This is a genomic window from Bartonella sp. CL25QHWL (assembly GCF_042195335.1).
Classification (GTDB): domain Bacteria; phylum Pseudomonadota; class Alphaproteobacteria; order Rhizobiales; family Rhizobiaceae; genus Bartonella.
This window is the reverse complement of sequence record NZ_JBHIOE010000002.1, coordinates 173,014-230,684: the sequence shown is the minus strand read 5'-3', so window position 1 is coordinate 230,684 and position 57,671 is coordinate 173,014. Positions and strand designations below refer to the sequence as shown.

43 protein-coding genes and 4 pseudogenes (1 of these 47 running past the window's edge) are annotated in these 57,671 nt (G+C 37.5%); 23 read left to right on the top strand and 24 right to left on the bottom strand.

Annotated features, from left to right (window positions below; all coding sequences use genetic code 11):
* Positions 1 to 1,405: 1,405 nt before the first annotated feature.
* The 3 genes from ACFILY_RS02175 to pgsA all read left to right on the top strand — a co-directional run bounded on the left by ACFILY_RS02175 (position 1,406) and on the right by pgsA (position 5,299).
* Positions 1,406 to 2,269: a 23S rRNA (adenine(2030)-N(6))-methyltransferase RlmJ gene (locus ACFILY_RS02175; protein ID WP_375637382.1), complete on the top strand. Its 864-nt coding sequence runs from the start codon at positions 1,406 to 1,408 to the stop codon at positions 2,267 to 2,269.
* 396 nt (positions 2,270 to 2,665) lie between these two features.
* Complete coding sequence (uvrC, locus tag ACFILY_RS02170) at positions 2,666 to 4,645, top strand: excinuclease ABC subunit UvrC (RefSeq protein WP_375637383.1); 1,980 nt, start codon at positions 2,666 to 2,668, stop codon at positions 4,643 to 4,645.
* 72 nt (positions 4,646 to 4,717) lie between these two features.
* Complete coding sequence (gene pgsA, locus ACFILY_RS02165) at positions 4,718 to 5,299, top strand: CDP-diacylglycerol--glycerol-3-phosphate 3-phosphatidyltransferase (protein WP_273723320.1); 582 nt, start codon at positions 4,718 to 4,720, stop codon at positions 5,297 to 5,299.
* A gap of 329 nt (positions 5,300 to 5,628) precedes the next feature.
* On the opposite strand, the gene ndk is transcribed toward pgsA, so the two are convergent.
* The 5 genes and pseudogenes from ndk to bafA (ACFILY_RS02140) form a co-directional block, all read right to left on the bottom strand.
* Positions 5,629 to 6,051, bottom strand: coding sequence for a nucleoside-diphosphate kinase (ndk, locus tag ACFILY_RS02160; RefSeq protein ID WP_375631370.1), 423 nt, complete (start codon positions 6,049 to 6,051; stop codon positions 5,629 to 5,631).
* Between the two features lie 384 nt (positions 6,052 to 6,435).
* Positions 6,436 to 8,997, bottom strand: a complete 2,562-nt coding sequence (gene bafA, locus ACFILY_RS02155; RefSeq protein ID WP_375645298.1) for a BafA family autotransporter — start codon at positions 8,995 to 8,997, stop codon at positions 6,436 to 6,438.
* A gap of 256 nt (positions 8,998 to 9,253) precedes the next feature.
* Positions 9,254 to 9,488, bottom strand: a pseudogene (locus ACFILY_RS02150) (integrase); the annotation flags it as partial.
* 339 nt (positions 9,489 to 9,827) lie between these two features.
* Entirely contained in the window at positions 9,828 to 12,392 is a 2,565-nt protein-coding gene (gene bafA / locus ACFILY_RS02145) for a BafA family autotransporter (RefSeq protein WP_375637385.1), read from the bottom strand.
* Positions 12,393 to 12,753: 361 nt separating this feature from the next.
* Positions 12,754 to 18,263 (bottom strand): annotated as a pseudogene (bafA, locus tag ACFILY_RS02140) (BafA family autotransporter).
* 566 nt (positions 18,264 to 18,829) lie between these two features.
* Between bafA (ACFILY_RS02140) and ACFILY_RS02135 the strand changes: the two are divergent.
* On the top strand, positions 18,830 to 20,119 hold the full coding sequence (locus tag ACFILY_RS02135; RefSeq protein ID WP_273791063.1) for an MFS transporter: 1,290 nt from the start codon (positions 18,830 to 18,832) through the stop codon (positions 20,117 to 20,119).
* On the opposite strand, the gene ACFILY_RS02130 is transcribed toward ACFILY_RS02135, so the two are convergent.
* Genes ACFILY_RS02130 through ACFILY_RS02120 form a run of 3 tightly spaced genes read right to left on the bottom strand, consistent with a single transcriptional unit; the run spans position 20,116 to position 20,994 of the window.
* The gene (locus ACFILY_RS02130) at positions 20,116 to 20,379 is read right to left on the bottom strand and encodes a hypothetical protein (RefSeq protein WP_273791119.1); all 264 of its coding nucleotides are present in this window, start codon (positions 20,377 to 20,379) and stop codon (positions 20,116 to 20,118) included. The two genes, ACFILY_RS02135 and ACFILY_RS02130, sit on opposite strands and share 4 nt — an antisense overlap.
* The gene (locus ACFILY_RS02125) at positions 20,369 to 20,548 is read right to left on the bottom strand and encodes a hypothetical protein (RefSeq protein ID WP_375630745.1); all 180 of its coding nucleotides are present in this window, start codon (positions 20,546 to 20,548) and stop codon (positions 20,369 to 20,371) included. Before ACFILY_RS02125 ends, ACFILY_RS02130 begins: the two co-directional genes overlap by 11 nt.
* On the bottom strand, positions 20,548 to 20,994 hold the full coding sequence (locus ACFILY_RS02120; protein ID WP_375637386.1) for a DNA polymerase III subunit chi: 447 nt from the start codon (positions 20,992 to 20,994) through the stop codon (positions 20,548 to 20,550). Before ACFILY_RS02120 ends, ACFILY_RS02125 begins: the two co-directional genes overlap by 1 nt.
* A 397-nt stretch (positions 20,995 to 21,391) precedes the next feature.
* Between ACFILY_RS02120 and lptF the strand changes: the two genes are divergently transcribed.
* From lptF to rsmA, 6 genes are all read left to right on the top strand, one after another.
* The gene (gene lptF, locus ACFILY_RS02115; RefSeq protein ID WP_375630747.1) at positions 21,392 to 22,582 is read left to right on the top strand and encodes an LPS export ABC transporter permease LptF; all 1,191 of its coding nucleotides are present in this window, start codon (positions 21,392 to 21,394) and stop codon (positions 22,580 to 22,582) included.
* Positions 22,579 to 23,670, top strand: coding sequence for an LPS export ABC transporter permease LptG (lptG, locus tag ACFILY_RS02110; protein WP_375612925.1), 1,092 nt, complete (start codon positions 22,579 to 22,581; stop codon positions 23,668 to 23,670). The genes lptF and lptG overlap by 4 nt, the downstream gene beginning before the upstream one ends.
* Positions 23,671 to 26,031 carry an LPS-assembly protein LptD gene (locus ACFILY_RS02105; RefSeq protein WP_375637387.1) on the top strand — a complete coding sequence of 787 codons (2,361 nt, stop codon included), beginning with the start codon at positions 23,671 to 23,673 and terminating at the stop codon, positions 26,029 to 26,031.
* Positions 26,032 to 26,140: 109 nt separating this feature from the next.
* Complete coding sequence (locus tag ACFILY_RS02100) at positions 26,141 to 27,097, top strand: SurA N-terminal domain-containing protein (protein ID WP_375612927.1); 957 nt, start codon at positions 26,141 to 26,143, stop codon at positions 27,095 to 27,097.
* Positions 27,097 to 28,110 (top strand): 4-hydroxythreonine-4-phosphate dehydrogenase PdxA, encoded by a 1,014-nt coding sequence (gene pdxA / locus ACFILY_RS02095; RefSeq protein WP_375630753.1) that lies wholly within the window; start codon positions 27,097 to 27,099, stop codon positions 28,108 to 28,110. Before ACFILY_RS02100 ends, pdxA begins: the two co-directional genes overlap by 1 nt.
* Positions 28,101 to 28,931, top strand: coding sequence for a 16S rRNA (adenine(1518)-N(6)/adenine(1519)-N(6))-dimethyltransferase RsmA (rsmA, locus tag ACFILY_RS02090; protein WP_375630755.1), 831 nt, complete (start codon positions 28,101 to 28,103; stop codon positions 28,929 to 28,931). The genes pdxA and rsmA overlap by 10 nt, the downstream gene beginning before the upstream one ends.
* 29 nt (positions 28,932 to 28,960) lie before the next feature.
* On the opposite strand, the gene gmk is transcribed toward rsmA, so the two are convergent.
* The 7 genes and pseudogenes from gmk to ACFILY_RS02055 all read right to left on the bottom strand — a co-directional run bounded on the left by gmk (position 28,961) and on the right by ACFILY_RS02055 (position 35,370).
* Positions 28,961 to 29,638: a guanylate kinase gene (gene gmk, locus ACFILY_RS02085; RefSeq protein ID WP_273791072.1), complete on the bottom strand. Its 678-nt coding sequence runs from the start codon at positions 29,636 to 29,638 to the stop codon at positions 28,961 to 28,963.
* 299 nt (positions 29,639 to 29,937) lie between these two features.
* Positions 29,938 to 31,046: pseudogene (mltG, locus tag ACFILY_RS02080) on the bottom strand (endolytic transglycosylase MltG).
* 96 nt (positions 31,047 to 31,142) lie between these two features.
* Positions 31,143 to 32,405: a beta-ketoacyl-ACP synthase II gene (gene fabF / locus ACFILY_RS02075; protein ID WP_375637388.1), complete on the bottom strand. Its 1,263-nt coding sequence runs from the start codon at positions 32,403 to 32,405 to the stop codon at positions 31,143 to 31,145.
* A gap of 101 nt (positions 32,406 to 32,506) precedes the next feature.
* Entirely contained in the window at positions 32,507 to 32,743 is a 237-nt protein-coding gene (locus ACFILY_RS02070; protein ID WP_004860281.1) for an acyl carrier protein, read from the bottom strand.
* Between the two features lie 261 nt (positions 32,744 to 33,004).
* Entirely contained in the window at positions 33,005 to 33,742 is a 738-nt protein-coding gene (fabG, locus tag ACFILY_RS02065) for a 3-oxoacyl-[acyl-carrier-protein] reductase (RefSeq protein ID WP_375637389.1), read from the bottom strand.
* 18 nt (positions 33,743 to 33,760) lie between these two features.
* The gene (fabD, locus tag ACFILY_RS02060; protein ID WP_273791076.1) at positions 33,761 to 34,705 is read right to left on the bottom strand and encodes an ACP S-malonyltransferase; all 945 of its coding nucleotides are present in this window, start codon (positions 34,703 to 34,705) and stop codon (positions 33,761 to 33,763) included.
* Positions 34,706 to 34,782: 77 nt separating this feature from the next.
* On the bottom strand, positions 34,783 to 35,370 hold the full coding sequence (locus ACFILY_RS02055) for an undecaprenyl-diphosphatase (protein ID WP_273791077.1): 588 nt from the start codon (positions 35,368 to 35,370) through the stop codon (positions 34,783 to 34,785).
* A 335-nt stretch (positions 35,371 to 35,705) separates the two neighbouring features.
* Between ACFILY_RS02055 and rpsF the strand changes: the two genes are divergently transcribed.
* The 9 genes from rpsF (at position 35,706) to ACFILY_RS02010 (ending at position 44,625) form a co-directional block, all read left to right on the top strand.
* Positions 35,706 to 36,113 (top strand): 30S ribosomal protein S6, encoded by a 408-nt coding sequence (gene rpsF / locus ACFILY_RS02050; protein WP_273791078.1) that lies wholly within the window; start codon positions 35,706 to 35,708, stop codon positions 36,111 to 36,113.
* Positions 36,113 to 36,361 carry a 30S ribosomal protein S18 gene (rpsR, locus tag ACFILY_RS02045; RefSeq protein ID WP_012754957.1) on the top strand — a complete coding sequence of 83 codons (249 nt, stop codon included), beginning with the start codon at positions 36,113 to 36,115 and terminating at the stop codon, positions 36,359 to 36,361. Before rpsF ends, rpsR begins: the two co-directional genes overlap by 1 nt.
* Before the next feature lie 148 nt (positions 36,362 to 36,509).
* Complete coding sequence (locus tag ACFILY_RS02040) at positions 36,510 to 37,490, top strand: hypothetical protein (RefSeq protein ID WP_273791079.1); 981 nt, start codon at positions 36,510 to 36,512, stop codon at positions 37,488 to 37,490.
* A 25-nt stretch (positions 37,491 to 37,515) separates the two neighbouring features.
* Positions 37,516 to 38,112 (top strand): 50S ribosomal protein L9, encoded by a 597-nt coding sequence (rplI, locus tag ACFILY_RS02035; protein ID WP_273791080.1) that lies wholly within the window; start codon positions 37,516 to 37,518, stop codon positions 38,110 to 38,112.
* A 594-nt stretch (positions 38,113 to 38,706) separates the two neighbouring features.
* On the top strand, positions 38,707 to 40,197 hold the full coding sequence (locus tag ACFILY_RS02030; RefSeq protein WP_273791081.1) for a replicative DNA helicase: 1,491 nt from the start codon (positions 38,707 to 38,709) through the stop codon (positions 40,195 to 40,197).
* Positions 40,198 to 40,203: 6 nt separating this feature from the next.
* Positions 40,204 to 41,580 carry a DNA repair protein RadA gene (radA, locus tag ACFILY_RS02025; protein WP_375630763.1) on the top strand — a complete coding sequence of 459 codons (1,377 nt, stop codon included), beginning with the start codon at positions 40,204 to 40,206 and terminating at the stop codon, positions 41,578 to 41,580.
* A 142-nt stretch (positions 41,581 to 41,722) separates the two neighbouring features.
* Positions 41,723 to 42,304, top strand: coding sequence for a CvpA family protein (locus tag ACFILY_RS02020; RefSeq protein WP_273791083.1), 582 nt, complete (start codon positions 41,723 to 41,725; stop codon positions 42,302 to 42,304).
* Positions 42,305 to 42,379: 75 nt separating this feature from the next.
* Positions 42,380 to 43,873 carry an amidophosphoribosyltransferase gene (purF, locus tag ACFILY_RS02015; protein ID WP_375630765.1) on the top strand — a complete coding sequence of 498 codons (1,494 nt, stop codon included), beginning with the start codon at positions 42,380 to 42,382 and terminating at the stop codon, positions 43,871 to 43,873.
* Between the two features lie 2 nt (positions 43,874 to 43,875).
* The gene (locus tag ACFILY_RS02010) at positions 43,876 to 44,625 is read left to right on the top strand and encodes an SDR family NAD(P)-dependent oxidoreductase (protein ID WP_273791085.1); all 750 of its coding nucleotides are present in this window, start codon (positions 43,876 to 43,878) and stop codon (positions 44,623 to 44,625) included.
* Between the two features lie 70 nt (positions 44,626 to 44,695).
* Here the strand turns inward: ACFILY_RS02010 and pssA are convergent, their stop codons facing one another.
* The 5 genes from pssA to cysS all read right to left on the bottom strand — a co-directional run bounded on the left by pssA (position 44,696) and on the right by cysS (position 50,577).
* Positions 44,696 to 45,535 carry a CDP-diacylglycerol--serine O-phosphatidyltransferase gene (pssA, locus tag ACFILY_RS02005; RefSeq protein WP_273791086.1) on the bottom strand — a complete coding sequence of 280 codons (840 nt, stop codon included), beginning with the start codon at positions 45,533 to 45,535 and terminating at the stop codon, positions 44,696 to 44,698.
* Positions 45,536 to 45,543: 8 nt separating this feature from the next.
* Positions 45,544 to 46,242 carry a phosphatidylserine decarboxylase gene (locus ACFILY_RS02000; protein WP_273791087.1) on the bottom strand — a complete coding sequence of 233 codons (699 nt, stop codon included), beginning with the start codon at positions 46,240 to 46,242 and terminating at the stop codon, positions 45,544 to 45,546.
* Between the two features lie 117 nt (positions 46,243 to 46,359).
* Positions 46,360 to 48,243, bottom strand: coding sequence for an ABCB family ABC transporter ATP-binding protein/permease (locus tag ACFILY_RS01995; RefSeq protein ID WP_375637390.1), 1,884 nt, complete (start codon positions 48,241 to 48,243; stop codon positions 46,360 to 46,362).
* 114 nt (positions 48,244 to 48,357) lie between these two features.
* Positions 48,358 to 49,029 carry a DUF421 domain-containing protein gene (locus tag ACFILY_RS01990; protein WP_375630770.1) on the bottom strand — a complete coding sequence of 224 codons (672 nt, stop codon included), beginning with the start codon at positions 49,027 to 49,029 and terminating at the stop codon, positions 48,358 to 48,360.
* A 39-nt stretch (positions 49,030 to 49,068) separates the two neighbouring features.
* Positions 49,069 to 50,577: a cysteine--tRNA ligase gene (gene cysS / locus ACFILY_RS01985; protein ID WP_375630772.1), complete on the bottom strand. Its 1,509-nt coding sequence runs from the start codon at positions 50,575 to 50,577 to the stop codon at positions 49,069 to 49,071.
* Between the two features lie 497 nt (positions 50,578 to 51,074).
* On the opposite strand from cysS, the gene ACFILY_RS01980 reads away from it, so the two are divergent.
* Positions 51,075 to 51,443 carry a TIGR02301 family protein gene (locus tag ACFILY_RS01980; RefSeq protein WP_375630774.1) on the top strand — a complete coding sequence of 123 codons (369 nt, stop codon included), beginning with the start codon at positions 51,075 to 51,077 and terminating at the stop codon, positions 51,441 to 51,443.
* Positions 51,444 to 51,862: 419 nt separating this feature from the next.
* Here ACFILY_RS01980 and ACFILY_RS01975 read toward each other — a convergent pair whose 3' ends face one another.
* Positions 51,863 to 53,191 (bottom strand): dihydroorotase, encoded by a 1,329-nt coding sequence (locus tag ACFILY_RS01975; RefSeq protein ID WP_375630776.1) that lies wholly within the window; start codon positions 53,189 to 53,191, stop codon positions 51,863 to 51,865.
* A 64-nt stretch (positions 53,192 to 53,255) separates the two neighbouring features.
* Here ACFILY_RS01975 and ACFILY_RS01970 point away from each other — a divergent pair, with 64 nt between their 5' ends.
* From ACFILY_RS01970 to ACFILY_RS09755, 3 genes and pseudogenes are all read left to right on the top strand, one after another.
* Entirely contained in the window at positions 53,256 to 54,128 is an 873-nt protein-coding gene (locus ACFILY_RS01970) for a YgfZ/GcvT domain-containing protein (protein WP_375630778.1), read from the top strand.
* Positions 54,121 to 54,738 carry a YfbR-like 5'-deoxynucleotidase gene (locus tag ACFILY_RS01965; RefSeq protein WP_375630780.1) on the top strand — a complete coding sequence of 206 codons (618 nt, stop codon included), beginning with the start codon at positions 54,121 to 54,123 and terminating at the stop codon, positions 54,736 to 54,738. Before ACFILY_RS01970 ends, ACFILY_RS01965 begins: the two co-directional genes overlap by 8 nt.
* A gap of 210 nt (positions 54,739 to 54,948) precedes the next feature.
* Positions 54,949 to 55,232: pseudogene (locus tag ACFILY_RS09755) on the top strand (integrase arm-type DNA-binding domain-containing protein); the annotation flags it as partial.
* A gap of 98 nt (positions 55,233 to 55,330) precedes the next feature.
* Here ACFILY_RS09755 and panB read toward each other — a convergent pair.
* The 3 genes in view from panB to recO are tightly spaced (at most 23 nt apart) and all read right to left on the bottom strand, a layout consistent with a single transcriptional unit that may run on beyond the window.
* Positions 55,331 to 56,146 (bottom strand): 3-methyl-2-oxobutanoate hydroxymethyltransferase, encoded by an 816-nt coding sequence (panB, locus tag ACFILY_RS01955; RefSeq protein ID WP_375630782.1) that lies wholly within the window; start codon positions 56,144 to 56,146, stop codon positions 55,331 to 55,333.
* Complete coding sequence (panC, locus tag ACFILY_RS01950; RefSeq protein ID WP_273791096.1) at positions 56,143 to 57,003, bottom strand: pantoate--beta-alanine ligase; 861 nt, start codon at positions 57,001 to 57,003, stop codon at positions 56,143 to 56,145. The genes panB and panC overlap by 4 nt, the downstream gene beginning before the upstream one ends.
* A gap of 23 nt (positions 57,004 to 57,026) precedes the next feature.
* Positions 57,027 to 57,671, bottom strand: the 3' portion of a protein-coding gene (recO, locus tag ACFILY_RS01945) for a DNA repair protein RecO (protein WP_273791097.1). 102 nt of this gene lie beyond the right edge of the window; the window shows 645 of its 747 coding nt (coding positions 103–747); its start codon lies off the right edge, out of view; it ends in the stop codon at positions 57,027 to 57,029.

The following is a 57,671-nucleotide window of genomic DNA, read 5'->3' as shown; positions in this document are numbered from 1 at the left end:
ATAACTTCATCTGATCTCCTAGGTTACTCATCTTCCTGTAAATACTATAACTAATGTCTCTCCTTTTACACAATGTTTTACGTATCATTACAAACATTTCCGTCAAATTATCCTTTACTGATAAAGATCATAACATGTTGTAAAATACTTTACGTATTCAATTAAAAAATTCAGAAAGAAAAATCTCTAAAAAACTTTCTTAACACATCATCAGTCTCTTCAAAAACTATCATCTTACGCACAACATTTATTCTTTGCGTTGGGGTAGGAATTTTATCATTCATTATTCTATGTACAATACGAAATATGAGCCATCATCGCGTTCAGTTAAATATCTGGCGTGTAAATAAAAACTATTAGCGGAAAGAGTAAAAATGCACTTTATGAACTAACTCAAGTGCCAAGAGGTATGGCAATACTGCTAAAAAATAAAAAAGGTACCAGCTTGCGCCTTATTCAGAAAATACCTCCATATAACCAGCTCTCTAAGCCACTGTATGCTCTAACTATTACACGTCTCCGGATTCTGGGCATGCGTTCTCATAATATCATGTGTTTAACCTATCTCAGTATTGAAAACAGAATGGGCAGGAATAGAAAATTACATTCAATCAAAGGCATGGTATCGAAGCATAATCCATATAAAAAGAATTTCTTATCCTAGCCTTTTTTATAAGATTACCTCATAAAGCCGCTCGATAATACAGTGTTAGAGATAGATAAACCTATTTACTTTAGTTTAAAATTCCTCATTTTGATTGAGATAGCTTGCAGAGCACATATCAATTTTTAAAAGTTTTATTTTAGCATCATACACAATAACCTAGCTATTTAGCGTGTATAATGTAAAGCTTTGGCTCCGCTTAAAGCAATGAGATTCATTCACACTTTTACAAAAATCTATCACTATAACACCAGCACTTTATTGCTCTATCCATAATTTTACGCTCGCTAAAAAAACTTATAAATGTAACAATGTTTTTATCAAGCATTTGAAATTCTTTAATCTTTAAACAAGAAAATTTATGAATGAATTTGAAAGATACCCTTCAATTTTTCAACAAACTTCACTAATATTCTCGTTAATTGAGTGTTTTTTATAGTCTTCCTGGAAGAGTCCGCGATCATAAAGAAAAATCTCTTACAACATAAATATCTCTATTGAAATGTTTGATCTCTTCTTGTCTATCTTTCATATAAAAAATTTAAAATTTTAACGATTAATCTCATAATATAAAAATAGCCTTGTGAATAAATGCTCCGATGACATTAATATTTTTTCTGTAGTGTATAATGTGGGAGTGAGGGTATTGTTTGATTTCTATAAGAATATTTTTATGGATATCAATTCTATTATTCTATGCTAATAATCCGGTACAGTTATACATATGATAGAGTTTACTCCATGAATTATCGGCATATTTATCATGCTGGCAATTTTGCTGATGTTTTTAAACACATTATTGTCACTCGCATTGTAGAATATCTCAAACGCAAAGAAAAAGCTTTTCGCGTTATAGATACGCATGCTGGAATCGGTATTTATGACCTTTCTTCTTTAGAAGCATATAAAACAGGAGAGTGGAGCGAAGGTGTCCAACGACTTTTTTCAACTCCTATCCCAGAAGATTTAAGAACACTCCTTTGTCCATGGTGTGATATCATTGATGCCCTCAATAAAGGGGAAAAAGAAATTGTATTTTATCCTGGATCTCCTGTTCTTATTCGTCAATTATTACGGAAACAAGATCGCCTCACTGCAATAGAATTGCACAATGAAGATTATCATATTTTAGCAAAAAACTTTGCAGGAGATTATCAGACAAAAGTTCTGCATTTAGATGGTTGGCTTTCCTTAAATGCTCATGTACCACCAAAAGAAAAACGTGGGTTTATCCTTGTTGACCCTCCCTTTGAAAAAACTGGAGAGTTTTCCCGCCTTATTGATGGATTAACGAAAGCCTATCGTCGCTTTTCTGGAGGAATCTACGCTTTATGGTATCCTGTTAAATATGACAAAGAAATTGAAAGTTTTCTTCACGCGCTTTATCAAACCGGAATTCCTAAGATTCTACAGCTTGAAATGCGTATCCGAAAAAGTTCAAGTCCACCGACAATGAATGGAAGTGGTATGATTATTATTAACCCTCCCTACCTTTTGGAAGAAGAAATGAAAAAACTCAGCCCCTTTCTTATCAACCGTCTGGGACAAGATGAAAATGCCCAAATAACGCATAAGTGGCTTCAAAAAGAACATCTATTATGTTAGACTTTTCTCTATATTTTTTCTAAATCAAATATCATGTTGTAAAATACAAAGGCATTAAATGATAAAGTTCTTTGATTCTTTGGATAATACCAACATATTATAATGGTAAGCTAATAACGATCAGCGTGAATTAATTTTTTTCTTTTAGAAAGTCTATCCTCTTAATCATCATGGATTTCCTATTCAATCATTTTAATGGATAAATTAGGCAAATTCATAAAGCTGTCTTAGAATAACAACTCTCATATTTTTTATGAAAGATCGGCTCTCTAAAATCATACTCTTATGCTATAAGATATTATTTATAGAAAAAAATTATAAAGACATAAATAATCATTATTTAATAAAAAAGAATATTTCATATATTAAACAAACAACATATTTGTAATAAACGGAATGGTCCTGAAAAATAATACAAATTGTCCGCAAAATGAACGGGAAAAACTTTCTTTTCTCTCTAATATTACATGGCATAATGCTAATCAAAGCAATGAGAAAAATCAATTCCAAGGTATCAAGTTCATACAAGAGTTTGTTAGACACCTTCCGCATAAGCCAGGGGTTTACCGGATGATTGGTGAAAATGGTGATATTCTCTATGTTGGAAAAGCCCGTAATCTCAAAAAACGTGTTTCAAACTATACACGTGAACAAGGACACAATAATCGTATTACCCGCATGATTCGTGCAACATATCATATGGAATTTATCGTCACCCATACAGAAACAGAAGCACTCCTTTTAGAAGCCAATCTCATCAAAAGATTGCATCCACATTTTAATGTACTCCTACGTGATGATAAAAGTTTTCCTTATATTATGATTACAGATGATCATCGAGTGCCTGCACTTTACAAACATCGTGGTGCTCGAATACGAAAAGCTCACTATTTTGGTCCTTTTGCTTCTGCTGGTGCAGTGACACAAACAGTTCATGTTTTACAACGCGTCTTTTTATTACGAACCTGTACTGATTCAGTTTTTGAAAACCGTACACGCCCCTGCTTGCTTTATCAAATTAAGCGATGTTCTGCACCTTGTACTCATGAAATTAGTGACAGTGATTATAAAGAACTGGTGAAAGGAGCAAAAGCGTTCCTTTCGGGAAAAGATCAATCTATTAAAAGCGATATGGTTCAAGCTATGCATAAAGCCGCTGAAAATCTCGATTTTGAACAAGCAGCTTCCTATCGTGACCGCTTATCAGCCCTTTCTCACATACAAAGCCATCAAGGTATTAATCCTCAAACGATAAAAGAAGCGGATGTATTTGCAATTGCGCAAAAAGAAGGAATGACCTGTATTCAAGTGTTCTTTTTTCGCATGGGGCAAAATTGGGGAAACCGTGCCTATTTTCCTAAAGCAGATCCCTCTTTTTCCCGCACTGAAATTTTAGCGAGTTTTCTTGCCCAATTTTACGATGATAAACCACTTCCTAAAAGCATCCTTTTATCTGAAGAAATTGAAGAAAAGACACTTCTTACAGAGGCATTTAGTCTCAAAGCAAATCACAAAGTGTCCCTCTCTTTACCTAAACAAGGTGAACGAAAAACTCTTGTTAATCGTGCCTATCTCAATGCTCATGAAGCACTTGAACATAAGCTTTCTGAAACAGCCACCCATACAAAATTGCTTCAAGGTCTTGCTAAAACATTCCAACTACCTGTTCCTCCACGCCGGATAGAAGTCTATGACAATTCTCATATCATGGGAACAAATGCTGTAGGGGCTATGATTGTTGCTGGTCAAATGGGATTTATTAAAAATCAATATCGAAAATTCAACATTCGCTCAACAGATATCACGCCTGGCGATGATTTTGGCATGATGAAAGAAGTGATTAAACGAAGATTTTCACGCCTTATCAAAGAGTATGATCTGCCAAATAGAAGTCATGACATAAAAGATGATGATCTTTTTCCCATTTGGCCTGACCTTATCTTAATCGATGGTGGTGAAGGACAAATCAACAGCGTACATGCAATACTTGCTGAATTACAATTAAATGATCTCTTCACAGTTGTTGGAATCGCCAAAGGTGTTGACCGTCATGCGGGACGTGAACGATTTTTTATAAAAGGTATCCCCCCCTTTACACTTCCTCCACGTGATCCTATCCTCTATTTTTTGCAACGTCTGCGTGATGAAGCACACCGTTTTGCGATTGGAACTCATAGGATAAAACGAAAAAAAGCAACATTCAAAAACCCACTTGATGAAATCGAAAATATTGGTCCGACAAGAAAGCGTGCATTGCTTCATCATTTTGGAAGTGCCAAAGCTGTTGCTAGTGCCTCATTTGAAGATTTAAAAAAAGTTACGGGAATCTCTATGACAATTGCACAAAAAATTCATAACCATTTTCATGAAAAATAGGCTTGTTTCATAACCTTCGACTTGTTACGTTAAGGAAATATATTCTCTTTCACAAGAATTAAAAATGGCTCCATGAAAAATCATACTTTTTCTTTTCCAAATATTTTAACTTATGCACGAATTGTTGCAGTCCCAATGGTTGTTGCATGCTTTTTTTTAGAAGGGCGGCTACAATCAAGTGATATCACTCGCTGGATTGCTGTTTCCATTTTTATCGTTGCATCCATTACTGACTTTCTTGACGGTTACCTTGCTCGTATTTGGGAACAAACATCCAATATTGGTCGCATGTTAGATCCAATTGCCGATAAACTTCTCGTCTCTGCTTGTTTGCTCTTGCTTGCCGCAGACAGTACCATCGCTGGGTGGACACTATGGGCAGCTATTATCATTCTTTGCAGAGAAATTCTTGTATCAGGATTACGTGAATATTTGGCTGAGTTAAAAGTTAGTGTTCCTGTCTCTCGTCTTGCAAAATGGAAAACTTTTGTACAAATGATCGCTATTGTATTTCTTTTAGCTGGACCAGCCGGTAATAAAATTTTCCCTTACACAGTAGAGTTTGGCATTACTATGCTGTGGATTTCTGCCCTCCTTACATTGTGGACAGGGTGGGATTATTTTCGTGCAGGTTTAAAACACGTTATCCTATGAAGAGTATGGAGATTTATAATGATAATTTATCTTTTTGTACTTAAATAAGAGATAAGAATAGCATAAGATTGATTTATTTTTATTAATGATAAATCAATCAAGCACTTTTTTGCACATTACAAGTAAGGGTGGTATATAGATAAAAGCTCTTCAAAAAAGAGTAAATAGGCTTTATATTTTCGTAAAAGCAGCTGTAATATTAAAAGCTAAAAAAACAATTAATGCTCCATATGCTTTCAAAAAAGTCTATAATCTTATAAGCAAAAAACCGAAATATAGTGTTTCGGATTTTTGCTTCTTATATACGCTTTATTATTATAAACGCTTTATTAACCAACAATTTCTATCTCAGAAAACCAAAAGGCGATTTCTGTTTTTGCCGTTTCAGCACTATCGGATCCATGGACAGAATTTTCGCCAATCGATAAAGCATGAACCTTACGAATTGTCCCTTCTTCTGCATCACTAGGATTCGTAGCCCCCATTACTTCACGGTTTTTAGCTATTGCATTTTCGCCTTCCAAAACTTGTACAACGGTTGGACCAGAAGACATGAATTCAACCAATTCACTAAAAAAAGGGCGTTCTTTATGAATAGCATAAAATTTTTCAGCCTCACGTTTGCTCATCCAAACACGTTTAGACGCAATAACACGTAGCTCCGCATCCTCAAGCATTTTAGTAATTGCGCCAGTCAAATTACGACGGGTTGCATCTGGTTTAATCATCGAAAAAGTACGCTCTAAAGCCATTTACTCACCTTTATTTCATTTATAACATTCTCTGACTGTTTCTATAGCGAGCAAGGAGCCCTTTGCCAAGTGACTCTGCAAAAATCTACACAAATTCTCAAAATATAGAATGAATTATAAAGAAAACTTTAATAAAAATACCTGCAATCGCTCATCCCATCATAAAGATGCGCTACCGACTCTCAATAAATATTGAACCTTCTTTCATAATCTTAAATGCTTCCCATCAAAATTATCATTTAAGCAATAAAAAGTCATAAGAAAAAACTCACATGCAAAAAATATATCTTTTTGAAAGCCTTCTTCTTTAAAGAGGACGAACCTAGACACTTGGTTTGAAAATCCTTCTACACACATTGAGATCAATTAAAAATAACCATATATTTAGAAACTATAGCGTACACCTATAATTCCCTGAAGGGACTGTTTTGTTTTACGCCCTTTAATATAATGGGCCTCACCATATAACTTTAACTTCTCACTCACTAAACTGCTTAAACCTATTCCTAATTTACCTGCATTCCCTGATAAGTCCGTGGTAAATGAATGCCGTTGATTAATTAACGTTTGATTGTCATCTTTATTCTCACGCAACCATGCTGCTGTAATATACGCAAGCGATGAGGAATCCATGTGAGAACCAAATTCATATCCTAAAGATAAGCCAACCTCACTGCGTAATGAAGTGAATGGACGCATGTCACCTGTCATGTCATTCGATAACTTGATTTCTTTACCTTCAACTTGCAACCATGTAAATTGTCCATAAGGCTGCAACCAACTGTTCTTTGACGTCTGAAGTCGATAACCTGCTTCAAAGGAGGCGCCCACCGCCCATTGCCTATAACTTCCTTCAATCCCTAAACCATTCGTTGAAACTGCCTTTAGAGTATTTTGATAATGATTGTATTTTAAAATACCATCGAGATACCATCCACTATGATCCAAATAAGTGACATAAGCGCCAATACCATAAGTATTGATACCACTGATACCCCCCCGTGCATGCGCAACACGGACACGATCATAACTGCCAAAACCACCTATATAAAATTCTCCACTTTCCCACTCGCTTAAACCATTGATCCCTAAAACAATACCTGTCTGATCTAACTTAAAATCTATATGCTCTGTCGCAATACTCTCTTTAGATTTAATCGCATAGGTCCATAAAGCTGCATTCTTTTTACTTTTATCTAGAATTCCTCTTCCCGCACGCACTGTTTGCATTTCGTTGTGAAACACCATCGCTGGAGCTACAGACATAGACAATACCGCATCTGTAGAGGGCGTGGTCAAAAAGTGAGAAACTGAAAGCGTCTCTCTCAATTGTGGAGAAGGCTGTTCTTTATGAACTGGACGCAAAATCATTTGATCGGCTAAAGAGTGTGAAGATTCTGAAACAACAGCCTGTTGCTCTTCATCAGAAAAATGAAGAGGACTCGCTAGAGGAAACACCAGACGATTCTGATTTTCTTGAGAGGGAGATACAGAAACACTAGAGACATTCTGCGCTTCTCTTAAATGACGTGGAGGACGTGGTTTAGCTGGTTGTTTTTTAGTAGGTTTACGAGAACCGGTATTTTTTCCTCTAGAAGAAGCACCTTGATCAGATAATGCAAGAGGAATCTTCGTTTTCTTGTTTACACACTGTGTTTCAGTACTCGAACGTGTCGTACCTTCAGAGGCAGAACTTAAATACCAAATTGTAGAATAACCACTAGAATCAGCACATCTTTCTCTCTTTCGTAAAACATACTGATAGGCTCCACCATCAACAGCTGTAATATAATTACCCGAAAGATCTTCCAGAGTAAAATTAGCGCCTCCTAATTTATCAGTAACTAAATTAATCTCTGTAGCCCAACCATTTTTCTGAGAGATAGGACCTGTAATTTCACGACCAGAATCTGCAACGCTTATTTTGTGATTACCCGAACCTTCATCAATCGACACGTAATCACTTGCATCCCCCGTAGCACTAATATTGAATCGAAAATGCAAACTTCCTGAAAGTTTCTCAACGTGAAGTGAAATATGTTGTGGATCATACGGTATAGAAGTAAAAATAATAGTCCCATCCTGCCCCCCTAAATCTTCAATTTCAATCTGAGGTTTTTCTCCTATATTCCGTTCACCAACCTCAAATATTGTTTCTTCAACTCTGTCCTTTATAGGAATTTTTTTCTTAGTCGTATGATTTGTCCTATCACCAGCGAATAAATAAAGTTCTCCGTGATCATTGACCATTACTTCTCCAACGACATCTTTTATACCAACATGGAACCATGACTTAGCAAAGTTGTTAACAGTCAGACCATCCACAAACCCTTCAGGATATACAACTTGAATAGCATGATCTTTCAAATTAGTAGCAAAAGATTCTCCTAACGCTAAGACGTGCTGTCTCCCATTTCCAGAGACCTCAGCATACATTGATTTTCCCCCCTCTTTTCTTTCTCCTGCATAAAGGTTTTGTTCTCCGTTATCTACCACTTTCGTATTCCAAACCCACGCTCCATCATACACATTCTGCTGTCCCACTGCTCCACTGCCACCAGAAACTGTGGATTTATATGCACTACTTTTTCTCTCCACGCTTATAAGATCAAGACCTTTTTCTTCATGAATAAACTGCTTACCTCCAAGGATTTTAGCATCTATTGCATTTCCTCCACGTGTAACTATTTGCATCCCTCCTTTTTCAATAGTAGCACCTACAGAAGTTGCTCCATTTTCAACAATTTCAACACCACCACCTTCGATCTTAACATTATTGTTGAAAAGGGTTGTAATCAGTGCTGAACCTTTTGGTACCTTCCCTCCACTTTCCACATTTTCTAATCTTTTTAACTCTTCATTCCTGTTTTCAACTGCACTTGCAACTTGTACAAGACAACTACTGATCATCAATACTGAAAAACTCAACTTATGTTTATACTGCATTATCGACACTCCACTCTCAATTATTTAGAAAAATATCCCACGGCTACGTAGGTAACTCGTCTTAGATTGTATCGTAATGTGTTTTATTTATGTTTAAAAACACTTTTTAAGTGTATTTTTTAATATAAACAACTTTAAGTTGTGTATCTATGAGCTACTAGAAAATTCTAACTTACGGCTGAAAATCTTAATAAAATTCAAATTGTTTACTTGAGTTCAAGGAACAATTTTCAATATTTGAAGTTAGATGAACAAAATGCTCGTGCCTAACGAGGTCACGTCCTTCACGGAACACAAAACGCCTTTGAATTGTACATTCACGCGCTTGTTTTAAAGAGACATCTCTCAACGCACCCGAACCCATTTCGCGACATCATCCCATGAATGGTATACCGGTAAAGCCATTGCGTCCCCAATCTTTACGCTTATGAAGAAGCGAGCCGATATCATCATACACTTTGCCATCCTAATGTTGTGACAGCCCTTGACACTAGAGAAGATTCATAAGAGACATTTTTACTCTTTTCTTATATAGTTTTTATCCACACGTTCATCCCACTTGTGATGTGCCAAGCGAATAATTTTGATTGATTCAACATAAACAGATTTGGAATGAGAGAATCCTATGATACTCGAGACTCTCATTCAACATGCATAGAAATGAATTATTATTATAAATTCAGTATGTTGCCTTTAAAAAAGAGAGTATAAAGACATTCCTACTATTTGAGAAAGTCCCTATACTCTCGAGAAGACAAAATCGAGCGTTATCTGTTTAAGCTTGCAAAATAATTACATTTGTAAAATTAATCAGCCGTGTACACACATATTTAGAAACTATAGCGTAATCCTAAAATACCTTGAAGAGCATTCTTAATCTTATGTCCTTTTAGATAATGTGCTTCCGCATAAAGTGTTAGTTTATCATTGACCGTACCGTTTAAACCAATTCCCAATTTACCCGCACTGCCTGATAAATCTGTAATAAATTTATACTGCTTATTAATTGTCGTATAATTATTATTTATATTCTCACGCAACCAAGCTGCCATAATGTAAGCTGTTAATGAAGTTTCTGAATTCACAAAAAATTCATGTCCTGCAGTCAATCCAACTTCACTGCGGAATGAATTTAATGGGCTTAGATCACCTATCATTTCATTGGAAAGTTTTATTCTTTTACCTTCAACCTGCAAACCTGTTAGCTTGATATAAGGCTGCATCCAAGTATTCTGTGCCGGTTCAAAATAACAGCCAATCTCAAATGATCCACCTATCGCCCACTGATTGTAATGACTTTGAATAGCTAAACCATTCGTTGATATGGCTTTTAAATTATCTCGGTAATAATTATATTTCAAAACACCATCCATATACCATCCACGATGATCAAAATAAGTTGCGTAAGTTCCAATGCTATAAGAGCTCAAATCACTATCACCACCTCGTGCATGAGAAACACGTGCTTGATCATAACTCCCAAAACCACCAACATACAACTCTCCATGCCTTAATTCACTCAACTGATCAGCACCAAAGACTAAACCTGTCTGCCCAAGCTTAAAGTGTGTATGGCCTGTCGCAACACGTTCTCTGCTCTTAATCCCATAAGTCCATAGTTCGATATCTTTCTTATTTCTGTCCCAAATTTTTCTACCATTCCGTACAACTTGCAACTCATTATTAAAAATAAGTCCAGGGACTACGGACAACGTTAACACTGCATCTGTAGAGGGGGTTGTTGATGTTTCACCAGGAAAAAAAGGATCTGTCGGATCTGGCATAGAAGGCTCTGGTCCACTGAGGCGGTCTGCCGATAAAAACCAAACTTTCCCATTTTCATCCTTTCTTTCTTTCAAATCATACATATAAGTTCCACCATCAATGGCGTTAATTTTTTCACCCTTAAAATCTGTCAGCGTAAAATGCGCACCACCACTTTGATCCGTAATTAAATCACGCTTATTTGAAAAAGGATCTGTGATTTCAACTCCAGAATCAGCAACACTTATTGTATGTTTCCCAGCGCCTTTCTCAACCAAGAGATAATCACCACGGTTATGGGCAATCGTAGTATTGAACGCGAAATGTAAATTTCCTGAAAGATTATTCACATGAAGCTGAGAATAATATGGATCAGAACCTGTAAACGAAAAAATAACACTCCCTTCACCACTTAATTTTTGTATCAAAGAACTTTTTCCATCAAACTCATCAGTAACAGAGTACAGTTTTGTATCTTTTCCATTTAAAATAATATCTTCTACTGTGGTGCGTTGTTGATCATTCCCAGCATAAAGATGGATCTGCCCAGAATGGTTTACCTGTGTCTTGCCTTCTAATGTTGCTCCAGCATGCACCCATGATTTTGTTTGATCATTCATTGTTAGATTCTTTACAGATCCATCAGTATATATTTCCTGAATAGCACTCTCATTTAAAGTGACTCCAATAGCCTGACCGCCTTTTAAGATACGTTGTTTACCACCACCAAAAACTTCTGTGTCAAATGCAAAACCACCATTTTTTGCACTTTGAGACTTTTTTCCAACCTCTTGGACACCCCCTCGCATAACTTTCGTATTCCAAACTTTTCCGCCATCATATACTTTTTGTTGGCCTAGTGTTTCATCTTGACCATAAATGACAGTATGAGAAGCACTACTCCCTTTAATCTCTCCTCCAATATCCCCCTCGCCGAAAACAAGCTGCTCACCACCATAAATTTTAGTCCCTTCTACTTTTCCTCCATTTCCAACACTTTGGTGTCCGCCTTCTTCAACAACAGCATTTTTCGAAAAACCTTGTTTTCCCTTCAAAGCCTGAACATTTTCAATTCCACCATGTTCAATTTTACTATTCTCACTGAGTCCTCCTGCATACACATAAAGCTCTGCACCATTCCTTACAGTGTTATTAATGGATCGCCCTGGACTATCAATCTCACCATCATTTGAAATGTATGCTTTACCTTCATTATCAAGGATATAATTTTCTAAAATTGCCCCATCTTTAATGGAGATAAGTTCAGGCTTTTTAAGAAACGCAGTATTTTGTTCTTGTGCATTATATCCAGCATTGTCACGATGACTACTGTCAAGTTCCTGTTGACTCGCAAACACTCTAGCACCCTTATCCATGATAAAATCGCTAGGCTTTTTCAAAAAGTCTAATTCATTGCGCGTTCTTACCATGGCATCATTAGAGGCTCCAAGTATGCATCTGCCTGTTTTCATATCCTCATTGTATTGATCTTGAAATACTTTATCATTTTCATAACTTGAAGATTGACAAAAAAGTGCTGGTCCCCCCTCATTTGCAGCAGCAGCTTGCACAAAACAGCTGCTCAACATGAGTATCCAACAATGTCGTTTCCATTTATATTGTAGAGCCATATCCTCCCCCCTTCACGCCTGCATAGACACTAAACGTAATTAGCTCTACAAAATATATTTTCAACCTTAGATTGCAACAATCCTTCTTAAAAATCATCCTTATCTCATAAAAAACCGCTCTTTATAGTTTTTAAATACTTTTTTGATCAAGAATATAAGAGCGCTCTTATAGTGCTTCTTTAGCATTTTCTCGGAGTTTTCTTATAAAAGATAAAAAGTAATGCATAATCAAGTATATAAGGGTATACAGTTTATCATGAACAACGAAGCTGCATGCTCTGAAAAATTGTTCTCTGAACCTTTAATTAAAGACCTTTAAAACAATCATATATTTAAAGATAACTAAAAAATAACCATATATTTAGAAACTATAGCGTACACCTATAATTCCCTGAAGGGACTGTTTTGTTTTACGCCCTTTAATATAATGGGCCTCACCATATAACTTTAACTTCTCACTCACTAAACTGCTTAAACCTATTCCTAATTTACCTGCATTCCCTGATAAGTCCGTGGTAAATGAATGCCGTTGATTAATTAACGTTTGATTGTCATCTTTATTCTCACGCAACCATGCTGCTGTAATATACGCAAGCGATGAGGAATCCATGTGAGAACCAAATTCATATCCTAAAGATAAGCCAACCTCACTGCGTAATGAAGTGAATGGACGCATGTCACCTGTCATGTCATTCGATAACTTGATTTCTTTACCTTCAACTTGCAACCATGTAAATTGTCCATAAGGCTGCAACCAACTGTTCTTTGACGTCTGAAGTCGATAACCTGCTTCAAAGGAGGCGCCCACCGCCCATTGCCTATAACTTCCTTCAATCCCTAAACCATTCGTTGAAACTGCCTTTAGAGTATTTTGATAATGATTGTATTTTAAAATACCATCGAGATACCATCCACTATGATCCAAATAAGTGACATAAGCGCCAATACCATAAGTATTGATACCACTGATACCCCCCCGTGCATGCGCAACACGGACACGATCATAACTGCCAAAACCACCTATATAAAATTCTCCACTTTCCCACTCGCTTAAACCATTGATCCCTAAAACAATACCTGTCTGATCTAACTTAAAATCTATATGCTCTGTCGCAATACTCTCTTTAGATTTAATCGCATAGGTCCATAAAGCTGCATTCTTTTTACTTTTATCTAGAATTCCTCTTCCCGCACGCACTGTTTGCATTTCGTTGTGAAACACCATCGCTGGAGCTACAGACATAGACAATACCGCATCTGTAGAGGGCGTGGTCAAAAAGTGAGAAACTGAAAGCGTCTCACTCAATTGTGGAGAAGGCTGTTCTTTATGAACTGGACGCACAATCATCTGATCGGCTAAAGAGTGAGAAGATTCTGAAATAGCAGTTTGTTGCTCTTCAGCAGAAAGAGGATGAGAACTCGCTGGACCTGAGACTTCAATAACGTGACTTCCAAGAGAGGAAACAGTTGGAGAAACAAAAGCTGGAGATCTTTGACTCAAGTTTTGGCGGTTTTTTCTTCGACGTGGCAATTTAATAGCATGCTCTTGTGATGCTGCAATCGTTGAAAGAGAAGAAACTGATTGATTTTGATTTAAATGCCGCACAGATCTGCTTCTACTACGTGGTAAACTGTTGAGAAATGAAACATTATCAATAAATACTGCAGATAAATACCAAACTTTTTCACCCCCATCCTCATCAATTCTCTGTTTTAAACCATACGTATAGGTTCCGCCATCAATAGTTTAAACATTTGCACCAGAAAAGCTTCTCAAGGTAAAATGTGCGCCACCACTTTGATCAAAAATTAAATCAAGTTCTGTTGAAGAGGGATCAACAATTTCAATACCGGAATCTAAAATACTTATTGTGTGAGAACCACTCCCATTCTTGATAAAGAGATAATCACCTTTTTCTTCTGCAAGGCTAACATTAAAGTTAAAATGTAGACTCCCTGCTAGATTATCAATGTAAAGCTGAGAGTAATATAAATCATCTTCAAAAGAGGTAAAAATGACTTTTCCTACACCGCTTAACTGCTGAATGCGTGTACTTTTGTCGTCAAACCCACGAGCAACGGAGTATAATTGAGCGTCTTCTCCATTTAATTCAATGTTTTCTACTATAGTTTGTTGACCATCGTCTCCAGCATCAAGATGGAGCCCACCAAAATCCTGAACTTTTATTTCTCCTCCTAATATTGCACCAGGAGAAATCCATGAATTAGCATTACCTTCAATCGTTAGATTCTTTACAATTCCACCTGCATAGACTTCTTGAACACCACCAGTGCGTAAAATGACTGTATTTGCTTCACCTCCTGCTAAAACACGCTGCACACCCTCTGAAAAGATTTCAGCATTTACAGCTAAACCGCCGGCTTTTTCTGCAAAGTTATCATCATTAGGAAACCACTTAGCAAGAGTTTGTACTCCTCCACTCATCACTTTTGTTCCCACAGCCATCCCATCATCATATACATTCTGCTGTCCCGGCGTATCACCTTGACCATAAAGTGTCGTGTTATAAGCACTGCTCCCCACCATTCCACCATTTACATAACCATTTCCGAAAACAAGCTGCTCCCCACCATAAATTTCAACTCTCAAAGCAGAGCCTCCCCCCTCCACTTTTTGTTTTCCACCCTCGTAAATAATCGTAGATTCTGAGACCCCCTGTTCCCCTACAATCTCAGTACCACCATTTTCAATGGTTGTATTTTTACTGAAACCACCAGCTTCAACATAAAGTCTTCCTGATCCCTGAATTGTATTATTAATAGACTTCTTAAGAACACCTTGCTCTCCATCATCAGAGACATAAACTACGTTATCATCACCGAGCAAAGAGCTTTGTAGAATTTCTCCTCCTTCCCCAATGCTGTAATGAATTACATCAGAGATACTAAAATCTTTTGACGATGTCATATTTCTTCTTTTTCAGGAAGCTTATCTATAGGCGACTCCACATGAGGTGAAGGAATTACAGGAGCAGAAGTTATTTGTGATGTAGCCAAAGACCAAGTCTTTCCCCCATTATCATCTTTTGTCTTTAAGCCATACATGTAGGCTCCACCATCAATCGTACTCGTCTCTTCACCAGAAAAATCTGTCAGAGTAAAATGCGCATTTCCGCTTTGAACATGAATTAAATCAAGCTCCAAAACTAAATTCTGATCTTGTAGAGGAGAATTGGTCATTTCAACACCAGAATCGATAACACTTATGGTGTGATTACCTGATCCTTGTTTTATCAGAAGATAATCACCGCGCTGTTCTGCAAAATTAGTATGCAACCTAAAATGTAAACTCCCTGAAAGATCATTGATCTCAAGTTTAGAGTAATGTGGATTAAACACGGTAGAAGTAAAAATAACACGACCATTCCCACTCAGATTCTCAATCAAAGAACTTTCACCATCTATATTAGAGGCAATCGCGTACAATTTTGTATCTCTGCCATTTAAGACAATTTTTTCTACTTCAGTACGAGATCGCTCAGCACCAGCATAAAGATAAATCCGTCCAGAATCATGAATCATAATGCTTCCTTCTAATGTTGCACCAAAATGTAACCACGATTGTGCTTGATCTCTAATTATTAAATCCTTTACATAGCCTCCTAAATCTATTGCTTGGAAAGCATTCCCTTGTAAAAGAACGCCAATCGCGATTCCCCCCGCTAAAATGTGTTGCTCTCCACCAGAAAAGACCTTCGTATCAAAGGCAAAACTGCTATAATCGTTTAGATCCTCTTCTCCATAAAGATTTTGTATCCCTCCTTCCATGATCTTTGTGTTAAAAACCTCTCCATCATCATACACATTCTGATATCCTCGCACTCCATTCTCACCAGAAACGATAGTGTCATAGGCACTGCTTCTTACCATCTCACCTTTGATATCAGACTTTCCTGAAACAAACTGCTCACCACCGTAAATTTTAACCCCTTCAGCTTTTCCCCCATCTTCAACCTTTTGTTGCCCACCTTTATGAACAATAGTATCCTGTGAAAGACCCTGTGTTTTAATAAGCTCAGTGCCACCTCTTTGAATTGTCGTATACAAGCTAAAACCACCGCTATAAACGGAAAGCTTTCCACCATCTTTAACTGTATTACTAATTGAAGTTTCTCCATTGCTATCAACTTCCTTGCTACTCGTGTCAAAGCTAGGATCTGCAATAGAAACAGTTGTTCCTTGATCAATTGTGAGTTCTGTAAGTAAATCACTTGATGAACCAGTATATGGTTTCAATACACTATCAAAAACTTGAGAAGTTGTCTCATCAATGGTGTGGTTTGCATCTAAGTACCAAACTTTACCAGTACCCTTATTGTTTCTATGTTTCAAACTGTACCGATAGGTTCCGGCATCAACAGTTCCGATTTTTTCACCAAAAGTGTTTGTCAGAGTAAAATGGGCATTTCCGCTGCGATCAGTAATTAATTTAAGCTTTTTGTAAGAAGAATTTGTAATTTCACGCCCAGAATCAGCCACACTTATTGTGTGAGAACCAGAGCCCCTTTTTTTAATCACAAGATAATCACTAAGCTGCTTGGCAAAATTGACATTAAAATCGAAATGTAAAGAACCTGAAAGATCATCAATATTAAGTTGAGAATAGAGCTTATTCGTCCCTAAAGACGTAAAAATAACTCTGCCACTTCCTTTTAAATTCTTAACATTAATCTCAGGTTTTTTGCCGTTATCTTCAGACGCAATAATGTATAGTTTGCTATCTTCTCCATTTAAATTAAGATTTTCTACTTCCGTAACAGCTTCACCATTCCCAGCATAAAGATAAAGACTACCAAAATCATGAACATTTGTATTTTCACCTAATATCGCACCAGCAAAACCCCATGACCTTGCTTGATGATTAATAGTTAGATTATCCGCATATCCAGAATCATATATATTCTGAATAGCTCTATCGTATAAAGTAACTTCACTCGCATTCCCTCCCGCAAAGATATTCTGCATACCATTTTTAAAAAGTTCGCTACTCAGTGCAAAAGCCCCCTCATTAATTGTAAAATCTTCATCTTCTGTATCGGCTGTATCAGCATCTTCTGAGAAGCCGTTATGAAAATTCTCTTCACCATCAAGATTCTGGACACCGCCTCTCATAATCTTTGTGTCAACAGCCATCCCCCCACTATAGACACTTTGTATTCCTAGTATTCCATCTTCAGCATAAATTTCGGTGTTATAAGCACTACTTGCCTTATCTTTACGCAACAAACCAGATCCAAGACTTCCCTTACCAAAAATAATCTGCTCGCCACCATAAATTTTAGCACCTTCTGCATTTGCACCACTCTCAACAATTTGTTTACCACCTTTTTTAACAGTGGCATATTCTGAAATGCTTAAGTTTTGGACAAACTCAATCCCACCATGCTCAATTGTCGTATCCCTGCTAACACTTGCTGCATCAATGTAAAGTTTTCCACCCTCCTGAACCGTATTATTGATAGAATATCCAGCGTCTTCATAATTAAAGCTATTTACTTTTTTACCAGAGTCCTCAGAATCACGGTCAGTAATATAAACGGCAATATCATCATAAATTATTGAATTTGTGAGTACTTCAAAAAATAGGTTTTCTAATTCCTTCCTTTCCTCTTCTGAAAGATCACTTCCTTCTACTGTCTGTTTATTCTCTATCTTTTTTGATCCCCCCTTTTTTTCTTTTAGTCCCCTCACTTCCGATAACAACTTTCTTGTCTCTTCTAGGTGTTCACTGATACTTACTGGTGTTAATAACTTTTCTCTTGGTGTAGCTACTCCATATGCACTCGCAATCTTGACAAAAAAACCACTGGCCATTACCGCACAAAAACTTAATTTCAATTTGCGTTGCATTATTTACACTCCATAAATTTAAATTCTCCCATTTAGAAAAAAGTGCATAGATCAAAACAACACAACGTAATTGCTCAACCTCATATCTTTTAAGATAGCAAAGCATTCGATGGATTAAGCTCTGACAGATCAAATATACACCATGTGTTTTAAAATGCATGCACAACTAAAAGATTTAATTTGCTTTAGATACACTTTAAAAGTGTTGCAATTGCATCCATGAAAAATATTTTTAATATTTTGAGACACTAAACACTGATCTACGAATAAGATTGATCCCTTAATAGATAAAAATGGCATTAAACTTTAAAGGAAACAGCAATGTGAATGAGAGCTGCGTTTATAGCCACCTATTGCCATCTTCTACAGCATTTAAAGCAGCGTCTTTATTTTATTCATTTTGGATAATATATAGAACACTTATTCATACTCATCAGTCCATAATCATTGTTCTAATATATAACGAAGTGTCATAATATTGACTCGACACTGATTTGAAATTTCTATAGTTATAGTCAGTTAACTCGTTATTTGATTTGTCATATACTGAAAGGGACATTCTATTCATGTCTATAAACTCAGAAATGAAAGCTACAAGCAACAGAAACTCCCCTCGTCGAATTTTATTTGCAAGCCTTATTGGACCAACAATTGAATTCTTCGATTTCTATGTCTTTGGCACTGCCGCAGCTCTTATATTTCCTCATGTGTTTTTTCCAACACAAAATGATCAGACTGCCATTTTACAATCTTTCCTGATATTTGGAGCAGCCTTTTTTGCTCGCCCTTTTGGATCAGTTGTTTTTGGACATTTTGGGGATAAAATTGGAAGAAAAGCAACACTTATTGCTTCTCTTCTCACAATGGGTCTTTCAACAGTCATTATTGGTTTTCTTCCTACTTATGAAATAGCAGGGTGGTTTGCCCCTTTCCTCTTAACCTTGTGCCGTATTGGACAGGGAATGGGATTAGGAGGAGAATGGGGAGGCGCTGTTTTGCTCGCAACAGAAAATGCCCCTCCAGAAAAGCGCGGCTGGTATGCGATGTTCCCCCAATTAGGCGTTTCAATAGGTTTGTTTTTATCTATTGCTGTTTATTTAGCTCTGTTGCATTTCCTTGATCGTGCAGAACTTTTAGCTTGGGGATGGCGTATTCCTTTTATTGCTTCAGTTGTTTTTATGATTATAGGATTATGGGTCCGTCTTTCAATTAATGAAACTGTTCAATTCAAAAAAACTCTTGAAAGTAAAGAACATGTCAAAGTTCCTATCATAGATGTCTTTTTAAAATGTCCACGAATCCTATTTCTTGGAGTATTTTCTGGTATGGCAACTTTTGTTTTGTTTTACTTGGTTACTACATATTTGTTAAGCTATTCAACAAACCATCTGCAATTGCCATTTCATCAAGCTCTTCAAATCGAAATTGTCGGTGCTATTTTTTGTGGGATTTTTACTGTCATCACTGGAAAACTCGCTGACCGTATTAGACGTAGAACTTTGATGATTTGGATTACGATCATCACCGGTATTTATTCTTTCGCAATTCCTTATTTCTTAAATTCTGGAGTTATAGGAGTCCTTGCAATGTCTGTTATTGGTTTGTCTCTCATGGGAATGATATACAGTCCTCTTGGTGCTGTTTTGGCTTCACCATACCCAACAGCAATCCGATATACCGGTTCTTCTATCACTTTCAATTTATCTGCTATCATAGGAGCATCTCTCGCGCCTTATATTGCAGAATATCTGGTGCAACATTTCGATACATCTTATATCGGTTATTATTTGCTTCTTGCTTCTTTTATTTCACTGATTTGCTTCGTCGGATTTACAGATGATGAAATATCCAACTAAAATATAATAACGAAGAATAAAATAAGGACTGGCGGCAAAAATGCTGCCAGTTTTGTTTTTAAAGACAGGGGTTGAGGTATTTTCCACCACAATATTCCCGCAAACAATGCACTCAAAAAGAAAAATAAAAAATCTGCAATATTACTCATATAAGCAACAGCAAACATTTTTGATAAGATATGCGTTGTCCCCAACCACGACACGCAAAAGAAGGACAACATCACAGCCCATAAAATAAGCAAAATTCGATCAATAATCATCATCATGGCGTTTCGTTTTTTTAATTATAGGCCATATCTTTAGCATGCCTAAAAGAAAAATCACAATAAAAACCCAACGCCCTCCCCCTGAACCTTCCGTAATAAAAAGTGCTGGATTTACTATTCCCAGCAATCCTATAAAAATCAGAGCAATAGATACGAGACGCATTAAACCTGTTTTTCCCAGCGACTATCTTCAGTCTGTTGCCAATACGTTAAATTATGATTTTCCATTTTATATTTTTTCCACTGTGCACGAACGAGATTCAACTGCTCTTCACTTCTACCATCAAATATCACGACAAGCCGTTGATAAGCATCAATATCCGAACAAACAGCTCCCTCTATGAGAAAACGAACCTTTGAATCATTCGGATTTTCTTGTCCTGTCGTCAGAAATACAGGCTGAAAGTTTGAATATTGATCACACTCCGTTCCATGTCCAATAAATGATTCATCAGCATAAACCCATAAATGTATATCTATAGAATCGCGTTGTTCTTTACTCACACATTGTATTGTTACTTTACCAAAACGAGCCAATGCACGCTCCACAAGCGTCGGCAAAATATCCTTCAGCGTTGACTGCGTCAAATGATAGAATAAAATATCCAATCTCTTAAGCCTTCATCATTCTTTATAAAAAAGCTAACATCTTTTTAAAAAAACTTCTATATCTCTAATACAAAGGAAACGGTTCAAGATATAAACCCTCTTTTTTGATGGAGATGCATCATCTTTTTGCACGTGTCTTTAAAAGACAATAATTTTTATTTTCAACGTTAATAAAAAAGTTTTTTAAGTTATTTTCTAGATTCTTTGTAGACTATAGTTGAAAATAAAATATAATGTACGGAAAATTTAAAGAGGACCTCATAGGCAATTTTATATTATTTATTTGGTAAAAATATCCAATTCATGAAAGGATATTTTTTCAAACTTTATTACATTTTAACCGAAAGCAGTAAAAATATTTGCTATCGAATTAAAGACTGAGGATTTTCCCCAATTTATGCGTATTATTGAGTTCTACATCCTGAAACGTGTCCTTGTTTTGTTTAGTTCTGTCATGATTGCAGCAGTGGGCGTTAGTTGGACTATACAAATTCTTGCACGGATAAACTTTCTCACAACAAGTAAACAAACACTCCTCACAGTCTTACAATTTTCACTTTCATTGGTTCCTTCTGTTATTTTTCTTGTCATTCCATTTGCATTAGTGATCGCAGTTACAACCATCCTCTCAGCAATGCATCAAGACTCAGAATTTGCTGTCATCAATGCCTCTGGTTTTCCTAAAAGTACTGTTTGGAAACCTATCCTTCTTCTTGCTATTGTTGCATCCTGTATCTCCTTTTCTATAGCTAATTTTGTTGTTCCTCAAGCGCGACTTCATATGCGACAAATGCTAGCAAGCGCTCATTTTGATCTTATTAATCTATTCATTAGTGAAGGGAGCTTTCAAAAACTCGCCAATAACCTTTACATAGAAATTGGCGAACGAAATCCAAACGGAACACTTGAACGCCTTTTCATTGCCGACCAGCGTGATCCTAAGACTGATCTTTTTTATTATGCAACAGACGCATCCATTGTGAGCAATAAAAACGGCAGTTTTCTGGTTCTCAATAACGGTGAAATAGAAAGAGTCAATCATCAAAATAACAGTGTTTCAATCGTGCAATTTAGCTCATATACTTTTAGCCTAGGAGAGTTTATCCCCAGTGATAAAACACCTACTCTTTATCCAAAAGATCAGTCTCTTTCTTATTTACAAAACCCTGACCCAAAAGATCCCTACTATCAACGAAAACCACTCCAATATAAAGCTGAATTTCACCGCAGATTAACACAATGGCTCTACCCTATTGTTTTTTCACTTATTGCATTAGCAGCGGCAGGAGATGTACGCTCCCATCGACAAGCTCGTCATTCCGCAAATCTCTCGGCAATTGCCCTTTCTTTTCTGGTGTATTGGATAGGATATTTTTTCGCAGAAAAATCAAAAAGCGATCTTGCATACGTTCCTCTCCTTTATATTATACCCATAGGAACAAGTGCATTTGTCTTTTTTATGCTTTTAACGAATCATAAAATTGGGCTTCCCACAAAAGTTAATGAGATACTTCAAATCGCTTTTCAAAAAATAATGAACAAATTTGAACAGCGAAAATCTCAAGATTCCTCGGATAAAATATCATGATTGGGTGGACACTTGGACGATATTTTTTTATACGGTATCTTAAAATAACTTGTTATTTCTGGGGAAGCATTTTTGTTCTTGCTCTTTTAATCGATTTCACAGAGAATTCCGGTAGGCTATCTTCCCTTCCGCATTATACAGCAAAAGATGCATTTTTCCTCTCTGCTTTACGCATCCCTTTTATCATGCAACAACTTATCCCTTTCATTGCACTCTTTTCTGCAATGGCAACGCTTATCTCGCTCAACAAAAAACTTGAACTTGTAGTGACTCGTTCAATCGGTGTTTCTGCATGGCAATTTCTTATGCCAGCTTGTTTTGGAGCTTTTCTTTTGGGATTATTTTCAATTCTTCTCATTAATCCACTTGCTGCATGGGGATTTTCTCAAGCAGAAAAAAAGATGACTGAATGGCGCAATCACAATGTACTAACACCTCTTCACAATACAAGTATCCACTGGTTAACACAACGTACAAATTTAGGCAGAACAACCATTGGCGCCAAATCTATCACCGATCAAGGACTTTCTCTTCTCGATGCAACCTTTGTACAATACAATGACAACGCAACCGTCAAAAATTGGATTAACGCCCCAAAAGCAACCTTGACTAATGGATTTTGGCTATTAACAAATGGAACAATCTATAAAATAGGGCATCCTCCTGAAAAATTTACCGTGTTGCAAATAAAAACCAATCTAAAACCTGAATTTTTAACGGAACGTTTAGTGAATCCCGCAACTATTCCATTTTACCAATTGCCAAAAAAAATTATGATTGCACGTTCATTTGGCTATTCTGCTAATAATTTTGATATGTATTTTCAATCTTTGATTGCATTACCGGCATTGCTTGTGGCAATGACCCTCATTGCAGCAACTGTATCTTTAAATTTTACACGTTTTGGGCAATCTAGAATGTTGATTCTTGGTGGCGTAATAGCTGGGTTTATGCTTTATGTTATTTCCGTACTTGTTCAAGCTTTTGGTAATGCTGGATATATTCCACCAATTATTGCAGCTTGGACACCCGTTGTTATTGCGTTATTCTTAGGAATCTCTTTTTTACTTCATAAAGAGGATGGCTAAGTGAAAGCATTAACACTTAAAAAAACTATTTTAACAAAATTAAGTGCTCTCGCTTTTAAAAGTGTTATAGGGGTTATTTTAGGAAGTGCTTTGTCTTATTGTGCGCACGCTCAAAGCCTTCTATCTCCTTCTCAAAGTCGCATTCAAAATCCGGAACCTCCTCTTTTGCTCTCTGCGGATGAACTCATCTACAATCGTGATGAAAACACTGTTTCTGCACACGGTAATGTTCAAATCGAATATGATGGCAATAAAGTTGTCGCTCAAAAAATTATTTACAATCAAAAAACAGGACGGCTTATAGCACAAGGGAACGTTGAAATTACTCAAAAGGATGGTAATAAAATTTATTCCAACCAAATTGATATGACCAAAGATCTTGGCGAGGGTTTTGTAAACGCCTTACGTATTGATACAGCCAACAATGTTCACTTTTCAGCCCAAAATGCTACACGCAAACACAACCACATAACAGTCTTTGAAAATGCAACCTATACAGCCTGTGAACCTTGCTCTTATAAACCAGATCGAGACGTCCTATGGAAAATTAAAGCAAGAAAGATCATATGGAATAATAGCATCAAAAAAATTCGGTTTGAAAATAGCAGTTTTGAAGTTTTTGGTGTACCGATTATAAAATTTCCAAATTTTGAGATCTATGATCCAACTGTTAGGCGTGCTAGCGGTCTGCTTACTCCTCATTTTTTTTATACTGATTATCTCGGTATGGGGATAAAGAATTCTTATTTCTGGAATCTCGCCCCCCATTATGATTTTACCCTTTCTTCTACGGTTTATACCCAACAAGGGCTTTTAACCGAAGGGGAATGGCGTCAGCGTTTAAAAACGGGACGTTATAATATTCGCTTTGCTCATATATATCAAATGAAACCGCATAGATTTGATAATGATACGATTGATGCCCAACATAAAAACCGTTATATGCTGGCGACAAAGGGGGATTTTCGTATTAATTCACACTGGACTTATGGATGGGATATTCTTGCACAATCAGATCGGCATTTTAGTCGTGCCTATAAACTTGAAAACTATAACAATCCTACACAACTTTCTCAGATCTATCTGAATGGTCTTGCAGGAAAAAATTATTTTGATATGCGTTTTTATCATTTTAAAGTTCAAGATTCAATATTGAATGATCCTCATTATGAACGTCACTCTCGGCAAGCGTGGGTCTTACCACACATCGATTATTTTTTCACACCAGATGAACCCATTTATAATGGAGAGCTTACCTTCCATAGTAATATGCAATCAGTTTATCGTCGCCATGCTGACTTCAGTTCACCCGACCAGAACGGAAACCCTCTCAACACAGTAAAACTTTCTGGTATGGCTGGAAATAGTTTGCGTTTAACAAACGAGCTTCAGTGGAAAAAGCGCTTCAACACGCACAACGGACTCATCTTAACCCCTCTTCTCTCTCTACGAGCTGATATCATTACAACCAATGCAAGAGAAAATCACACAGATTCTATAGAAAACAATGCCTTATCCGCAATTCATGGTTCAGCAATTCGTGGCATGGCAACAGCAGGGTTGGAACTACGCTATCCCTTCCTCATTACAGCTGATCATTCTACACATATTATAGAACCAACTGCACAAATTTTTATACGCAATAATGAACAATATATTGGACAAATTCCTAATGAAGATGCTCAAAGCTTTGTCTTTGATGCAACCACTCTCTTTCAACGAGACAAATTTTCTGGTTATGATCGTGTAGAAGGTGGTACAAGAGCCAATATAGGTATAAGATATTCTGGAAGCCTTAATGATAATTGGTCTCTTTATGGTCTCATTGGACAATCCTTTCATCTAGCAGGAAAGAATTCTTTTGCAGAAAAGGACTTTATCAATGTCGGTACTCATTCTAGCTTAGAGGCAAAACGTTCAGACTATGTTGCAATGTTTGGTACAACCCATAAAAGTGGTTTTTCCTTAGAAACGCGTGGACGCTTTGACAAAAAAACAGGAAAAATCCGCCGTAGTGAAATCGAAGCATCACAAAAATGGCAAAATTTTTGGGCAGCTCTACAATATGCCTATATCGCAAAGCAACCAGATTATGAATATTCTCAAGAGCGCCAAGAAATTTCTTTTCAAACAGGACTTAAATTGGCAGATTATTGGTCCATTAATAGCAACGCCGGTTATGATTTAGTATCTGGTACATTTATAAAGCGAGGAATTAGCTTGAGTTATATGGATGAATGTTTCGGGTTAACATTCGGTTATCAACAGGTAACGAATCCAGGCAGGAAAGCACCCTTGCAAAACTTTAATTTCTCTCTTTCATTGCGTACGATTGCAGATATCGGAAAAAAGATAGATTAATTTATAAAGGGAATGTATCAGTCATTTAACTTATCATTGTTTTTATGAAAGAAAGCGTGTATTTTAAGTTGTTGATGAGAATTAATAAACAATGCGAAAGCCTATTTACATGAATAAATTGAAAAAGCGTTTTCTTGCTTTATTTTATATTGCGTCTTTGAGCGTAAGTAGCCTGTTAATAAATGGATTTTTGATTCCGACAGTCTTTGCGCAGACTTCTATTGTTGTTACAGTTAATGGCAACCCCATCACAAATTATGATATACAAAGACGCCTTGCTTTTCTCAGATTACAACAAAAGCAAGGCAATTTGGTGGCACAGGCTAAAAAAGAGCTTATTGACGAAAAGCTAAAAAATATTGAAATAAAACGTCTTAATATTGAAGTAAGCAATGATGAAGTTGATAGAGCTTTTGAGAATTTTGCGACACAAAATAATATGACGATTGATCAGCTCAACCAGATTCTGATCCAAACTGAGATCACAGTGCAACACTTTAAAGATTACATCCGTGGACAAATAGGATGGGGGCGTCTTGTTAGCGCACGCTATCAAGCTGAAACAGGTATGATTAGCGAACAAGAAGCTGTACGCAGAATATTAAAAAATGGTGGTGTAAAACCTTCAACCAACGAATATACATTACAGCGAATTGTTTTTGTCATTCCTGCACATCGTCGTTCAGAGATCTTTGAAAGACGTCAAAGAGAAGCAAGTAATTTTCGCGCACATTTCCGTGGATGTGCCAATGCTCACAATCAAGCAAGAGGTATTTTAGACGTTACTATCCGCCACTTAGGAAAGTTTCTGGAGCCACAACTTCCTAATGCATGGGAACAAGCTATTCTTGAAACGCCTGCTGGAAAAATGACAAAATTACAAGAAACATCTGATGGAATTGAAGCAATTGCTGTCTGCAAAATAAAAAGAGTTTCTGATGATTATGTCGCTCGACTGATATTTTCTCTTCAAGATAGTAAAAAAAGAAGCCCGCAAAAACTTGAAGAATTAAGCGACAAATATTTAGGAGAACTGCGGCGAGTGGCACGCATTCAAAATTCATAATGGCTGCTCTTATTGTTAGTGGTGGTGATCCTGCCGGTATTGGTCCTGAAATAGTATTAAAAGCGTGGAATTTGCGTGTTACGCGCCAAATTCCGCCTTTTGTACTTCTTGCTGATCCAGATGTTATTCGTTCGCGCGCTCGTTTTTTACAGATTGATGTTGAGGTGCAATCTGTTTTAATCAATAATCCTGCAAAAAATTTTCAAAACGCTCTTCCTATCATACCGTTAAAAAACAAACAAAGTGATCAATTAGGTATACCTTCATCGAATAATGCCGCTGGAATTATTGAAGCAATTAAACGCTGTGTTCAATTGATTCAAAATGGCCATGCATGTGCACTTATCACTTGTCCTATTGCAAAAAAGAATCTTTATGATGCCGGTTTTCAATTTCCAGGTCATACAGAATTTTTAGCTGATTTAGCCCATAAAGCTTTTCATAAATACTATCATCCAGTTATGATGTTAGCAGGACCTCGATTAAAAACAGTACCAATAACTGTTCATATTCCATTTAAAAATGTTCCTTCACAGCTTACCCGTGATTTAATTATTCAAACGGTACTTATTACTGAATGTGACTTAAAAACACGGTTTAAAATAACGTCACCCCGACTAGCTGTTGCTGGTCTTAATCCTCATGCTGGAGAAGGAGGTGCAATGGGCAAAGAAGATATTGAAGTTATCACTCCTGCTATTGAATATCTTAAAAAGAAAGGACTCAATATTGCAGGCCCGCTACCTGCCGACACAATGTTCCATGAATGTGCAAGAAAGGCATATGACGTTGCCATTTGTATGTATCATGATCAAGCCCTTATCCCTGTTAAGACACTAGACTTTGACAGCACTGTTAATGTCACGTTAGGTCTACCTTTTATTCGCACGTCTCCAGATCACGGAACTGCTTTTGACATTGCTGATAAAGGGATAGCCTCTCCCGAAAGCTTTATTGCTGCTCTTAAACTTGCAAATCAACTTGCAAAAAATAGTTTAATACCATGCCAATAGATAATCTCCCTCCTCTGCGTGAGGTCATTGATATATATGGATTACAAGCGCATAAATCTTTGGGGCAGAATTTTCTTTTTGATCTTAATTTAACATCTAAAATTGCTCATCAAGCAGGCAATATAGAAGGAAAACCTGTTCTTGAAATTGGTCCTGGTCCTGGAGGTCTCACACGTGCCTTGCTAGCAAAGGGTGCCATTGTAACAGCAATAGAACGCGATGAGCGCTGCATACCGGCTCTCTTAGAAATAGAAAAACACTATCCTAAAAAATTAAAAGTTATTTGTAATGATGCACTAAAGCAAGACTTCTCAAAACTCTTTGAAACAAGCCCAGAAAAACCTCGCATTATTGCAAATCTTCCCTATAATATTGGGACAAAACTCTTATTAAATTGGCTTTTGACTGAACCATGGCCTCCTTTTTATGAATCAATGACATTGATGTTTCAACGTGAAGTTGCCAAACGGATTACAGCTAAACCTCAATCTACTCATTATGGACGTCTTAGTGTCTTAACTGGCTGGCGTACTACTGCTAAAATTGCTTTCGATGTACCCCCTCAAGCTTTCATACCAATACCTAAAGTAACGTCTTCCGTTGTTCATATTATTCCACGAACACAACCTCTTGCCTGCTCTGCACAAAAACTAAGCCTCGTCACAAAAACCGCCTTTGGGCAAAGACGAAAAATGCTTCGTCAAAATCTCAAAACACTTGGAGGTGAAGTGCTATTAGAAAAAGCTGGAATTGATGGAATGCGCCGTGCTGAAACGCTCTCGGTTTCTGAATTTGTAACTCTAGCGCATCTAGTGCTCTAAAAAATGCACTTTGTGTTATGAAACCTTTTTTAATCACAACATTTATCGATTTTTTCAGCAATAAGCCCATCAACAAAAGAGCCAAGATAAGAACAACGCTCACGTTTTACGGTTTCAGCTAAATAAATTGATTTAATAAAAGATAAAGACTGATCTAAATCTTCGTTAATCACAACATAATCATAAGAACGCCAATGCTTTAACTCCGTTCGTGCATTTTCCAATCGCAAATTGATGATATCTTGACTATCTTCTGCTCGACGATGTAAACGCGAAACAAGCTCTTTCATTGATGGTGGAAGGATAAAAACAGATACAGTGTCTCCTAGCATCTTTTTTTGCAGCTGCTCGGTACCTTGATAATCAATATCAAATAACATATCATGGCCAGCATTCAATGCGTTTTCAACAGTTTCACGCAAAGTGCCATAATAATTTCCGTGAACTTCTGCCCATTCAATAAATTCATCTCTATCACGCTTATATTCAAACTCTTCCTTTGAAATAAAGTGATAATGTAGCCCATCTACTTCACTAGGACGCCTTTTCCTTGTGGTCATACTTACGGAAAGCTCTAATTGTCCATCTTTTAGAAGTAATCGAGAAATTGTTGATTTACCAGCACCTGAAGGTGAAGAGAGAATAAATAAAAAACCGCGGCGTTGATTTATTTTTATAGCACTCAATTTACTTTCAAAGACTGTCATTACATCACTCTACTTTGTTCATAAATGTTTCTCCAAAATTTGAATTATACATTATCTCAACCTCTCCCCTAATCAATGTGTTTTCTTAGCAATTCTCAATGTTATTTTGCTCTTTTTTGAGATAAGGTATTAGCAGTATATTCACTTCTTTCTTAAATATTTTTATCCATACGCCAACCCCACTTGTGACAGACAAGAAAATGATTTTTTATCATTCTCATAAAAAGTTTAAATAGAAAAATTTTACTATATTTGGGATTCTCATTTACGATGCAAAAAGATGTGTTATCACTATAAATTCAATGTTTTGCCTTTAATTCTCGCCACTTGCGAACATTCATATTATGTTCCTCTAAAGTTCGAGAAAAAACATGCCCTCCTGAACCATCAGCAACAAAATAAAGTGCATCACTGCTTGGTGGATGTGCCACCGCTTTTAAAGAATCCCGACCTGGATTTGCAATAGCCGTTGGGGGCAAACCATTAATTTTATAAGTATTATATGGTGTTTCCTTCTCAAGATCTGAACGATAAATTGCACGACCGGATGGTTTTCCTTTTCCTCCGAAGAGACCATAAATTACTGTTGGATCCGATTGAAGACGCATATGCTTTGTAAGGCGGTTATAAAATACCGCAGCAACCATTGGTCTTTCTGCTGCAATTCCCGTTTCTTTCTCAACAATTGAGGCTAATATAACAAATTCATCAATTGATTTAATGGGTAAATCAGGTGAACGCGTAGCCCATATAGCATGAATTAATTTTGTCTGTCCTTCACGCAACCTGTTTACAATCTCTTTACGCGTTGTTCCCCGAATAAAACGAACAGTATCCGTCATTAAATAACCTTCTGGAGGCAAAATTTTTGGAAGGTCTCCAATCAAAATTTCATTCGCAGCTAATCGATCGAAAACTTGCTGAACCGTTAAACCTTCAGGTACTGTAAATGTATACTCTATAGATTTTCCTTTCACAAGAATATCCATAATATCCTGCATCGAAGCATGAGCTGGAATTAAATATTCACCAGCCTTCAGATGCGTTGTTTTTTGGTGATAACCAACCCCATAAACAAAAATATCTGATGATCGAATGAAACCACGTTTTTCTAGCAATGAAGCAATTTCACGAATTCCGGTACCAGGATGGATAAGAACAATTTGTTCTTCCTCAATTTTTCCCTTTTCTTCAAAAATACTTTTTCCAATATAAAGAGGAATACTTATGGCAAAAAGAATAATCACAATCAGCATAAGAAAAAAATGACCGAGAATGACCAACGGATTACGGACGATAGATGATTTCTTTCGTTTTTTATGTATTAACATGTCATAACTATCTGCTAAATGATTCGAAGAGGAATCACTTACGTCCTTTAATGATTTCCATTTTTCACATCGGACATAACCCCTCAATAGCGATTAAGGATAATATTATAATTTCTCATTCACCTTATAATAAAGTAGAAAACTCAAAAGCAAAAATTAAATAAAAATACTTATTATCCCCTAAAACGTCGCATCACCAACGATGCATTTGTCCCACCAAATCCAAAAGAATTAGAAAGAATCGTATCAATCTTTCGTTCACGCGGTTTGTGTGGTACAAGATCGATTTTCGTTTCAATCGATGGATTGTCAAGATTAAGTGTCGCTGGGGCTATATTATCCCGTATAGCTAAAATAGAAAAAATAGCCTCAGCAGCACCGGCTGCACCAAGTAAATGCCCGATAGATGATTTCGTTGATGACATAGAAACTTGTGGTGCATAACTCCCTAAAACACGCTCAACAGCCGCTAGCTCTATGGAATCAGCCATCGTAGATGTACCATGAGCATTAATATAATCAAGTTCACTCACATTCACTTGTGCACGCTTAAGAGCAGCTATCATACTACGCTGAGCCCCTTCACCACTTTCTGAAGGCGCTGTAATGTGGTAAGCGTCACCAGATAAACCATAGCCAATAACCTCAGCATAAATACGCGCTCCTCGTTTTTTGGCATGTTCCAGCTCTTCTAAAACAACAACTGCCGCTCCTTCCCCCATCACAAAACCATCACGATCAGTATCATAAGGACGTGACGCCCGTTCAGGATCATCATTGCGACAAGTAGAAAGAGCTCTACAAGCTGCAAAACCTGCAAGAGATATCCGATTTATCGGAGATTCAGCCCCCCCTGCCACCATGACATCTGCATCACCAAACATAATTAAACGTGCCGCATCACCAATCGCATGCGCCCCTGTTGAACAAGCCGTTACAACAGAATGATTAGGCCCCCGTAAACCATATTGAATAGACACATAACCAGAAGCAAGATTAATCAAACGACCTGGAATAAAAAAAGGAGAAACACGACGTGGGCCCTTGTCACGAAGCGTATAACCAGCTTCAACAATACCCTCAACTCCCCCAATTCCCGAACCAATTAACACACCTGTACAAATCTGATCTTCATCACTCTTAGGAAACCATTCGGCATCTGCAAGCGCTTGGTTAGCAGCAGCCATTGCATAAACAATAAATGCATCAACTTTACGTTGCTCTTTAGGTTCCATATACAAATCAGCATTATAAGTCCCCTCTGTTCCATCCCCTAAGGGGATACGCGCAGCAATCTGGCATGGCAAATCTGACACATCAAACTCTGTGATACGTCGGACACCACTTCTTCCTTCAAGAAGTCGTTTCCAACTATATTCAGTATTACCAGCTAATGGAGATACCAACCCTAAACCAGTAACAACAACACGTCTCATAACTTATAACCTTGAACTAAACTTCACCTCTCAAAGCTCTCTTTTCAAAAGAGCTCCGAAGAATATAGGCAAAAGCAATTCATGCCTTTGCCCTTTAGTAATCACGCAGAAGCTTTATCAATGAACTTGACTGCATCGCCAACTGTGAAAATCGTTTCAGCAGCTTCATCTGGAATTTCTACCCCAAACTCTTCTTCAAAAGCCATAACGAGTTCAACCGTATCAAGGCTATCAGCCCCTAGATCATCGATAAAGCTTGCATTTTCTACAACTTTATCAGCATTAACCCCAAGATGTTCCACGATAATTTTCTTAACGCGCTCTACTGTATCACTCATGTTGAAATCCTCGAATTTATATTTTCCTATAATTTGGTTAACTATATCGGTTCATCTAATCAAGCAATAGATGCATTACTTTAAAAGATTTTAGTAATGATTTAAAACATCCTGTGGATATCCCCTACAAAATGAACCAATCTGACATTCCGACATCAATTGATCAACGACCATATTAAAGAAATAGATGCATCTATCCATTTCAATCGTTACTATCTAAAATAATACAACTCATAAATCAATGTGGAATAAAATAAATACTCAAATCATTGCCATTCCACCATTGATATGGAGTGTTTGACCTGTCGTATAGGCTGCTTCATCGCTTGCTAAATAAACAGCAGCAGCGGCTATTTCTTGCCCACTTCCCATACGCTTCATCGGAATCGCAGCCATAATGGCTTCTTTTTGCTTTTCATTAAGCTTGTCTGTCATTGCGGATTTAATAAATCCTGGAGCAATACAATTGACAGTGATGTTTCGCGAAGCAATTTCTTGTGCCAATGCTTTAGAAAAACCTATCAAGCCTGCTTTTGCAGCACAATAATTCGTTTGTCCAGGGTTTCCCACAACACCAACAACAGATGTAATGTTAATAATCCTTCCATAACGGCGGCGCATCATAGAATGTATTAATTCACGCGTCAAAAGAGAAGCAGCTGTTAGGTTAACTTCTAAAACATCATCCCAGTCTTTATCTTGCATACGCACAAAAAGACCATCCCTAGTGATTCCCGCATTGTTAACCAAAATATCGACGCCATCCATTTCTCTTTCTGCAACTTCAGCCAATTGTTTAATCGATTGGCGTTCAGAAAGATTAGCGGGAAATACAAAAACATTCTGCCCTAATTCTGCCACCACTTCTCTAAGCTTTTCTTCGCGTGTTCCATGAAGTCCAACAATGGCTCCTTGTGCATGAAAGCAGCGTGCAATTGCCTCACCAATTCCTCCCGAAGCCCCCGTTACAAGAGCTTTACGTCCTGTTAATCTAAACATCTTTTAACTCCTTATAGATTAAACGCCGAGCATACCTAGCGCTGATTCTATTTCATCAACTGTTCCAATGGTTACCCCCTTTATATCTTTGTTAATACGACGCGTTAAACCTGTTAATACTTTTCCAGAACCAACTTCAAAAAGCGTATCAACTCCATTAGCAGCGATCCATTCTATTGTTTCACGCCATCGCACCCTCCCAGTCACTTGTTGGACAAGAAGAGTAGTAATACGCTCTGGATTGCTCTCAGGTGCAACAGAAACATTGGCAATCAAAGGAACAATAGGGGACATTTTGTTAACAGTCAAAAGTGCTTTCTTCATGGCATCAGCAGCAGGTTGCATTAAAGATGAATGAAAAGGTGCAGAAACAGGAAGAAGAAGTGCACGTTTTGCACCTTTTGTTGATGCAATCTCTACCGCTGCCTCAACTGCTTTTGCTTTACCGGAAATAACAATTTGCCCACCACCATTATCATTAGCAATCTGACATAATCCTTCTCCAGAAACAGTTTCGCAAATTTCTTCCACAATGTGCTCTTCTAAACCAATTAATGCTGCCATAGAACCTTCACCAACCGCGACAGCAGCCTGCATAGCATTGCCACGAATACGCAAAAGTCTTGCCGTATCTGTGAGAGTAAATGTACCAGCAGCACAAAGAGCCGAGTATTCGCCTAAAGAATGACCAGCAACAAATCTTACCTTTTCTTCTATACGAAGCCCTAATTGTTTCATCACACGAATGACAGCCATAGATACAGCCATTAATGCCGGTTGTGCATTTGCTGTTAACGTTAAAACATCTGCTGGTCCTTCAAAAATGATCTTTGATAATTTCTCGCCCAAAGCATCATCAACTTCCTCAAAAACCATCCGTGCGGCAATAAATTGCTCTGTAAGCGCCTTCCCCATACCAACAAGTTGACTCCCCTGCCCTGGAAAAATAAAAGCTGCACCCATTTATCAACTCCTAAAACTGTACAATTAAATTATTTTCTTTTGACCTTATTCATCCGCACAAATCAAGATAAAGCCCTTTATTTAAAACGAATACCACACTTAAAATTATATTTTAAGGGCGGAATTTGATATAAAAACTTAGGGAAATAGGGTGCTATAAACTGAATAACACCCAAACTTATGAGACTTCCTAAAATTGCACCTGCTAAAATATCAAAGGGATAATGTACACCCACAAAGATGCGCGCCCAACAGATCAAACACAAAAATACCGAAGCAAATTTAAAAGCAACTTTGTATCGGTAAAAATAAAAGTTAGCTGCATAAGATGCAATGGTCAAGGCATGATTACTAGGAAAAGAAGCTGTCGCACGATGTTGAATAAGCGGTGTCGTCAGCCCTACCACGAATGGGCGAGGATGAAAATAAAAAAGAGAAATGAGATAACCTATGAAAAGAGCCGCACAAATACTCATGCAAATGCTTAGCACGACACATCGTTCCCTCTCCCCACCACAAAACCACAACGCACAGAGATGGAGAGGAATAATATAAATTAAAAACTTTGCACAAAAAATACTAAACAAAACTACAATCGACCAAGCGTGATGATTGCCGACAAACATTTCAAAGAGTGTAACATCAATCTGGTTTAAAAAGTCCATTTTTCCCTCCTTTACCTTTATATTACAGTATTATCTTTTTGTAGAAGAAGGAAATATATCAAGATTTAACAAATCAATTTTTTTATGTGCATAAACTTGCTATTTTAAAAGATAACCTGTAAATGTGAAATGTTCGTTGCCGGCACTTTAGCTGGAGGTTGAACGGAGGGCTGTAAAATATCAGTAGGAAATACAATGTTTCCGGCCTCCCGTGTCTCCGCTCTGAGATGTCTCGAATTGTAAACGCGTCCTTTCTTCTTTGGATTTCCAAAAAAGACAAGTCGCAGAGGCTTTGCGCTAAAGCCGGTGAAATTTAATTGAAGAAAGGCAAAACAATGGCTCTTTATGAACATATGTTCCTTGCCCGACAAGACATCGCACCGCAGCAAGTTGATGAACTTTTGAGTCTCTACAAAGGTGTCATTGAAGCGCATGGTGGAAAAGTTGGGCGTATAGAAAATTGGGGACTTCGTCCTCTTGCTTACCGTATTCGTAAAAACCGTAAAGCTTATTATGTCTTGGTCAATATTGATGCACCAGCTTCAGCAATTGCTGAAGTGGAGCGTCAGATGCGCATCAATGAGGATATTTTGCGTTATATGACCATTCGCGTAGAAAAACACGAAAAAGAAAAATCTGCTATGCTCTCACACCTTGATCGCAATAGTCACATTGGACACGATGAAGAGCGTCCTCGTTTTCCACGTCGTCAACGTGAAAATGCTATAGAAGAGGTAGAATGATGACTGATACTAATCAAAACTCTGCACGTCGCCCCTTTCATCGTCGTCGTAAAACATGTCCTTTTTCAGGGACCAATGCTCCCAAAATTGATTATAAAGACATCAAGTTGTTACAACGTTATATTTCCGAACGTGGGAAAATTGTTCCTTCACGGATTACTGCTGTTAGTCAGAAAAAACAGCGTGAATTAGCTAATGCTATCAAACGTGCTCGCTTTTTAGGTTTACTTCCGTACGTTATAAAGTAAGCGATCAATACGCTATGCAACTGGAGAGTTTCTCCAGTTGCTTTTCTTATATGGTTAAAAATAGCTTGTTGTATCCTATGTTAAGCTATTAAATGTCAAAGTTGGGGTTTTGACACGCCTCTAACTGCAGAAAGCAGGACAGCAATAAATGAAAAAAAATCGTACTTATGAGATATTAACCGGTATTTTGGCAGGATTATTTGCTGTTGTGATAGGAATGGCAATCATCAGTGTTGCAAATATCGCGCCCTTTTTTTCTCTTCTTCTTGGCTGCTTTCTTTCATTGCCAATTTTTATTGTTGCGTTCGGTCAAGGAACATTAGCCAGTCTCATCGCCCTCATAAGTGCCACTGTTGTTCTTATCATAACCACTAATACCTATATTGCTCTTGGCTCTATGTTCTTATTTTTCCTTCCTGCTGTCTATGCTTCTTGGCTTCTTGGGCTTGCACGACCAGCGCAAAAAGAAAACGAACTGATATGGTATCCATTATCATCGGTTATTTTTCATTTAACTAATTTTATCGCTCTTATAGCAACTTTCATTGGGCTCTATGTTCAAACCCGTCCATCCACACCCGTCATTGCAAAAAAAATCACCGAAAACATAGCACAAACTCTGCAACAATCACAGTCAATAAAAGAAGCCGATATACGCGCTTTTAGTGAGCTTTTAATGACGCATACAGCAACTTTTACTGCTTTTTCTTTGACTGTTTATAGTTTGGTTTTTCTCATTGGTAACCTTTACTTTTCCATGATAGCAGCACAACATATGAAATGGCTGAAAAGACCCCGTGATGATTGGAGCCAAACTCTCCGCCTTCCCATTTCTGGAATTATTATTTTCATTATTGTTTGCATAGCATCGATGATTGAGCTGAGCGCTTCTCTTAACTTGAGTACCCGTATCTTTAGCACTGCATACATTGTCATCATATTAATTAGCGGTCTAGCATATCTTCACAATATTACAAAAGGGGTAAACGGTCGAATTATTATACTTTCTCTTGTTTATATTGCTATTTTTACAATCGTTTTTACTCCACCTATTGTTTTCATGATGCTTTTGATGGGAATTTGGGCTGCTATTCAATACAATTTTCAATCACGCAAAAAACTCCACTAAATTTATTTGTTCGAAAGGAAAAACTATGGATATTATTTTACTTGAGCGCATTCCTCGTCTTGGTCAGATGGGTGATATTGTCTCAGTTAAAGATGGTTATGCGCGTAATTTTCTCTTGCCTCAAGGTAAAGCTTTACGCGCAAATGAAGCTAATAAAAAACATTTTGAGGTACAACGTGCACAACTTGAAGCACGTAATCTTGAACGCAAAAGTGAAGCGCAAAAAATTGCTGAAAAACTTGATGGACAATCATTCATTGTTGTTCGTTCTGCTGGTGAAACGGGACAACTTTATGGTTCTGTGTCAACACGTGATATTGCTGAAATCATAACAGATGAAGGCTTTTCTATTGGAAGAAATCAAATCGAACTTAATCATCCAATAAAAATGATCGGTCTTCACACTATCACTCTTAGCTTACATCCAGAGGTTCAAATTTCTGTGATTATTAACGTTGCGCGTTCTACCAGTGAAGCACAACGCCAAGCAGAAGGTGAAACTCTCACTTCGGCTAAAGAAATATATAATATTCAAGAAGAATTATTAGAAGAAAGTCAGGAAGAATTATTGGCAGAAGAAATTAATGACAACGATATAAACAGTTCTCATCAAGAAGCTTAATTGCTATTTTTTCTTTGTGTTTTATATTTTTTATTCCATTTTAAATATTGTTCATAAAATACTCACACTTTAAAAGTGAGTATTTTATGGCTATCGTACATAAATAATCTAATTTTTATGAAAGAATTAGAAATATATTATTTAAAGGCATTATATGCCGAGAATGATAATATCACTAAGAGGAAATGTCTTTTGTCTTCCAGCATATAAAGCAAAAATAATTTAAAGTCCTACCCTTAAGGCTAAAGTTTGTATGAGCGTTAAGTTGATTATATCCTCACATGATCTGAAATAATTTCAGTTATAAAAAAATAATTCTACTTACACAGATATTGGAATTTTAAGGTTAAGTAACTTAAAAATACTTAAATTTAGAGTAGCAAAACTTCCACTTTAAAATCACATATTATAAAATAAAATAGATAGACGTTATATAAATAATACACAAATGATAAATGAGGAACGAAAAGAGAGTTTTAAAAAATTATATAATTTTAACTTAAAATGAAGATTTGTCGCTCTATTCTTTTAATTATACGATTTTCAATTTATCGCCTAAAGTAGCTAGACTTAGAATTTTAGTGGAAAAATATTATGGAAGAAACTAACGTTGTTAATGTCAGCTCTTCAAAGAAAGAGGATTCTCCTTCTTTTCGGCAACTTCCGCATAATATTGAAGCTGAACAGGCATTGCTTGGTGCCATCTTTATCAACAATGATTCTCTTGACCGCGTTTCAGATTTTCTAAAACCAGAACATTTTTTTGAACCATTGCATCAAAAAATTTATCATGTTTTATCTCACCTTATTAAAACAGGAAAACGTGTAGATCCAGTTACAATCAAGCCCTATATCCAAATGGAAGAAAAAATTGGAGATATTACTGTATACCAATATGTTGTTCGCTTAGCCACAGAGGCAGTCACTATTATTAACGCTGAAGATTATGGACGCGTCATTTACGATCTTTTTATCCGACGGTCTTTGATTAACCTTGGAACTCAAGTTGTCAATACAGCCTTTGATGCTCCTGTAGAACTCACGCCTACCCAACAAATTGAAACTGTTGAAAATCAGTTATTTGAGCTAGCAGAAAAAGGGAAATATGGAGGTGGATTTGAAAATTTTAATGAGGCTATTAAAAAAGCTATCGATATGGCAAGTGCTGCGAAAAAGCGCTCTTCACAATTATCAGGGATAGCCACCCATATTAAAACACTTGATGAAAAAATGGGAGGATTACAAGCATCTGACTTAATTATCCTTGCGGGGCGCCCTGGTATGGGTAAAACCTCACTGGCTACCAATATTGCCTTTAATATTGCTAATGCTTATAATCGTAATGCCAATATCCAAGAAAATGAAGGCGGCATTGTGGGATTCTTCTCACTTGAGATGTCATCCGAACAGCTTGCAACCCGTATTATTTCTGAACAAACAGAAGTCTCTTCTTCTGATATTCGGCGTGGTAATATTTCAGATGAACAATTTTCAAAAATTATTCGTGCGGTGAACCAACTACAAAAGGCACCACTTTATATTGATCAAACTGGGGGAATATCAATTACGCAATTAGCTGCTCGTGCGCGGCGTCTCAAGCGGCAACATGGTTTAGATATCTTGTTTATTGACTATATCCAACTCATGACAAGCAGTTCAAAGCGTTCATCAGAAAATCGTGTCCAAGAGATCACAGAAATTACCACAGGATTAAAAGCATTAGCGAAAGAATTGAATATTCCTATTATCGCTCTCTCTCAACTTTCACGTCAAGTAGAAAATAGAACAGATAAACGTCCACAGCTCTCAGATTTACGTGAATCTGGTTCAATTGAGCAAGATGCCGACATCGTTCTTTTTGTCTATCGCGAAGAATATTATCTCAAAAATGAAGAACCAAAGTTAGGTAGCTTGGAACATACAAAATGGCAAGAAATAATGGACAAAGCTTTTGGAAAAGCTGATGTTATTATTGCAAAACAGCGCCATGGGCCGACAGGAATCGTGCCCCTTGCCTTTCAATCTGATTTCACACGATTCAGTGATCTTGCCGATAGCAATTATCTTCCAGAGCAAATTGGTTAAATCAACATGGTACGTAATCGTATTCAATTTATCTGTCAAAATTGTGGCACTGTTCATTCTCGTTGGGCAGGAAAATGTAGTGCTTGTGGAGAATGGAATTCCCTTATCGAAGAAAATATAAATGGCGGCATAGGAAGTGGTCCTAAGCAGAATACGCGTAAAGGACGCATCGTTGCCCTTACATCTCTTTCTGGAGATATCCAAGATGCTCCACGTATTTATTCTGGTATTGCGGAACTTGATCGTGTTACCGGTGGGGGCTTTGTCCGTGGATCGGCACTCCTTGTTGGAGGTGATCCGGGTATTGGTAAATCAACATTGCTGACACAAACAGCTGCTGCTTTATCACGTAAAGGATATAATGTCATCTATGTTTCAGGTGAAGAGGCTATTGCGCAAATTTGTCTGCGCGCACAAAGGCTTGAAGCTAACAATACAGAGGTGAAACTTGCTGCTGAAACCAATGTTGAAGATATTCTGGCAACCTTAAGCGAACATAAAAACCTTGATATGGTGATTATCGATTCGATTCAAACCCTATGGTCAGATACAGCAGATTCAGCACCTGGCACTGTCACACAAGTACGTATCGGTGCTCAGGCAATGATCCGCTTTGCCAAGAAAACAGGAGCCGCCGTTGTTCTTGTTGGGCATGTTACAAAAGATGGACAAATTGCTGGTCCTCGGGTCGTTGAACATATGGTTGATGGCGTTCTCTATTTTGAGGGTGAAGGAGGACATCATTATCGCATTCTTAGAACTGTAAAAAATCGCTTCGGACCAACAGATGAAATTGGTGTCTTTGAAATGTCTGATAAAGGATTACGCGAAGTGATAAATCCATCCGAATTGTTTTTAGGAGAACGTAATGAAAAAGCCCCAGGCGCTGCTGTTTTCGCCGGTATGGAAGGAACACGCCCGATACTCGTAGAAATTCAAGCGCTTGTTGCTCCTTCTTCCCTTGGGACACCAAGACGTGCGGTTGTCGGATGGGATGGAAATCGTCTTTCTATGATTCTTGCCGTTTTAGAAGCCCATTGTGGCATTCGTTTTGGACAGCATGATGTCTATCTGAACGTGGCAGGTGGCTATCGCATATCAGAACCCGCTGCTGATTTAGCTGTAGCCGCTGCTTTGGTATCTTCTCTTGCCAATATCGCATTGCCAACGGATTATGTCTATTTTGGTGAAGTCAGTCTTTCAGGAGCTACCCGCGCTGTTGCACATTCAGCACAGCGCATAAATGAAGCCAAAAAACTCGGCTTTCAAGGAGCCTTTCATCCCACAACAACAACCGAAATGATGAAGTCGCTCAACTTTAAACAAAAAACTTTCTCCGACCTTCCCGAACTCGTTGCTACTCTTACCGTAAGTAAAAAATGATCTGCACCACAGATATGATAATATAGAAAAAACTCTATAACATACAAAAGATCCTTGCTATAAGAACAAAAAATGGCATAACAAAAAATATATTTGCACACAGACTTAAAAGAACGCAACTTTATGTATAAGGAACAAACAAATGATCATAACAATCCTTGATGGAATTGTCGTAGTAATCATCCTGTTGTCCGCTTTTCTTGCTATGCTTCGAGGATTTTCACGTGAAGTGTTATCGTTGATTTCTTGGGCAGTTGCAGCTGTTACGACACTGTTTTTATTCAAACCTGTCTTACCTTTCTTTGAACAATATCTCTCTAATAAAATGATCGCATTGATCACAACATTGGTCACAATTTTTATTATTGTTCTCATTATTACTTCAATTATTACAATGAAGATCTCTGATTTTATTATTGATAGTCGAATTGGTATCCTTGACCGTGCTATTGGTTTTATTTTTGGAGCACTTCGTGGTTTACTTATCATGGTCATCGGTATGTTGCTGATTAATGCACTGATTAAACCCGAGCTTCAAGCGAATTGGTTAAAAAATGCAAAAACAAGACCCATTTTAGATTCATTGGGACAAAAAGTTTGGGAAATACTCCCAAAAGATATTGGATCTGTTCTCGAAAAGGCTGAAAATTTGTTTAAAGACAGCAATAAACATACGTATGAGCAACACTCTCATGAAAAGATAATTTTAAAAAATAGAGAATAGTTTTTCATGAGGAAAGAGAACTAAATGATGTACAATGTGATATTAATGATTCCTCCATATCACAACTGAAAGAATATGATGATAAAAAGCGATGTTTTCTGTCAAGAATTTTCATTAGATGATGATACCCTTCATGAAGAATGTGGAGTTTTTGGTATTCTTGGGCATGAAGATGCCGCAACATTAACAGCTCTTGGACTCCACGCACTTCAGCATCGTGGGCAAGAAGCAGCTGGGATTGTTTCTTACCACAATAAAATATTTCATCAAGAAAAGCATTTAGGTCTTGTTGGTGATCACTATACAAACCCTGCAACACTTGCGCGCTTACCAGGAAATCGTGCTATTGGACATACCCGTTATTCAACAACTGGAGAAGTGGCATTACGCAATGTTCAACCCCTTTTTGCTGAATTGAAAGTTGGAGGTATTGCTATTGCACATAATGGTAATCTTACCAATGGTCTCACATTACGCCGTGAACTCATCGCTTCTGGTGCTATCTGTCAATCAACGTCAGATTCAGAAGTTTTTCTCCATCTTATTGCCCGCTCACGTTATGAATCGTCCTCTGATCGTTTTGTTGATGCGATTCGGCAAGTAGAAGGTGGATATGCTATGTTAGCGCTCACACGTACAAAGCTTATTGCGGCACGCGATCCAACAGGAATTAGACCTCTCGTGATGGGGGAACTTGATGGTAAGCCTATCTTTTGTTCTGAAACTTGTGCTCTTGATATTATTGGAGCAAAATATGTCCGTGATGTTAAAAATGGAGAGATCATCATATGTGAAATACAAAAAAATGGGGAAATTACGAAAAAAATTATAAAACCAGAAAATACAAAACCAGAAAAACTTTGCTTGTTTGAATATGTTTATTTTGCCCGCCCAGACTCAATCGTTGGAGGACGTAGTGTTTATACAACACGCAAAAATATGGGAATCCATTTAGCACAGGAAGCCCCTTGTGAGGGTGATGTTGTGGTTCCTGTTCCTGATGGAGGAACGCCTGCCGCAATTGGCTATGCACAAGAAATTGGAATTCCCTTCGAGCTTGGTATTATTCGTAATCACTATGTTGGCCGCACTTTTATCGAACCAACACAACAAATTCGTGCTTTTGGCGTCAAGTTAAAACATTCGGCAAACCGTCCTGTGATTGAAGGAAAACGTGTTATTCTGGTTGATGACTCTATTGTACGTGGAACAACATCCCTTAAAATTGTACGAATGCTTCGCGATGCAGGAGCAAAAGAAGTTCATATGCGCATTTCTAGCCCTATGATTTTTTATCCTGACTTTTATGGTATTGATACACCTAAAGCTGAAAATCTTTTAGCAAATCAATATCCAGATTTAAAATCTATGTGTGATTTTATTGGAGCGGATTCATTAGAATTTCTTTCAACGGATGGATTATATCTTGCTGTAGCAGGGGAAAAACGGAATAACGCCGATCCACAATTTACTGACCATTATTTTACTGGATATTATCCTACGCATCTGGTTGATCAAGAAAATCTCTCCAAAATTCATCAATCATCTGTTCTTAAAACAAGAGATTAATGATGGCAAAATGTGATTTTAGTCTCCATGGGCGTGTGGCACTTGTTACTGGCGCATCAAGAGGGATTGGCTATTATTTGGCACTCGAGCTTGCTGCACGCGGGGCTCATATTATTGCTCTTGCACGAACAGTCAGTGGACTTACTGAATTAGATAACCAAATCCGAGAAAAAGGAGCTCATGCAACCCTTGTTCCCCTTGACTTGCATCATATGGAAAACATCGATACTCTTGCTATCTCAATTGCCAAACGCTGGAAAAAACTTGATATTATCGTTGCAAACGCAGGAATTCTTGGAACACTCTCACCAATAGCGCATATAGAAAACACGGTATTTGAAGATGTTTTTCAAATAAATCTTTTCAGCCAATGGCGCTTAATGAAAGCCGTTGAGCCTTTATTACGTGAATCTGATGCTGGACGAGCCATCCTGTTATCCTCAAGCGTTGCGCATGCTGCGCGCCCTTTCTGGGGAGCTTATGCAGCCTCTAAAGCGGCTTTAGAGGTGATTGCCCGTTGTTGGGCAGAAGAACTCAAACAAACCCCTATTAAGATTAATTGTGTCAACCCTGGTGCCACACGCACTGCCATGCGCGCTGAAGCTATGCCTGGTGAAGATCCACAAACTCTGCCTTCACCACAAGAGGTCGCAAAAAAGATCGTACATTTGTTATCACCTGATTTAAAGGAAACTGGAAAACTCTTTAATGTCCATAAAAATCGGTTTGTAAATTATCACATACCTGATTGATCATCATATGAGAAGTAAATCGTTTGACTCTCTCTTTTTTCTGTGCTCTTCGACAGAAGCATGAAGCACTTTATGATTCTTGGATAGCTTTAGCATCAGCCTTTTTCTCTTCTAAAGTAGCACGTTTATTATAAGCGATAAAACTACAGGGGAGAAAAATCATATAGCTAACAGCTGTAATCAATAAAGTTTCCCATGTGTAAGTCGCAAGAAAACCGACATAAATAACAATGACCAACATGCACGGTATAACGATATCGCGCCTTAAATTTTGATCAATTGTTTTTGCATTCCATACCGGTAAACGACTAATCAAAAGAAAAGCAATAATTACAGTATAAAGACTAAAAAATAATGCCCACCCCCAATTGGGAACCAAACCAAGAGTGCCTAAATAGGTAGGCAATAAAAGGAGTAATGCTCCTGCTGGTGCTGGAACACCAACAAAATAACTTTTCTGCCACTTAGGTATATTGGGGTTATCTAACATCACATTAAAACGTGCTAATCGCAAACAACAAGCAACACAATAAACAAGAGCAGCAACCCAACCAATGTGATTTGCTTGATTCAAGATAAAAGAATAAACAATGAGTGCAGGGGTAACACCAAAATTTATAACATCAGCAAGAGAATCCATCTGTGCCCCAAAAGATGAACTACCATCTATTAAACGGGCAATGCGTCCATCAGCACCATCTAAAACTGCGGCCAAAAGCACCATTAAAATAGCAGCTTCATAGCGATGTTCAAAAGCCAAACGAATACTGCTCATCCCTGCACAAATTGCTAAAATAGTAATGATATTGGGAATGACATACCGCATCGATGTAGGTGAACGCCGCCGATTTGCACCTTCATCATGCTGCCCCTCAGGATTGAATGAAGAAAATGGCGAAAAATTTTTCATTGTGAGTCCTAATCGTATCTGAAATCCGTTGTGGCACTCTTATCATCAAAAGAACCCAAAACTGTTTCTCCAGCAATTGCTGTCTGTCCAACTGCAACACGCACTTTCATTTCAGTTGGTATATAAATATCAAGGCGAGAACCAAAACGAATCAATCCAAATCGCTCACCAGTCATAACGGCATCATTTTCTTTTGACCAGCAAACAATCCGGCGTGCAACCATTCCCGCTATTTGTACGATACCGATTTTACCATGTTTGCTATCAATTACCATCCCATTACGCTCATTAAACTGACTAGCTTTATCAAAGTCAGCATTAGTAAATCGACCTGGCTGATAAACGATAGACTCTACTGTACCACTGATAGGAATACGATTAATATGGCATGAAAAAACATCCATAAAAATGGAAATACGGATCATTTCATCTTTCCCTAATCCTAATTCTTCAGGTGGAACACATGATTCCACAAATGAAATACGCCCATCTGCAGGCGACATAACCCAATTTGAATTCAAAGGGATCACACGATCTGGATCACGGAAAAAGTATACACACCACACCGTGAGAATGAGACCAAACCAAAACAACGGACTCCATATCCAACCAAGAATGAGCGAAATAACAAAAAACGCTACAATAAAAGGATAGCCTTCTTTATGAACCGATACAAAGCTATTATGGAAAGATTGCAGAATACTCATATAATTTCCTATTCATCGTAAACTTAAACAAGCAACAAATCTTTTTGTTCCTCTTGTGTCTTTTTATGTATTTAATCAATCACTCCATATAAAGATATAGATTACATTTTGCTCTATTTATTTTTTACGATTAACAACACTCATCTCATCTTCTTCACGCATTTTACGTAACTTTTCTTCAGCTTTCGTTGCTTCAAGCTGCTTATTCCACATTGAAGCATAGAGACCTTTCTTGCGTAAAAGCTCTGTATGCGTCCCATTTTCAATAATACGACCACTTTTAAGAACTAAAATTTCATCAGCATTGATAACAGTAGAAAGACGGTGAGCAATAATCAATGTTGTACGTCCACGGCTTACAATATCTAATGCTTGTTGAATTTCCTGTTCCGTCGCCGTATCAAGAGCCGCCGTTGCTTCATCTAGAATAAGAAGTGGGGGAGCTTTTAAAAGTGTCCGGGCAATAGCCACGCGTTGTTTTTCACCACCTGATAATTTGAGACCTCGCTCTCCTACCATAGACTGAAAACCTTCCGGTAAAATTTCAATAAATTTTGATATTTGTGCCATTTCAGCAGCTTTGCGCATCTCTTCATCTGTAGCACTTGGACGCCCATAGCAAATATTATAGGCAATTGTATCATTAAATAACACCGTATCTTGTGGGACCATGCCAATCGCTTCACGCAAACTCTTTTGTGTTACGTCACGAATATCCTGCCCGTCAATTGTGATAGAGCCCGCATCAACATCATAAAACCGAAAAAGCAACCGAGAAATAGTGGATTTACCGGCACCAGATGGACCAACAATGGCGACTGTTTTTCCTCCCGGAACTTCAAAATCAATATCTCTGAGAATCTGACGTCTCGAATCGTAGGAAAACTTTACCTGATGAAAACAAATGGTCCCATCGCTTATCTCTAACGGTTTAGCATCCGATTTATCAACGATCTCCTTCTGAACATCTAAAAGATCAAACATTGCTTCAATATCCGTTAAACCTTGTCGAATATCACGATACATTGAACCAATAAAATTTAGTGGAATAGAAAGTTGCATTAAAAGCGCATTAATAAAAACAAAATCTCCTAAAGTTTGTGTCTTATAAAAAACTTCATAAGCTGACATCAGCATCATGATCGTCATTCCAATACCAAAGATAAGAGTCTGACCAAAATTAAGCCAGCTTAACGATGTCCAAATCTTTGTTGCGGCTTTTTCATAACCTACCATAGAAGCATCAAATCGATCGGCTTCTAGAGTTTCATTACCAAAATATTTGACCGTTTCAAAATTCAAAAGAGAATCAACAGCGCGAGTATTCGCCTCAGTATCCGCTGTATTCATTTTTTGTCGAATGCGAATACGCCAATCACTCGCCTTAATGGTAAATAAGATATATAATCCAACCGTTGCAACAACGATGAGAAGATAATGCCACCCATAACTTATGTAAAATACCAGTGCCGTTAATATAAATTCTAAAACTGTCGGTACTGTACTAAGAATTGAAAATCTTACAATCGCTTCAATTCCTTTTGTTCCACGCTCAATCACACGAGAAAGCCCACCTGTTCGGCGTTCCAAATGAAATCGCAAGGATAACTCATGCATATGTACAAAGGTTTTATAAGCTAATTGACGAACAGCGTATTGACCAACAGTGGCAAACAGGGAATCGCGTAATTGATTTAATCCAGCCTGCATAATACGCGCGACATTGTATGCCAAAACGAGCATGATGGGAATAATCCAACTGGATGGGAACCATTCAGGTAGCTGAAAGCTTGAATCAAGCACATTCGTAGAATATTTAAATAAATACGGTACAGATATGAGAACGAGCTTAGCCAAAACAAGATAAAATATTGCCCATAGCACACGCATTTTTAGATCACGCCGACCTACCGGCCACATATAGGGCCATAAATTGTAAAGTGTGTGCAGAGTCTTCCCTGTATCTGATGATACAGTTTTTGTCATTTCATTGCGTTTCATAAAGTCCTTACTTCTCTATCATCCGCACAAACAGGCAAAATACCCTCTGTGGTTATTTATAGATTTATCTCTTTATTATACTTCCAATAAGCTATACCTACCCGTTTTTTGAAGTTAGACTGTTTTTGAAAAAGGAACAAGAAATAATCCACTATACAATTTATTATTTTGATCTGTATTTTCATACCACTCTGCTGCGAATAAACTTTCAACTTTTACATGTTTTTTTTTCAATTCTGCCTGAAGCCACTTTTGTGTTTTACCAATCTCTTTAAGTCCATCATCAATAACTTCACCATTTTCTATTAAAATCGTCGATTTCTTTCCCTCTTCCTTTTTAATGACAGTGCAATCACCATTGGTTTCCAAACGAACAAAAGCAGCTTCATGTAAGTGACACCCTTTAAGACGTAACATCGTAATGAGATCATTAATATTGATCCCCAAGTTCTTAATCTTATCCATTTGGAAAACTCCATCTAAAACTAATGTGACATTCCGCCCTGCAATAAGACGACGAAAAAAAACTGAATAACGTGCAATAAAATTAAAAGATGTAATCAGGGTTTGCCAGATGAGTAAAACAAGCAATAATTGAATGCTACTAATATTCTGATTATAAATAACGCCTCCAATAATACCTCCCATAACAAAATTACTGACCAAATCAACTGGTGTCATTTGACTAAGACTCCCCCGCCCCGTCGTTCTTAAAATAAATAAGAAGGCAACAAGACCTACAGCCAGCTTAAGCGCGATATATCCATAATGATATAAAAATTCCATCATATTCTCCTTTTTTATGGAGCTGCTGGAATAGAGACATTAGTGTCGCTTTATTTCCCACACAGTTATGCGCTCACCACTCTGCGGATCCTTACTGTCTTTTAAAAGAACCCCCTCGGCTGCAAGCTCATCACGAATTGTATCCGCAGCTTCCCACTCTTTATTATGGATAAGTCTTAGTCTTTCGGCAATGCGCTGATCAATAAATTTTGTATCAAGGAAAGTTTTTCTCATAAATAATGGGCAGTCTATTCCTTTAATCCATTCTTGTCGTAACAGTCCTAATAAATTCATCCCATTTACAAGAGCCAAAGCATTTCCTTCCTTATAAAATTTTCGCAAAAGAGTCAGTGCTTTTGGAGTATTAAGATCATCACTAAGTGCATCTATCAAAGTATCATCAATTGCTTCATTGTTTTTCATCTCACTCTTTTTGCTGCGAAGCCATTCATACCAACGATACAGTTCGCTGCTCGATTGTATTAAACGCTGCGCTGTCCAATTTAGTGGTTCACGATAATGCGTTTGCAACATCGAAAAACGCGCAGACAAACCAGCCCAATTTTGCTTCATTTCATCGGTTAAAATACCATTAAACTCCAAAAAATTATTCTCTAAAACAGAACGAATAGTTATGAAATTGCCAAAGCTTTTCGACATCTTTTTGCCTTCAACTTGTAAAAAACCATTATGCAGCCAAAAATTAGCCATTCGCTCCGTCCCAAAAGCTGAACAACTTTGTGCAATCTCATTTTCATGATGAGGAAAAATTAAATCAATTCCACCACCATGGATATCAAAAACATTGGCGGTCGGATCATCACAGGTTAAACCACCGCCATAGGGCGCTAATAACTTTGCCATTGACATTGCAGAACATTCAATATGCCAACCTGGACGACCTAAAACAGGAATTCCGCCCGGTGATTCCCAACCTGGTTCTCCTTCCACAGAAGGCTTCCATAAAACAAAATCCATCTCTTCCCTTTTATAAGCAGCAACATCGATACGCGCCCCCGCCCTCATTTCATCTAAAGAACGATTTGCAAATGCCCCATAATGGGGAGGATTTTTTATGCTACTTACAGAAAACAATATATGGTTTTCCGCTTTATAAGCGTGCCCCTTTTCAAGCAATCTTTCAATTAAAGAGCGCATTTCCTCTAAATGCTCGGTTGCGCGCGGCTGGCTGGTTGGCAAAAGACAACCAAGTGCTATTGTATCTTGCTGAAACTGAGAATATGTACGTTCTGTTAATTGACGAATAGCATCATTCAATGACAAGTTTGGATATTCGCAAGCTGCGCGTGCATTAATTTTATCATCAACATCTGTAATATTACGTGCATATAGAACATGCTCATTACCATAAACATGACGCAATAAACGAAATAAAATATCAAAAACAATGACAGGGCGTGCATTTCCTATATGCGCATAATCATAAACTGTCGGACCACAAACATAAAGACGTACTCTTGTCGCATCTATTGGTGTAAAATTTTCTTTTTTACGTGTCAGCGTATTATAAAATCGCAACTCTTTCATTTATTGACTCCATGGACGATATTATGCACCGATCCTTTTAGATGTATCTTATCTCAAATTATTGTATTACGCTGTTTAGGCTAAAAACTTTTATCTTATAGTAAATTCTTCTTACCATTTTCCCATTGTATTCACGGCTGTATCCATCATTTATCATAAAAATAATCTATTTTATTTGATTGGACAAAAGCGTTCTATCATTAGAAATGCTCTCCCTCCTTAAAGAAAACGAACTTAGAAAAAATTCTATAGGTAATACAATATAAATCTATGTGAAAAATAGATAGTTTGCAGAAAGAAAATCTTAAATTTTAAACTACACAAAGCTTCATCAGTATTTTCAATATTCCACAATGGGTTCCTTACAGCCTCTTACGCCCTATATTTTATAATAAATAATTGAGAATAATGTAGCAATTAACTCTATTTTTTACACCGTTCTCATGACAAAATTACTTTATCTTACAGAGTTTTATTCAAAGAAAGCAATAAAAATAATGCGTAATAGATTGATGAACATCATTATTTTAATATTTCTTGTCATTTCAATGCCAACCTTTGCACAACAATCTCCACCTTATGAAAAAAAATTACTCCGACTAGCAGAAATTTTGGGATCATTGCATTCTCTCCAAAATCTTTGCGAGCCTCCAACAAACCAATGGTATGACTATATGAATGCACTGATTGAAGCAGAACACCCCATTCCACAAAGACGTGCTTATTTTTATGAAGCGTTTAATGAAGCGTATCGTGCTTTCTCAGAAAATTATCATCATTGTACACAAGAAGCCATTGAAGCCAATCAAAGATACATTGAGGAAGGAAGAATTTTATCTGAAAACCTCCTCATGCATTATAAATAATTAATCTATACAAAAAGTATCTCTCTCAATTTTAGCAGTATCAATGATACTCCTTTCACAAATGCGGGGAGCAATAAACCAGCTCTGAAAATAGAGAGACGTTTAAAGAATAATGTCTCGATACGCTTTTATTCGTATGAGCGCCTTTTTCCCCATACAAAATCGCTCTTTGGCTTCCTCCCCACACCTCAAAGGACGAAGATTTTTAACTAAATTTGCTCTGTAAATAATCTAGGTTCTTGTTGAACAAGGTTCCTCTTAGCTTCTAACGCATGTAATTTGCTGCATAGTTTCTACAAACAAGCCTAAGAATATTCACCACGCATTAAAAAAACACTTATGTATCAAAGAGGCTGACATACCCTATATCACCACTCTAAAGGATGGTATTTTACGGCATACTTATAATTTTAATCTGTTTACACCAAAGTTTCCATAAATTTAACAGGCTCTCCTTGTGAAGGTGTGACAATTTCACCTTCCCACATAACGCGCATACCACGGATAATAGTCCCAACAGGCCAACCTTTAACTTTTTGACCATCATAAGGTGTCCAACCGGCGCGAGAACCAATTAAGCTATTCGTAATAATTTCTTCTCTCTTAAGATCAACAATGGTTAAATCAGCATCAAACCCAACAGCAATGCGCCCTTTACAGCTTATACCAAAAATACGACTAGGGCCATGTGAAGTGAGATCAACAAAACGTTCAAGAGATATTTTTCCTGCATTCACATGTGTCAACATAATTGCTGCTGTTGTTTGCACGCCTGTCATACCTGAAGGTGAAGAGGGATAAGGTTGAAGTTTTTCTTCAAGAGTATGAGGCGCATGATCTGAGCCTAAGACATCAATTATTCCTTGTTGAACACCGTACCAAAGAGCTTCACGGTGGCGCAATTCACGAATAGGCGGATTCATCTGAATTAATGTACCAAACTTCTTATAATCATCAGCCGTGAGTGTCAAATGATGTTGTGTCACTTCAATTGTTGCAACATCCTTATGTTTTTTTAGAAAATCAATTTCTTCTTCTGTCGAAAGATGTAACACATGAATGCGAGCCTTCGTCTCATGAGCAATTTTTACCAAACGCTGCGTACATTTTAATGCCGCAACTTCATCACGCCAAATCGGATGTGACGATGCATCACCTTCAATACGCAATATTTTACGCTCTTTGAGCCTCGCCTCATCTTCAGAATGAAAAGCCGCACGACGGCGTGTATTCTTCAAAATAAGGCGTACACTTTCATCATCATCAACCAAAAGATCACCGGTAGAGGACCCCATAAAGACTTTAATTCCAGCCGCACCAGGAAGTCTTTCTAATTCAGACAATTCATGAGCATTTTCACGCGTTCCTCCAACCCAAAATGCAAAATCACAATGCATTCGATGAAATGCGCGTTTAACCTTATCGCTTAATGTTTCTTCTGATGTTGTTAATGGACTGGTATTAGGCATTTCAAAAACTGCCGTAACCCCCCCTAACACAGCAGAATACGAGCCACTTTCCAAATCCTCCTTATATTCATTTCCTGGTTCACGAAAATGCACTTGGCTATCAATAATTCCTGGTAAAATATGAAGCCCTGTACAATCAATGACCTCACTAGCCGATGCACATGTAAGGTCGCCTATTTCAGCAATACGACCATTTGTAATACCAATATCACGCTTGCTTCTTCCATCATGATTCACAAGTGTTGCACCTTTAAAAATTGTATCAAATGTTTTAAACATAACCACGCTCCTTACATATTGCTCACTTATCGATTATGTAACTTTGAGCAGAAAGGCAAGAACCATGATTAAAAAACAAAATGCCATTTGCTTAAAAAACCGCGGGCTTATTCAAATTACAGGCGAAGAAGCAACAGATTTTCTACAATCCCTGATCACGACAGATGTAAAAAAAATCAGTCCACAGGAACTTTTCCCTGGAGCCCTTTTATCCCCACAAGGAAAGGTTCTTGCTGATTTTCTTATCGGAAAAAAAGAAGATGGTTACCTGATTGATATCAGGATGCCTTTAGCTGATACGCTCCATAAGCGTCTGTTGCTCTATAAGCTGCGCAAAAAAGTAGAAATTACACAACCATTCCAAGAGCTTGTTACAGTTTCTTTGAATAATGAATCAGATGCTTTAAATTTTGATTCAAGTTTTGTTGATAAACGCTTCCCACAACAAGAAAAAATAATACGAATCTATAGCAAAAAACCTTTTTTAACTTCAGAATATCATGACACATGGAATCGATTGCGTATCCGTTATGCAATTGCGGAAAGTGGTCAAGACTATGAAGTTGGCAAAGTCTTTCCTCATGATATTAATTACGATCAAATCAATGGACTTGCATTCAATAAAGGATGTTATATTGGACAAGAAATTGTTTCACGAATGCACCACCGCCGTACAGCACGTCGCCGTATTTTTATTGTAAAAGGCCAGTGTGAATTAACCCCTCAATCTAGCATTGAAGCAGAAACAAAAGTAATTGGCTACTTGGGAACATGTGTAGAAAATGAGGCTCTTGCTTTAATGCGTATTGACCACGTCAAAGATGCTATGGATCATAACATCCCCTTTACTGTAAAAAACATTCCTGTCACTATAAGCATTGCTGAAAATATGAATTTTACCTTTCCTGAAAATACTATAGAAAACACTCATGGCTAAAGCTGAATTATTAAAAAATGGAGAAGCCCGCGCTTGGCAAAGAATGCTCTCTGGAAGGCGACTTGATCTTCTCAACCCTTCTCCTTTTGATGTTGAAATTGAAGATATTGCCCATGGACTTTCTCGCGTGGCACGTTGGAACGGTCAAACACGAGGAGAGCATGCCTATTCTGTTGCACAACATTCACTTTTGGTTGAACAAATATTTCAAAAACTTTTTCCACAATCGGGAAGCAACGAATGTCTTTATGCCCTTCTTCATGATGCTCCAGAATATGTCATCGGCGATATGATTTCCCCTTTTAAAGCTGTCATAGGAAAACAATATGAACGCGTTGAAAAACGCATCCAAGATGCTATCCACATGCGCTTTTCTCTTCCCGTTGATCTTTCTCAAAAACTTTTAAAAAAAATTAAACAAGCCGACCGTATTGCTGCCTATTATGAAGCGATTACGCTTGCTGGATTTAATACAGAAGAAGCCCTTCGCTATTTTGGCTCTCCCAATAATATTCTACCCGATGATCTTAATTTATCCCCCTATTCTACACAACACATTGAAAACGCATTTTTAACGCGCTTTAATGACTTGGATGCCCAAAGATTATAGACTCTTCGCATTGTTGATTCCTTGTCATTACAGAATCATCACACTGACTTATAATAATAATTCATTGTTTTTTCATTTTGAATGAGAGCTCCTAATATCGTAAGCTTCACTCATTTCAAATCTGTTTATATTGAATCAATCAAAATCATTCTCTTGCACACCACAAGTGGGGCTGGCGTGTAGATAAAACTTTTTAAAGAAAGAATTAAAATGCCTCTTATGAACTATCTCAAGTGCTAAGCGCTGTCGCAACATTGAAAATTGGCAAAGTGCGTGATGATGCCGGCTTGCTCTCTTATGAAGCGTAAAGACGGGAGTGCTCTATAAATTTTATACACTTCATAAGGGACTTACCACTATACTATTCACGAACGCCGTCGCGAAATAGGATTGGGTACCTTAAGAAAGCTTTCTTTAAAAAAGCACGTGAATTAGCGACCCAATGGCGTTCTGTTTTGCATGAGAGGCATGACTTCATTAAAGAAATGGAAAAAATCACAGTTCAAATTGCATACAAAATATATTAAAAATGCACATTCATTATCAAAATAACAAATGTTCTCTTGTCAAACCTTTCATCTTAAACTGAAGTTTATTTTAGTTTATAAACTTCATTATCCGCGGGGAAAGCACGAGATGTGACATCCTCTGCATAATTCTTTATTGCAGTTTCCATGGCTTGTTCAAGGTCTCCATAACGGCGTACAAATTTTGGCACATGAGAACCATAGCCCAACATATCTTCCATAACCAATACTTGCCCATCACATTGATTGGACGCCCCTATACCGATCGTAGGGATAGAAAGCTTATTTGTCAGTTTCACCGCTAAAGGTTCGACCATTGCTTCTAAAACAACAGCAAAAGCACCTGCCTCTTCAATCGCTGCTCCATCTGCTTCAATTCTTTGCCAATCATTCTCCTTGCGTCCTTGTGTTTTAAAACCACCAAAACGATTCATTGCTTGGGGTGTAAGACCGATATGCCCCATCACTGGAATGCCACGTTTACACAAAAAATCTATTGTTTCGGCTATATAAACGCCCCCTTCAAGCTTAACTGCACCACACCCCGTTTGTGCAAGAATGCGCGATGCATTTAAAAAAGCTTGCTCTGGACTTTCCTCATAAGAACCAAAAGGCATATCAATAACAACAAGAGCTTTTTGAGATCCACGCACCACGGCTTTCCCGTGTGAAATCATCATATCTAAATTAACAGGAAGCGTTGTCTCAAACCCATACACAACCATCCCAACGCTATCACCAACCAAAAGGATATCGCAATATGGATCAGCAATCCGCGCAGTATAAGCTTGATAAGCTGTTAAAGAAACAATTGGCTGTTGTCCCTTTCTTGCACGTATTTCGGAAGATGTTATACGCTTTACGGTTTTATGTACACTCATTTTCCACTCTTCTCTTGCAATATATATTGATCAATCAGCCTTACCTCACCAAAGCGGACAGTAAGGAGTAAAACCGCCGGTTTATTCAATGTTCCTTTAACCACGCATAAAGTTTCCATATCCCGTAAATCTATCGCTTCAATGATTGCACGCGTTTCTTGTTGTAAAATATCACGAACAGTTTTGCATAATTTATCAACCGACCGTTCACCTTCATGATAAAGCTTTTCAGCAGCTTTTCCACTTTCAGGAATAATTTTGGCAGCTTTACGATCTTCTAATGTTAAAAGCTGATTGCGTGAAGAACAAGCTACACCATCTGACTCCCGTAGAATAGGAACTCCAACGATTTCAATAGGAAAAGCCAAATCTTCAACCATACGCCGAATAATTAAAATTTGTTGAAAATCCTTTTCCCCAAAAAAAGCCTTATCTGGTTGGACAATGTTAAAAAGTTTAGCAACAACGCTTGTTACACCACAAAAATGCCCCGGACGTAATTTTCCCATCAAAATACGTGATAATTTTTTCACTTGTACAATTGTATCATTCCCCAGTGGCCACATTTCATCTACAGAAGGAGCAAAAACACATTCAACACCTGCTTCTTTTAACAAAGCACAATCGCCCTTCAAATCTCTTGGATATTGAGAAAAATCTTCTTGAGGTCCAAATTGCTTTGGATTGACAAAAATAGAAACCACTACGCGATCACACATTGCTCTTGCATACTGTACTAATGCAAGATGTCCATCATGCAATGCCCCCATTGTTGGAACAAAACCAATCGAAAAACCTAAACGTCGTTCCTCTGAAGTATATTGGCGGACTTCAGCAATTGTCTTTAAAATTCTCATTTTCCCATTCAATTATCATCAGATCAACCAATTAATGCCTGCACACCAAATTGGCGCTCAAACAATTGTATCATATTCATGCGCACTGACGGCTGCTTTATATCTCGTGGCTCCCAGACATGACGCATAAGAAAAAAACCCGTCAGTATAAAACCATTTATTATGTCACTAAAATCAGCAGGACGAGTCGTTCTTTGTACAAGAAACTGTGGTAGAATGAGAAGCTTTTTTTTCCAAGGTTCCCCTGCTTCTTCACAGACAGCCCGTCCAGATTTTGGTGATACGTAATGAAGCCTTTCCTGACGACCTGTTGCAGCACAACAAGATAAATCAAGACCAAAACCAAGTTCTTCAAGAAGCCGCATTTCAAAACGTACAAGCAATTCTGCATTTACAAATGGTTCATCAAAATTCTGCATAAAAAGGTGTAAAATATCATATAAAATGGGGTGCGGATCACGTTCGGGAAGAAGCCGCAAATGAAAAGCTATCAATTGCAAAGCATAAAGTGCTTCTGGTAGACAGATTAATCGTGCCGCATGTAAATCAAGAGCTTCAAGCCGAAAAAGTCCCAAATGTTCGTCTAAACGAGCCCACCATTCAGCCTCCACAAAATTTCCAGGTTGAAGAAGAGCTGCCATACGACGCGACCGCCCCCCTTTTACCAC

Excerpts from the sequence above, each read along its gene's own strand:
- rsmA (WP_375630755.1), top strand. The coding sequence starts at position 28,101 with ATGCCAATAGATAATCTCCCTCCTCTGCGTGAGGTCATTGATATATAT.
- pssA (WP_273791086.1), bottom strand. The coding sequence starts at position 45,535 with ATGAAAAATTTTTCGCCATTTTCTTCATTCAATCCTGAGGGGCAGCAT.
- ACFILY_RS01980 (WP_375630774.1), top strand. The coding sequence starts at position 51,075 with ATGCGTAATAGATTGATGAACATCATTATTTTAATATTTCTTGTCATT.
- lptF (WP_375630747.1), top strand. The coding sequence starts at position 21,392 with ATGCGTATTATTGAGTTCTACATCCTGAAACGTGTCCTTGTTTTGTTT.
- ACFILY_RS02040 (WP_273791079.1), top strand. The coding sequence starts at position 36,510 with ATGAAAAAAAATCGTACTTATGAGATATTAACCGGTATTTTGGCAGGA.
- ACFILY_RS02010 (WP_273791085.1), top strand. The coding sequence starts at position 43,876 with ATGGCAAAATGTGATTTTAGTCTCCATGGGCGTGTGGCACTTGTTACT.
- ACFILY_RS02125 (WP_375630745.1), bottom strand. The coding sequence starts at position 20,548 with ATGCGTCTCGTATCTATTGCTCTGATTTTTATAGGATTGCTGGGAATA.
- ACFILY_RS02135 (WP_273791063.1), top strand. The coding sequence starts at position 18,830 with ATGTCTATAAACTCAGAAATGAAAGCTACAAGCAACAGAAACTCCCCT.
- panB (WP_375630782.1), bottom strand. The coding sequence starts at position 56,146 with ATGAGTGTACATAAAACCGTAAAGCGTATAACATCTTCCGAAATACGT.
- ACFILY_RS01995 (WP_375637390.1), bottom strand. The coding sequence starts at position 48,243 with ATGAAACGCAATGAAATGACAAAAACTGTATCATCAGATACAGGGAAG.
- uvrC (WP_375637383.1), top strand. The coding sequence starts at position 2,666 with ATGGTCCTGAAAAATAATACAAATTGTCCGCAAAATGAACGGGAAAAA.
- ACFILY_RS01970 (WP_375630778.1), top strand. The coding sequence starts at position 53,256 with ATGATTAAAAAACAAAATGCCATTTGCTTAAAAAACCGCGGGCTTATT.
- ACFILY_RS01965 (WP_375630780.1), top strand. The coding sequence starts at position 54,121 with ATGGCTAAAGCTGAATTATTAAAAAATGGAGAAGCCCGCGCTTGGCAA.
- ACFILY_RS01990 (WP_375630770.1), bottom strand. The coding sequence starts at position 49,029 with ATGGAATTTTTATATCATTATGGATATATCGCGCTTAAGCTGGCTGTA.
- fabD (WP_273791076.1), bottom strand. The coding sequence starts at position 34,705 with ATGGGTGCAGCTTTTATTTTTCCAGGGCAGGGGAGTCAACTTGTTGGT.
- ACFILY_RS02030 (WP_273791081.1), top strand. The coding sequence starts at position 38,707 with ATGGAAGAAACTAACGTTGTTAATGTCAGCTCTTCAAAGAAAGAGGAT.
- cysS (WP_375630772.1), bottom strand. The coding sequence starts at position 50,577 with ATGAAAGAGTTGCGATTTTATAATACGCTGACACGTAAAAAAGAAAAT.
- ndk (WP_375631370.1), bottom strand. The coding sequence starts at position 6,051 with ATGGCTTTAGAGCGTACTTTTTCGATGATTAAACCAGATGCAACCCGT.
- rpsR (WP_012754957.1), top strand. The coding sequence starts at position 36,113 with ATGACTGATACTAATCAAAACTCTGCACGTCGCCCCTTTCATCGTCGT.
- fabG (WP_375637389.1), bottom strand. The coding sequence starts at position 33,742 with ATGTTTAGATTAACAGGACGTAAAGCTCTTGTAACGGGGGCTTCGGGA.
- ACFILY_RS02130 (WP_273791119.1), bottom strand. The coding sequence starts at position 20,379 with ATGATTATTGATCGAATTTTGCTTATTTTATGGGCTGTGATGTTGTCC.
- rplI (WP_273791080.1), top strand. The coding sequence starts at position 37,516 with ATGGATATTATTTTACTTGAGCGCATTCCTCGTCTTGGTCAGATGGGT.
- bafA (WP_375637385.1), bottom strand. The coding sequence starts at position 12,392 with ATGGCTCTACAATATAAATGGAAACGACATTGTTGGATACTCATGTTG.
- ACFILY_RS01975 (WP_375630776.1), bottom strand. The coding sequence starts at position 53,191 with ATGTTTAAAACATTTGATACAATTTTTAAAGGTGCAACACTTGTGAAT.
- pdxA (WP_375630753.1), top strand. The coding sequence starts at position 27,097 with ATGGCTGCTCTTATTGTTAGTGGTGGTGATCCTGCCGGTATTGGTCCT.
- gmk (WP_273791072.1), bottom strand. The coding sequence starts at position 29,638 with ATGACAGTCTTTGAAAGTAAATTGAGTGCTATAAAAATAAATCAACGC.
- purF (WP_375630765.1), top strand. The coding sequence starts at position 42,380 with ATGATGATAAAAAGCGATGTTTTCTGTCAAGAATTTTCATTAGATGAT.
- ACFILY_RS02070 (WP_004860281.1), bottom strand. The coding sequence starts at position 32,743 with ATGAGTGATACAGTAGAGCGCGTTAAGAAAATTATCGTGGAACATCTT.
- rpsF (WP_273791078.1), top strand. The coding sequence starts at position 35,706 with ATGGCTCTTTATGAACATATGTTCCTTGCCCGACAAGACATCGCACCG.
- radA (WP_375630763.1), top strand. The coding sequence starts at position 40,204 with ATGGTACGTAATCGTATTCAATTTATCTGTCAAAATTGTGGCACTGTT.
- ACFILY_RS02000 (WP_273791087.1), bottom strand. The coding sequence starts at position 46,242 with ATGAGTATTCTGCAATCTTTCCATAATAGCTTTGTATCGGTTCATAAA.
- lptG (WP_375612925.1), top strand. The coding sequence starts at position 22,579 with ATGATTGGGTGGACACTTGGACGATATTTTTTTATACGGTATCTTAAA.
- ACFILY_RS02020 (WP_273791083.1), top strand. The coding sequence starts at position 41,723 with ATGATCATAACAATCCTTGATGGAATTGTCGTAGTAATCATCCTGTTG.
- ACFILY_RS02055 (WP_273791077.1), bottom strand. The coding sequence starts at position 35,370 with ATGGACTTTTTAAACCAGATTGATGTTACACTCTTTGAAATGTTTGTC.
- panC (WP_273791096.1), bottom strand. The coding sequence starts at position 57,003 with ATGAGAATTTTAAAGACAATTGCTGAAGTCCGCCAATATACTTCAGAG.
- ACFILY_RS02100 (WP_375612927.1), top strand. The coding sequence starts at position 26,141 with ATGAATAAATTGAAAAAGCGTTTTCTTGCTTTATTTTATATTGCGTCT.
- pgsA (WP_273723320.1), top strand. The coding sequence starts at position 4,718 with ATGAAAAATCATACTTTTTCTTTTCCAAATATTTTAACTTATGCACGA.
- ACFILY_RS02175 (WP_375637382.1), top strand. The coding sequence starts at position 1,406 with ATGAATTATCGGCATATTTATCATGCTGGCAATTTTGCTGATGTTTTT.
- fabF (WP_375637388.1), bottom strand. The coding sequence starts at position 32,405 with ATGAGACGTGTTGTTGTTACTGGTTTAGGGTTGGTATCTCCATTAGCT.
- bafA (WP_375645298.1), bottom strand. The coding sequence starts at position 8,997 with ATGCAGTATAAACATAAGTTGAGTTTTTCAGTATTGATGATCAGTAGT.